Annotated in this window: 53 protein-coding genes and 1 tRNA gene (1 of these 54 only partly in view); 31 read left to right on the forward strand and 23 right to left on the reverse strand. The window is 31.7% G+C overall.

What is annotated here, in order from left to right; all coding sequences use genetic code 11:
- The 6 genes from speD to OB7_RS04630 form a co-directional block, all read left to right on the forward strand.
- Positions 1-279, forward strand: partial view of an adenosylmethionine decarboxylase gene (speD, locus tag OB7_RS04605; RefSeq protein ID WP_004101797.1) — the 3' portion only. It extends 114 nt beyond the left edge of the window; only the last 279 of its 393 coding nucleotides appear in the window; its start codon lies beyond the left edge, outside the window; the stop codon is at positions 277-279.
- A 2-nt stretch (positions 280-281) separates the two neighbouring features.
- A complete protein-coding gene (gene speE, locus OB7_RS04610; protein WP_012580207.1) occupies positions 282-1,181 on the forward strand; it encodes a polyamine aminopropyltransferase in 900 nt (299 codons plus the stop codon).
- Between the two features lie 85 nt (positions 1,182-1,266).
- Positions 1,267-2,289, forward strand: coding sequence for an extracellular solute-binding protein (locus OB7_RS04615; RefSeq protein ID WP_004101794.1), 1,023 nt, complete (start codon positions 1,267-1,269; stop codon positions 2,287-2,289).
- 15 nt (positions 2,290-2,304) lie between these two features.
- The gene (locus OB7_RS04620; RefSeq protein WP_004101792.1) at positions 2,305-3,396 is read left to right on the forward strand and encodes an ABC transporter ATP-binding protein; all 1,092 of its coding nucleotides are present in this window, start codon (positions 2,305-2,307) and stop codon (positions 3,394-3,396) included.
- 2 nt (positions 3,397-3,398) lie between these two features.
- The gene (locus OB7_RS04625; protein WP_012580205.1) at positions 3,399-4,214 is read left to right on the forward strand and encodes an ABC transporter permease; all 816 of its coding nucleotides are present in this window, start codon (positions 3,399-3,401) and stop codon (positions 4,212-4,214) included.
- Entirely contained in the window at positions 4,211-4,981 is a 771-nt protein-coding gene (locus OB7_RS04630) for an ABC transporter permease (protein ID WP_004101788.1), read from the forward strand. The genes OB7_RS04625 and OB7_RS04630 overlap by 4 nt, the downstream gene beginning before the upstream one ends.
- Here OB7_RS04630 and rsmD read toward each other — a convergent pair.
- Entirely contained in the window at positions 4,964-5,503 is a 540-nt protein-coding gene (gene rsmD / locus OB7_RS04635; RefSeq protein WP_004101786.1) for a 16S rRNA (guanine(966)-N(2))-methyltransferase RsmD, read from the reverse strand. The two genes, OB7_RS04630 and rsmD, sit on opposite strands and share 18 nt — an antisense overlap.
- A gap of 146 nt (positions 5,504-5,649) precedes the next feature.
- On the opposite strand from rsmD, the gene OB7_RS04640 reads away from it, so the two are divergent.
- The 6 genes from OB7_RS04640 to OB7_RS04665 all read left to right on the forward strand — a co-directional run bounded on the left by OB7_RS04640 (position 5,650) and on the right by OB7_RS04665 (position 14,910).
- Positions 5,650-7,473, forward strand: coding sequence for an ABC transporter substrate-binding protein (locus OB7_RS04640; protein WP_114702643.1), 1,824 nt, complete (start codon positions 5,650-5,652; stop codon positions 7,471-7,473).
- Positions 7,474-7,526: 53 nt separating this feature from the next.
- Positions 7,527-8,960 carry an ABC transporter permease gene (locus OB7_RS04645; protein WP_114702644.1) on the forward strand — a complete coding sequence of 478 codons (1,434 nt, stop codon included), beginning with the start codon at positions 7,527-7,529 and terminating at the stop codon, positions 8,958-8,960.
- 13 nt (positions 8,961-8,973) lie between these two features.
- A complete protein-coding gene (locus tag OB7_RS04650; protein WP_114702645.1) occupies positions 8,974-11,502 on the forward strand; it encodes an ABC transporter permease in 2,529 nt (842 codons plus the stop codon).
- A gap of 5 nt (positions 11,503-11,507) precedes the next feature.
- The gene (locus tag OB7_RS04655) at positions 11,508-12,515 is read left to right on the forward strand and encodes an ABC transporter ATP-binding protein (RefSeq protein WP_012580202.1); all 1,008 of its coding nucleotides are present in this window, start codon (positions 11,508-11,510) and stop codon (positions 12,513-12,515) included.
- On the forward strand, positions 12,496-13,497 hold the full coding sequence (locus OB7_RS04660) for an ABC transporter ATP-binding protein (RefSeq protein WP_004101778.1): 1,002 nt from the start codon (positions 12,496-12,498) through the stop codon (positions 13,495-13,497). Before OB7_RS04655 ends, OB7_RS04660 begins: the two co-directional genes overlap by 20 nt.
- 174 nt (positions 13,498-13,671) lie before the next feature.
- Complete coding sequence (locus OB7_RS04665) at positions 13,672-14,910, forward strand: DUF1015 domain-containing protein (RefSeq protein WP_114702646.1); 1,239 nt, start codon at positions 13,672-13,674, stop codon at positions 14,908-14,910.
- A 36-nt stretch (positions 14,911-14,946) separates the two neighbouring features.
- Here OB7_RS04665 and OB7_RS04670 read toward each other — a convergent pair whose 3' ends face one another.
- The 5 genes from OB7_RS04670 to OB7_RS04690 all read right to left on the reverse strand — a co-directional run bounded on the left by OB7_RS04670 (position 14,947) and on the right by OB7_RS04690 (position 16,892).
- A complete protein-coding gene (locus OB7_RS04670) occupies positions 14,947-15,147 on the reverse strand; it encodes a hypothetical protein (RefSeq protein WP_012580200.1) in 201 nt (66 codons plus the stop codon).
- 16 nt (positions 15,148-15,163) lie between these two features.
- Complete coding sequence (gene fliS, locus OB7_RS04675; RefSeq protein WP_004101772.1) at positions 15,164-15,574, reverse strand: flagellar export chaperone FliS; 411 nt, start codon at positions 15,572-15,574, stop codon at positions 15,164-15,166.
- 14 nt (positions 15,575-15,588) lie between these two features.
- Positions 15,589-16,188 (reverse strand): DUF8042 domain-containing protein, encoded by a 600-nt coding sequence (locus OB7_RS04680; protein WP_114702647.1) that lies wholly within the window; start codon positions 16,186-16,188, stop codon positions 15,589-15,591.
- Positions 16,181-16,723, reverse strand: a complete 543-nt coding sequence (locus OB7_RS04685; RefSeq protein WP_114702648.1) for an NUDIX domain-containing protein — start codon at positions 16,721-16,723, stop codon at positions 16,181-16,183. Before OB7_RS04685 ends, OB7_RS04680 begins: the two co-directional genes overlap by 8 nt.
- A 79-nt stretch (positions 16,724-16,802) precedes the next feature.
- A tRNA-Ser gene (locus tag OB7_RS04690) sits at positions 16,803-16,892 on the reverse strand.
- A gap of 236 nt (positions 16,893-17,128) precedes the next feature.
- On the opposite strand from OB7_RS04690, the gene pdo reads away from it, so the two are divergent.
- The 7 genes from pdo (at position 17,129) to glgX (ending at position 23,111) form a co-directional block, all read left to right on the forward strand.
- Positions 17,129-17,791 carry a protein disulfide oxidoreductase gene (gene pdo, locus OB7_RS04695; RefSeq protein WP_012580196.1) on the forward strand — a complete coding sequence of 221 codons (663 nt, stop codon included), beginning with the start codon at positions 17,129-17,131 and terminating at the stop codon, positions 17,789-17,791.
- Between the two features lie 14 nt (positions 17,792-17,805).
- On the forward strand, positions 17,806-18,756 hold the full coding sequence (gene trxB / locus OB7_RS04700; RefSeq protein WP_004101768.1) for a thioredoxin-disulfide reductase: 951 nt from the start codon (positions 17,806-17,808) through the stop codon (positions 18,754-18,756).
- A gap of 15 nt (positions 18,757-18,771) precedes the next feature.
- Positions 18,772-19,014 (forward strand): glutaredoxin family protein, encoded by a 243-nt coding sequence (locus OB7_RS04705; protein WP_004101767.1) that lies wholly within the window; start codon positions 18,772-18,774, stop codon positions 19,012-19,014.
- Between the two features lie 139 nt (positions 19,015-19,153).
- Positions 19,154-19,822, forward strand: a complete 669-nt coding sequence (locus tag OB7_RS04710) for a thioredoxin family protein (protein ID WP_114702649.1) — start codon at positions 19,154-19,156, stop codon at positions 19,820-19,822.
- 11 nt (positions 19,823-19,833) lie between these two features.
- Positions 19,834-20,472, forward strand: coding sequence for a cytochrome c biogenesis CcdA family protein (locus OB7_RS04715; protein WP_114702650.1), 639 nt, complete (start codon positions 19,834-19,836; stop codon positions 20,470-20,472).
- 25 nt (positions 20,473-20,497) lie between these two features.
- Positions 20,498-20,923, forward strand: a complete 426-nt coding sequence (locus tag OB7_RS04720) for an OsmC family protein (protein ID WP_004101763.1) — start codon at positions 20,498-20,500, stop codon at positions 20,921-20,923.
- 1 nt (position 20,924) lies between these two features.
- Complete coding sequence (gene glgX, locus OB7_RS04725) at positions 20,925-23,111, forward strand: glycogen debranching protein GlgX (RefSeq protein ID WP_114702651.1); 2,187 nt, start codon at positions 20,925-20,927, stop codon at positions 23,109-23,111.
- On the opposite strand, the gene OB7_RS04730 is transcribed toward glgX, so the two are convergent.
- Positions 23,084-23,734 (reverse strand): SDR family oxidoreductase, encoded by a 651-nt coding sequence (locus OB7_RS04730; protein WP_114702652.1) that lies wholly within the window; start codon positions 23,732-23,734, stop codon positions 23,084-23,086. The genes glgX and OB7_RS04730 overlap by 28 nt on opposite strands.
- Positions 23,731-24,969 (reverse strand): L,D-transpeptidase family protein, encoded by a 1,239-nt coding sequence (locus OB7_RS10155; RefSeq protein WP_114702653.1) that lies wholly within the window; start codon positions 24,967-24,969, stop codon positions 23,731-23,733. Before OB7_RS10155 ends, OB7_RS04730 begins: the two co-directional genes overlap by 4 nt.
- Positions 24,970-25,114: 145 nt before the next feature.
- Here OB7_RS10155 and OB7_RS04740 point away from each other — a divergent pair, with 145 nt between their 5' ends.
- On the forward strand, positions 25,115-25,648 hold the full coding sequence (locus OB7_RS04740; protein ID WP_004101758.1) for a hypothetical protein: 534 nt from the start codon (positions 25,115-25,117) through the stop codon (positions 25,646-25,648).
- Here the strand turns inward: OB7_RS04740 and OB7_RS04745 are convergent.
- The 9 genes from OB7_RS04745 to dnaN are packed head-to-tail and all read right to left on the reverse strand — an operon-like array spanning position 25,645 to position 32,606.
- Positions 25,645-26,718 (reverse strand): hypothetical protein, encoded by a 1,074-nt coding sequence (locus tag OB7_RS04745; protein ID WP_114702654.1) that lies wholly within the window; start codon positions 26,716-26,718, stop codon positions 25,645-25,647. The genes OB7_RS04740 and OB7_RS04745 overlap by 4 nt on opposite strands.
- Positions 26,715-27,386: a rhomboid family intramembrane serine protease gene (locus tag OB7_RS04750; protein ID WP_004101754.1), complete on the reverse strand. Its 672-nt coding sequence runs from the start codon at positions 27,384-27,386 to the stop codon at positions 26,715-26,717. The genes OB7_RS04745 and OB7_RS04750 overlap by 4 nt, the downstream gene beginning before the upstream one ends.
- A gap of 9 nt (positions 27,387-27,395) precedes the next feature.
- A complete protein-coding gene (locus OB7_RS04755) occupies positions 27,396-27,737 on the reverse strand; it encodes a YbaB/EbfC family nucleoid-associated protein (RefSeq protein ID WP_004101751.1) in 342 nt (113 codons plus the stop codon).
- 12 nt (positions 27,738-27,749) lie between these two features.
- Positions 27,750-28,808, reverse strand: a complete 1,059-nt coding sequence (locus OB7_RS04760) for an FAD:protein FMN transferase (RefSeq protein ID WP_114702655.1) — start codon at positions 28,806-28,808, stop codon at positions 27,750-27,752.
- Positions 28,781-29,764, reverse strand: coding sequence for an AmmeMemoRadiSam system radical SAM enzyme (gene amrS / locus OB7_RS04765; RefSeq protein WP_004101748.1), 984 nt, complete (start codon positions 29,762-29,764; stop codon positions 28,781-28,783). Before amrS ends, OB7_RS04760 begins: the two co-directional genes overlap by 28 nt.
- A gap of 59 nt (positions 29,765-29,823) precedes the next feature.
- Positions 29,824-30,318: a GNAT family N-acetyltransferase gene (locus tag OB7_RS04770; RefSeq protein ID WP_004101747.1), complete on the reverse strand. Its 495-nt coding sequence runs from the start codon at positions 30,316-30,318 to the stop codon at positions 29,824-29,826.
- Entirely contained in the window at positions 30,308-31,075 is a 768-nt protein-coding gene (locus OB7_RS04775) for an ABC transporter ATP-binding protein (RefSeq protein ID WP_114702656.1), read from the reverse strand. Before OB7_RS04775 ends, OB7_RS04770 begins: the two co-directional genes overlap by 11 nt.
- Positions 31,072-31,488, reverse strand: coding sequence for a type II secretion system protein (locus tag OB7_RS04780; RefSeq protein WP_114702657.1), 417 nt, complete (start codon positions 31,486-31,488; stop codon positions 31,072-31,074). Before OB7_RS04780 ends, OB7_RS04775 begins: the two co-directional genes overlap by 4 nt.
- A 14-nt stretch (positions 31,489-31,502) precedes the next feature.
- On the reverse strand, positions 31,503-32,606 hold the full coding sequence (dnaN, locus tag OB7_RS04785; protein ID WP_004101743.1) for a DNA polymerase III subunit beta: 1,104 nt from the start codon (positions 32,604-32,606) through the stop codon (positions 31,503-31,505).
- A 137-nt stretch (positions 32,607-32,743) separates the two neighbouring features.
- Here dnaN and OB7_RS04790 point away from each other — a divergent pair, with 137 nt between their 5' ends.
- The 5 genes from OB7_RS04790 to OB7_RS04810 are packed head-to-tail and all read left to right on the forward strand — an operon-like array spanning position 32,744 to position 36,388.
- Complete coding sequence (locus OB7_RS04790; RefSeq protein ID WP_004101742.1) at positions 32,744-32,953, forward strand: hypothetical protein; 210 nt, start codon at positions 32,744-32,746, stop codon at positions 32,951-32,953.
- A gap of 2 nt (positions 32,954-32,955) precedes the next feature.
- Positions 32,956-33,735: a GTP cyclohydrolase FolE2 gene (gene folE2, locus OB7_RS04795; RefSeq protein WP_004101738.1), complete on the forward strand. Its 780-nt coding sequence runs from the start codon at positions 32,956-32,958 to the stop codon at positions 33,733-33,735.
- Positions 33,736-33,737: 2 nt separating this feature from the next.
- The gene (locus tag OB7_RS04800) at positions 33,738-34,055 is read left to right on the forward strand and encodes a L7Ae/L30e/S12e/Gadd45 family ribosomal protein (RefSeq protein WP_004101737.1); all 318 of its coding nucleotides are present in this window, start codon (positions 33,738-33,740) and stop codon (positions 34,053-34,055) included.
- A gap of 1 nt (position 34,056) precedes the next feature.
- Entirely contained in the window at positions 34,057-34,905 is an 849-nt protein-coding gene (locus tag OB7_RS04805; RefSeq protein ID WP_004101736.1) for a GNAT family N-acetyltransferase, read from the forward strand.
- A 13-nt stretch (positions 34,906-34,918) separates the two neighbouring features.
- Positions 34,919-36,388, forward strand: coding sequence for a carboxypeptidase M32 (locus OB7_RS04810; protein ID WP_114702658.1), 1,470 nt, complete (start codon positions 34,919-34,921; stop codon positions 36,386-36,388).
- Between the two features lie 33 nt (positions 36,389-36,421).
- On the opposite strand, the gene asnS is transcribed toward OB7_RS04810, so the two are convergent.
- The 4 genes from asnS to OB7_RS04830 are packed head-to-tail and all read right to left on the reverse strand — an operon-like array spanning position 36,422 to position 39,589.
- Positions 36,422-37,717 carry an asparagine--tRNA ligase gene (asnS, locus tag OB7_RS04815; protein ID WP_114702659.1) on the reverse strand — a complete coding sequence of 432 codons (1,296 nt, stop codon included), beginning with the start codon at positions 37,715-37,717 and terminating at the stop codon, positions 36,422-36,424.
- A gap of 24 nt (positions 37,718-37,741) precedes the next feature.
- Positions 37,742-38,446: a hypothetical protein gene (locus tag OB7_RS04820; RefSeq protein ID WP_004101730.1), complete on the reverse strand. Its 705-nt coding sequence runs from the start codon at positions 38,444-38,446 to the stop codon at positions 37,742-37,744.
- Positions 38,403-39,203, reverse strand: a complete 801-nt coding sequence (locus tag OB7_RS04825; protein ID WP_004101727.1) for a Cof-type HAD-IIB family hydrolase — start codon at positions 39,201-39,203, stop codon at positions 38,403-38,405. Before OB7_RS04825 ends, OB7_RS04820 begins: the two co-directional genes overlap by 44 nt.
- On the reverse strand, positions 39,203-39,589 hold the full coding sequence (locus OB7_RS04830) for a methylglyoxal synthase (RefSeq protein ID WP_004101725.1): 387 nt from the start codon (positions 39,587-39,589) through the stop codon (positions 39,203-39,205). The genes OB7_RS04825 and OB7_RS04830 overlap by 1 nt, the downstream gene beginning before the upstream one ends.
- Before the next feature lie 84 nt (positions 39,590-39,673).
- Here OB7_RS04830 and OB7_RS04835 point away from each other — a divergent pair, with 84 nt between their 5' ends.
- Positions 39,674-40,924 carry an MFS transporter gene (locus OB7_RS04835; protein ID WP_004101723.1) on the forward strand — a complete coding sequence of 417 codons (1,251 nt, stop codon included), beginning with the start codon at positions 39,674-39,676 and terminating at the stop codon, positions 40,922-40,924.
- Here OB7_RS04835 and OB7_RS04840 read toward each other — a convergent pair.
- Both OB7_RS04840 and OB7_RS04845 read right to left on the reverse strand, forming a co-directional pair.
- Positions 40,917-41,552, reverse strand: coding sequence for an endonuclease III domain-containing protein (locus OB7_RS04840; RefSeq protein ID WP_004101720.1), 636 nt, complete (start codon positions 41,550-41,552; stop codon positions 40,917-40,919). The two genes, OB7_RS04835 and OB7_RS04840, sit on opposite strands and share 8 nt — an antisense overlap.
- Positions 41,552-41,926, reverse strand: coding sequence for a Rid family detoxifying hydrolase (locus tag OB7_RS04845; protein WP_004101718.1), 375 nt, complete (start codon positions 41,924-41,926; stop codon positions 41,552-41,554). Before OB7_RS04845 ends, OB7_RS04840 begins: the two co-directional genes overlap by 1 nt.
- An 87-nt stretch (positions 41,927-42,013) precedes the next feature.
- Here OB7_RS04845 and OB7_RS04850 point away from each other — a divergent pair, with 87 nt between their 5' ends.
- The 5 genes from OB7_RS04850 to OB7_RS04870 form a co-directional block, all read left to right on the forward strand.
- Positions 42,014-43,213, forward strand: coding sequence for a TM0106 family RecB-like putative nuclease (locus tag OB7_RS04850; protein ID WP_114702660.1), 1,200 nt, complete (start codon positions 42,014-42,016; stop codon positions 43,211-43,213).
- Between the two features lie 318 nt (positions 43,214-43,531).
- A complete protein-coding gene (dnaB, locus tag OB7_RS04855; RefSeq protein ID WP_114702661.1) occupies positions 43,532-44,869 on the forward strand; it encodes a replicative DNA helicase in 1,338 nt (445 codons plus the stop codon).
- 5 nt (positions 44,870-44,874) lie between these two features.
- Positions 44,875-45,351 (forward strand): pantetheine-phosphate adenylyltransferase, encoded by a 477-nt coding sequence (coaD, locus tag OB7_RS04860; protein ID WP_012580169.1) that lies wholly within the window; start codon positions 44,875-44,877, stop codon positions 45,349-45,351.
- A 4-nt stretch (positions 45,352-45,355) separates the two neighbouring features.
- Complete coding sequence (locus OB7_RS04865; RefSeq protein WP_114702662.1) at positions 45,356-47,947, forward strand: TPR domain-containing glycosyltransferase; 2,592 nt, start codon at positions 45,356-45,358, stop codon at positions 47,945-47,947.
- An 82-nt stretch (positions 47,948-48,029) separates the two neighbouring features.
- Positions 48,030-48,571 (forward strand): flagellin N-terminal helical domain-containing protein (locus OB7_RS04870; RefSeq protein WP_487247933.1); only part of this gene is annotated, 542 nt, incomplete at its 3' end.

The following is a 48,571-nucleotide window of genomic DNA, read 5'->3' on the forward strand; positions in this document are numbered from 1 at the left end:
GCTACGCTAGTTAACTCCTCATTCCATAGATTCCTCCCTTACGGAGTAAGTGGAGTAGTAGTTATATCAGAATCTCATTTAACAATCCATACATGGCCTGAATACGGTTACGCCGCTGTAGATTTGTTTACATGTGGAGATGATGTAGATCCATGGAAGGCTTTTACATATCTTAAAGAAGTTTTGAAATCCCAAAGAGTACATGTTGTAGAACATTTAAGGGGGAAATACGACGAAATAGGAATTCCAGAAAATTCCCCGCATAAAATGGAGGTGTAAGTATGTCCGAAAAAAAAATAATCGATGGAATGCAATATGGCTTTGTACCTAATAGACATCTCTGGTACTTTGAATATTACACTCCAGGTAATTGTGGTATTTTCATGAAAATGAATAAACATCTTTATAGTGCACAAAGTAAATATCAAAGAATAGATATTTTCGAAACGGATTTCTTTGGTAGAGTCTTTTCATTAGATGGAATTACAATGACTACAGAAAAGGATGACTTTTTCTACCACGAAATGCTAGTTCATGTACCAATGTTCATGCATCCAAACCCAAAAAAGGTATTAGTAATTGGTGGCGGTGACGGTGGAAGTGTAAGAGAAGTATTGAAACACAAAAGTGTAGAAAAAGTTATAATGTGTGAAATTGACGAAATGGTTGTCGAAGCAGCAAAAAAATATCTTCCTGTCACAGCTTCAAAATTGGATGACCCAAGGGTAGAACTTGTCTTTGAAGATGGTTCTCAATTTGTAAGGAATTTTAAAAATGAATTTGATGTAATTATAATTGATTCAACAGATCCAACAGCAGGTGAAGGAGGGCACCTATTTACTGAAGATTTTTACAAAGCATGTTTTGATGCTCTCAAGGAAAATGGTACTTTTTCTGCTGAATCAGAAGATTGGTTATATGATGGTGCATGGTTAAGACTTGCATATTCTAGAATAAAGAAAGTATTCCCTGTTACAAAACTATACCTTGGATTTATGCCAACTTATCCAAGTGGTATGTGGGGTTACACATTTGCATCAAAAGGAGTTGATCCTATTAAAGATTTTGATCCTGAAAAAGTTAAGAACTTTGGCGAAGAATTAAAATATTACAACGAAGAAATTCATAAAGCTGCATTTGCCTTGCCAACTTTCTTAAAAAAGGAATTAGAGAATTTATAATGTATAAATCAATTTAATAATTTGTTGGATGGACAAGTCGTCCATCCATTTTTATTGAAAAAATATAGTGAAGGAGGTTGAAAAAATGAAAAAATTTTGGATTACTTTAATATTAATTGCCGTCGTCGTAGTTGTTACATTTGTTGCTATTCCTAAAAAGAAAGTACTTTACATATACAACTGGGAAGAATATATTCCAGAAGAGGTAATTAAATCTTTTGAAGAAAAATACAATTGTAAAGTGGTTTACGATTCTTTTGCTTCGAATGAAGAAATGTATGCAAAAATCAAAGCTGGTGGTGGGGGATACGATATAGTTTTCCCATCGGGAGATCACGTATCAATAATGAAAAAAGAAGGTTTGTTATTAAAATTAGATCTTTCAAAAATACCTAATTTTAAATATCTAGACAAAGAAATCCTTTCAAAAACAATTTATGATCCAAATCACGAATATAGCGTACCATACATGCTAGGATCAACAGGAATTGCTGTTAACAAAAAATATGTTAAAGATTATGAACATTCATGGGCTATATTTGAAGATGAAAGATTGAAAGGAAAAATGACACTTCTTGACGATATGAGAGAAGTATTTGGTGGAGCATTAAAATATCTAGGGTATTCTGTTAATACAACAAATCCTAAAGAAATAGAAGAAGCAAAACAATTGATACTTAAATGGAAAAAAAATATTGTAAAATTTGATGCATCTTCATATGCAAATGGAATAGTGAATGGTGAATACTGGGTAGTTCATGGATACGGTGAAGATATATTCCAGAGAGTTCCAGAAGGTGAAGAAGATAATTTTGATTTCTTTATTCCAAAAGAAGGTGGAACTTTATGGATCGATAACATGGTTATACTCAAAGATGCAAAAAATGTTGACCTTGCATACAAATTTATAAATCACATTCTTGATCCTAAAAATGCTGCAATAATTGCCGAATTTTTAGGACTTCCTTCACCAAATACAGAAGCAAGAAAATATATTACAAGTGAACCTATTTATACTTTAGAAGATCTCAAAAACTGTGAATTTATAAATGATTTAGGCGATGCAATAGAATTATATAACAAAGCATGGCAAGAAATAATTATGTAAATAAGGTGAAAAAGAATGATAGGAAGTCACGTATCAATTAAAGGTATTAATAAATGGTTTGGAGATTTTCAAGTATTAAAAAATGTTAACCTTGAAGTCAAGAAGGGAGAATTTTTCTCCCTTCTTGGTCCTTCAGGTTGTGGTAAAACAACTCTTTTGAGAATAATAGCAGGTCTTGAAAACGCTGATGAAGGAGATATAAAATTTGACAATGTTTCTATTCTTTCTATACCTCCTCATAAAAGACCTGTAAATACAATTTTCCAAAACTATGCACTCTTTCCACATTTAAACGTATTTGAAAATATTGCCTTTTCACTGAGGTTAAAAAAATATTCAGAAAATGAAATTAAAGAAAAAGTTGAAAAATTACTAAATTTAATTAGATTGGAAGAACATGCATATAAAAAACCTAACCAACTCTCAGGTGGTCAAAGACAAAGAGTAGCCATTGCAAGAGCTCTTGCAAATGAACCAAAAGTTCTCTTACTTGACGAACCTGTAAGTGCACTTGATGCTAAACTTAGACAGGAATTATTGATTGAGCTTGACAATCTTCACGATCAAGTTGGAATAACTTTCATATATGTAACTCACGATCAGGCAGAAGCAATAAGCATTTCTGACCATGTTGCTGTAATGAATGAAGGAAAAATAGTGCAATATGGTACACCATATGAAATTTATGAAAGTCCCGCCGATAAATTTGTTGCAACATTTATTGGTGAGACAAACTTAATGAAAGCTATTGTTTTAGAAATTAATGAAGAATTGCTAAAGATCGAAGCACCCGGTATAGGAGAATTCTATTGTTATAAAGATAAAGAAGTAAAGGAAAAAAATCAAATACTTCTCACCTTACGGCCTGAAAAGATTAAAATTTCTAAAAAGCCTTTAACCGGTAAAAATGTATTTCACGGAATTATTGAAGAAGAAATTTACATGGGATATCAAACAAGATACTTTGTAAAACTTGACAATGGTTTTATTTTAAGAGTATACAAACAACATGTAAATTATCTTCTCGATGAACCTATTTTGACTTGGAAAGACGAAGTATTTGTTAGCTGGGATCCAAACGACAGTTTTATTGTTGAGGTGAACTAATTGTGAAATACGTTTCTGGGTACAGTATATGGTTAGTTCTTTTTTTCATAGTTCCCGTTTTAATAGTCCTCAGCTTTAGTTTTATGGAAAAATCCACATATGGCGGTGTGGAATTCTCCTTTTCTTTAGAAGGTTATAAGTCACTTTTTTCCATAGGCTACTTAAAAATTTTATGGCGAAGCATATGGATCTCACTTGTTGCAACCTTACTAACAATTTTATTAGCACTTCCTGTTGCATACTACATTGCAAATAGTAAAATAAAAGACTTATTACTTTTACTAGTTGTAATCCCATTTTGGACAAATTCACTAATAAGAATCTATGCATGGATATTTGTTTTAGGAAATAACGGTATCATTAATCAACTTTTAAGAAAAATAGGGTTAGTAAATGACTACATACAGTTTCTTTATAATCCTTATGCAGTAATTCTAGTTATAGTCTATACTTATTTGCCGTATGCAATTATTCCACTTTTTGCTTCTATAGATAGGCTTGAAAAATCTATATTGGAAGCTGCTTTTGACCTAGGTTGCAACAAAACTAAGGCTTTTTTCAAGGTTTTAATTCCTAATATTAAGAGTGGACTTATTACTGCTACCTTATTTGTTTTCATACCCGCTCTTGGCTCTTATGCCATTCCAGATCTTGTTGGAGGAGTAAACTCAAAAATGATAGGAAATGAAATTGTACGGCAGCTAACTGTAGCAAAAAATTGGCCTGCAGCCTCTGCAATCTCTTCTATATTAACTCTTGCAACACTAATTGGCGTATTACTATTTGTAAAATCCACTCAAAAGGAAGTGCATACATGAAACCTGGAGCACTATCAAAAACAATTACAATTTTTACTTTTGTATTCTTCTATGTACCAATCTTTATAGTTATTCTATTTTCTTTTAACAACTCTAAGTCTCCAATATGGACAGGTTTTAGCTTGCACTGGTATAAAGAACTCTTCTTTGATTCGTACGATGTATGGAGAGCATTTTTTAATTCTATATTAGTTGCTGTTAGCTCAAGTTTAGTAGCAACGGCTCTTGGAACTTTAGCTGCAATTGGACTTTATTGGGAAAAGTTTAGAGGTAAAAATACAATTTGGATTATTTCTTATCTTCCTCTAATAATTCCAGATATAATAATAGGTGTTTCTCTACTTATATTTTTTGTTATGATAAAGATTCGTCTTAGTTTGCTTACAATCTTTATTGCACATACTACTTTTTCTCTTTCATATGCTATGATGATTGTTTATTCAAGACTTCAAGACTTTGAATACAGCATTGTTGAAGCTGCATACGATTTGGGAGCTACAAAAAGTGTTGCATTGTATAAAGTAATAATTCCTGTGGCATTCCCTGGAATTTTAGCAGCATTTTTCATGTCTTTTACTTTGTCGATTGACGATTTTGTTATAACATTCTTTGTTGCAGGGCCTGGTTCTACAACATTACCTCTTAAAATATATTCAATGATAAGATTTGGAATTTCACCAACAATTAACGCTATATCTACATTGCTCCTTGTTGGAACAATTGCAATTAGTCTAACAATGAAAAAATACTTAAAGTATATTTTTTAACTTAAATAAATCAATCAATACATCCCCATATTTTTTTGAAGATAGCACCTCCAAATAATCAGGAGGTGTTAATTTTTCTTTTTTAGAATGCTCAACAATAAGAATGCTATCTTCTTTTAGCACATTACCAACAAAGTTTAGTAATTCATTAACTATTCCAAGGTTAAAAGGTGGATCCATAAATACAATGTCAAATTTCTCCTTTGCACTTTTTAAAAATATCCTCGCATCTTTTTTTATTACTTTTATATTATCTTTCACATTTAAATTTTTTGCATTTTTTTCAATTGTCTTTATAGATCTTATTGAAACATCCACAAAAAATACATTGCTTGCTCCATTACTCAAAAATTCAAACCCCACCACTCCACTACCTGCACAAAGTTCAAGAACTTTTTTTCCTTTTAAATCAAGCATACTTACAAGCGCCAACCTTACTTTCCCTGGAGTGTACCTTGTATTTGCATTTGGAACCAGTTCAATTTTTCTACCTTTTAATTCTCCGGATTCAATATATAACAAGCAAATCACCCCTTTGCACTTATATATTTTATCAAAATTATTATTGTATTAATTTGACTTATCTGTTTCATTTTTTGTATAATAATAGTTGTCTTGTTACAAAAAGGTATTTTTTATTACACTTTCATAAAGGAGGGGGTCGTTTTATGAAGCGTTTGTTCGTATTCGTAACTATTTTGTTATCATTATTTTTGTTTGCTGAAACAGTAGTTAACTATGCATTACTAGAAGATATCACCACCACAAATATTTGGAACTTACTTGGATCAGGTTCATCAGCTTGGAATTTTTATATCCAACTCTGGAAATATCCATCACTCCTTGGAATGAATAAAGATGGAATGTTAATCCCATCCGCAGCAGCTGAAATCCCAGAAATTGTTGAAGAAAATGGAATGTATACAGTAACTGTAAAACTAAGAAAAGACTTAAGATGGAGCGACGGCTCACCATTTACCGCAGACGATGTTGTTTTCACATACAATACCATACAAGAAATGCAAATTCCTGGAGGAAACTGGACCGGTGCATATGAACCTAAGAAAGTTGAAAAAATAGATCCATGGACAGTAAAATTCTACTTTGAAGAAAAGAAAACAATGACAATTTACTACGACACACTTATGACAGCTATCGTCTCCAAAAACTTTTGGCAACCATATGTAGAAAAAGCAAAAGAACAAGAAAATCCTGTTAATTGGCTATTAAGCCAAGAAGTAGTAGATCCAGGAATCACTGCATTAAATCTTGGAAAAATCGAAAAAGGTGCATTCGTTGAAGTAAAAAGAGAAGTTGATAAAGATTTCTACTGGGCTCAAGGTGAAAAAAGTATTTTCTATGAAAATGGAGGATTTGTCATTGAAAATCCAAATTCTGGTTATAAATGGACAAGTGTAAATCCATCTCCAGAAGGCAATGTAAAGCTAACTGTCGAAAATGGACCTTACGTAGATAAAATAATCTACAGGATCTATGGAAATAAGTCAGTAGCACTTCAAGCACTCCAAAAAGGTGATGTTGATTTTGTTTTAAATCCAAATGGATTAACATCAGGTGAATTTGAATCATTAAAAGGTGTACCTGGAATAAAACTTACAGTTAATCCTTCACTAGGCTTTAGATATTTAGCATTTAACTTAAGGAAATTCCCATTCAATATTAAAGAATTCAGACAAGCAATCGCAGCATTAATAGATAGAGATTATATCTGTAATAGGGTATTGCAAGGAAAAGCAATTCCACTTGCAACTCCTGTTCCACCTGCAAATACATTCTGGTATAACTCTGACGTCAAAACAATAGGCGAGGGACTTTCAAGAGGAGAAAGATATCAACTTGCAATAGAACTTTTGAAAAAAGCTGGATTTAGCTGGGACCAAGAACCAATTCTTGATTTAAATAACACCGCAAACCCAGTAGTCAAAAAAGGTAAAGGCTTGAAGGGGCCAGATGGAAATTATGTTCCAGATCTTGAACTTCTCTCTCCATCAGGAGAATACGATCCTATGAGAGCAACCACTGCTATTTACATAGAACAATGGGCAAAAGATTTAGGAATTCCAATCGACGTAAAACTTACAGACTTTAATGAAATAGTTACAAGGGCATTTGATGAAGTTGATTTTGATATGTACATGTTGGGTTGGGGTATAGGAAGAGTTCCAACATATTTCAAGAGTTTCTGGGCATCAGATCAAATGGCACCAGAAGGATTCAATACTCCAGGATACAACAATCCAGAATTTGATGCTCTTGTTGAAGAATTTGAAATGGCAGACAGCTTTGATGAAGCAGTTGAAGCTATTAAGGCTGCACAAGAACTTCTAGCAGAAGATCTTCCTTACATTATTCTCTTTACAACTCCAATATATGAAGCATACAGAGATAGCATAGCATTCCCATACACAGACATTCTTGATGGTATTCAAAATTACAATGGATTCCCAGAAAATGTTATGAAAGTAAAATAATTTCTTGCCCCCTCGTTCGAGGGGGGCTATTTTAACAAAAAGGAGAGGTGAAAATGAAGACAAAACTTTCGATACAGCTTACAGTAGGAATATTGTTCATAATTACGTTGTTTTTTTCATCTAAAATTGCTTTTGGATTAATTCTTCCACTTTTAGGAGTTATAATCACTGCATCTAACACAAAAAAAATCCATCACTATGTATTTTTAATTATTACCTTAGTTCTTTACTTTTCAGCCTTTTTTAATTTCAAGTATTTATTCATTTTCAGCCCAAGATTCAATTATTTACTTTCAATAGTATTGTACTTATTTTCACTTCCACTACCTGGACTATTCAAATTTATTAGAAATAGACTATATCAAATGCTAATATTACTCATTATATATGTTACAGTTGTTTTCTTTATATTCCTTGCTATGCCCGGAGATTACACTTCGAAATTTTTGGACCCAAAAATAATGAAACAACCTGAAATGATGGAAAAAATAAAAAGATTATTTGGTGTTGATGACCCGTGGTATGTAAAATATGCAAAACATATGAGAAATTTCTTTAATCTTGAACTTGGAATTTCTTTTTCTGAATATCCGAAAAGAGTCGAAGATATAATTGCAGAAAGACTTCCAAGAACAGTTTTTCTATTTTTAATGACAACTTTATCTTCATATATTTTGGGATACAATCTTGGAAAAAGAATAGCTTGGAAAAGGGGAGGTATTTCAGATAAAGTCGCAACATTTGTCGGAATTGTATTTTGGACAATATTTACACCATTCTTTATGTTAATTATGATATGGTTATTTGGTGTCGTATTAGGTATTTTCCCATTAAGCGGTTTTATAGAACCATCAAAATGGCTAAATGTAAGCTTCTCAACTCAAGATGTATTTATACGATTATTGCTAAGTGCTTTTGTTTTAGTAGCATTCTGGGTAGTTGGTATAATCGTTGCTTCATTCATGAAAACGAAAAAAGCTAAAAATATATCAGTACTTTCTATATCGCTTTCGGGAATTATATTAGTAGTATTATATTGGTTCTTTAATGGATATGGCTATTATGCACTCGATATTATATACCACGTTGTTCTTCCGGTTATATCTCTTACCATTCTTGGTTTTGCAGGAAGCATGTTAGTGATGAGGGATACAATGCTTGAAATTATAAAGGAAGATTATATTACAACTGCAAAAGCAAAAGGCCTTCCAGACAAAATTGTAAGAGACAAGCATGCAGCAAGAACCGCACTTTTACCACTCGTTACAAGCTTTGTATTATCTCTCGCCTCAACAGTAAGTGGTGGTGTTATCACTGAAACTATGTTTTCTTGGAAGGGTATGGGACTTACTCTCTTAAATGCAACACTTGTTCAAGATACCCCACTTGCTATGGGCTGCCTTACCTTTACAGGCGTGTTTATTTTAGTTGCTCATTTGGTAGCCGATATTTTATACGCAATCCTAGATCCTAGAATCAGATATTGAAGGGGTGAAGCAAATGGCAAATGAATCAATCACCAAAATAAAAATAAAATTATTTTTGAAGAATTTTAAAAAGAATTGGGAACTATTTAAAGAAAATAAAATGGGAGTTTTTGGTTTAAGCATTATTATAATATTTGGGCTTTTTGCAATTTCCTACCCAATTGCCTGGCAATTTGTTGACCATAGTATATATAATCCAGTTACTGGGACAGATCCTAGAATACATGATATATCATACATTTCAAAATACATGTCACCACAAAATGTTATAAAAGGAATAGAAATTCCTCCATCAATAATATTTACATATTCTTTCTTGGATCAAGGGGAAGAATTTAAAAAACAGATAGAACAAAAAATAGATCAGGCACAAAGAAAATTCGTAAATTTAGATTATGCACAAGCTTTTAGGCATGTACTTGATTCAATTGTTGATAATTACTTTCCTATGAAAGAAAGAATAAGATTTCAAACACAAGTAAATCAATTAGCTGAACATGATCTAATAACAATAAAACCTATTGCACAAGTTATCGAAATAGGTGACAGAAAAAAATTCTCACTAACTTCATTTAAAAAATTGCTTGAGAATATAGATATAGCAACTCTGGCAAGTGCATTATCACCTTATAAGGACGAAAAAGAAATTTCAACTATTTCACTATGGATTAAAATTGCTTCCGGAAAGGATAAAAGAGAACTCTTTATAGAACTACTCAACAAAGAATATTCTAATGAAGAGATCAAAGAAGCACAAAATAAAATTTACAAAGCTATTTCTACACTTGCAAAAGAAAACATAATCGATGTTCAAGTATCCGTTTCAAATCAATCTGATCTTGAATCAACAATAGAATTTGAAAAAATCCCCACATTTGATCTTGCTAAAGCAACTGTATTCAATACTTTAGTTGATATTCTTACATTATCAAAAATTAACAATAATTATGATGAAACAATTAAAATGCTTAAAAGTTCAAAATATGAAAACCTATTAGATTTTGCAATTTCAAAAATTCCTGACCTCAGTGTTACAGAAAATAAAGAATCAAATAAAAACAGAATAACAAAATATTTTGAAGAACTTTCAAAAGAATTTTCAAAATTAGGCTTAGAATTTAATTTAAAAGAACCAGCAAAACTTCTTGATAATCTTTCTGGGATAAACCTTGCGATTATAACCTTTGATCTTTCGCCAAGTATTAAAGCAAAATTAGAAGATAATCTTTTTGATTATCCACAAATACTTGAAAGCTTTAGGAAAAAACAAGAAAATCTATTTAAAATTGTTGCAAATTCAAGAGCCTACATGTTATCAGTTGTAAGTAAAATAACCAATATTCAATTAAACAGTATCGATATTCCAAAAATATATTTGTCATTAGACTTTACAAAACTTATTCCTGCATTGGATGACCCAATGATAAACCTTCTAGCACTTGCAACTTATAACGCAAAACACTTTGATCTTATAGTTGAAAATTTAGAAAGTGCTGGTGATGCTAATTATAGAAGAATAGATATTGTTGAAAAATTAAAGAATCATTCACCTGTAACAAACCATATAAAGTTATTAACCAATAGTGAAGATAAGATAATATCAAAAACTATTCTTTCACAAATCATAAAAGAATATACAAATAATCTATCTGAAAATAGTAGGAAATACTGGGAAGAAAAATATTCAGATATTTTGACTTCAAGCAATGACTTAAAAGAAGCATTGAATTATCTAAATCAACCGCTTAATTTATCTGAAAAAGAAGCAAAAGAGCTAGTTGTAAGCATTTATAACGATCTTGCTCTTGCATCCAAATTAGGCATACAACATCCTTTACCACCAAACAGATGGCATATACTTGGTACAGATCCAGGTGGTAGAGATATATTCATGCAACTTTGGAGAAGTACCCCAAGTGAATTTATGCTCGGTTTCTTGGCAGCAATCATTACCGTAACTATAGGTACCATTATTGGAACAACTGCTGCTTATTATGGCGGTCTTATAGATACTTTTTTCATGAGACTTGCAGATTTAATGTTGTTATTCCCCGGTATCGCATTCTTAATAGTACTTTCAGGATTTTTCAAACTTAATCTTTTCTGGTTAGCTCTTATTCTAGGTCTTTTAGGTGGTTTTGGAGGAATTACATTGGTTATAAAAGCTCAGGCACTTACAATTAAAGTAAAACCTTACATAGAAGCTGCAAAAGTTGCCGGAGCTTCAAACAGATATATTATCTTTAACCATATAATTCCTAATGTTATGCCTCTTTCTTTTCTATACATGATGTTTAATGTCACAGGAGCAGTTTTTTCAGAAGCTTCTTTAAGCTTCTTTGGACTTCTAAGAATAAGAATTAGTTGGGGTATTATGATAAATACTGCTTGGACTTCTGGTTATCTTTCATCTGGTAATATAGGTTCATACTGGTGGTTATGGGTTCCAGCCGGTTTAATAATCACAATATTCTGTTCAGGATTTTATTTCTTGGGTAGAGGTCTGGAAGAAATTGTAAATCCAAGACTTAGAAAGAGGTGATTTACGTGGCATTATTAGAAGTTAAAGATTTAAAAATGCACTATAAAACAAAAATGGGATATGTAAAAGCGGTTGATGGAATCAGTTTTACTTTAGATAGAGGAGAAAGTTTAGGAATAGTTGGTGAATCTGGTTGTGGAAAAACTTCCGTTTCTATGACAATGTTAAGACTCCTTCCAGAAAATGGAGAATTCAGAGGTGGTAATGTCTTCTTTGAAGATGATAACGGAAAAAAGGTAGACTTAGTTTCTTTACCAGAAAATGAAATGAGAAAATATAGATGGAAAGGTCTTGCGATGGTTTTTCAAGCTGCAATGAATTCATTAAACCCTGTATACAAAGTAGGCGATCAAATTGTTGAAGCTATATTAACACATTATCCAGAAAAAACAATAGATGAAGCCAAAGAAAAAGTAGCAGAATTGTTTGAACTGGTAGGTCTTGATCCAAAAAGAATGGAACAATATCCACATCAATATAGTGGTGGAATGAAGCAAAGAGCAGTAATTGCACTTGCCTTATCTTGTGATCCAAAAGTAATAATTGCAGATGAACCAACAACTGCATTGGACGTTATCGTACAAGATAAAATATTGAAAGAAATGAAAAAAATTCAAGAAAAACTTAATATGGCAATGATTTATATTTCTCATGATATAGCCGTAATTGCGGAAGTTAGTGATAAAATAGCCGTTATGTATGCAGGAAAATTTGTAGAGCTTGCAGATTCAATTACAATTTTTAAAAATCCAATGCACCCTTACACCTTCTTATTGATGAACGCATTTCCAAGTACTATTGGAGAAAAGAAAAAACTTCTAACTATTCCAGGAGAACCCCCAAACCTTTTAAATCCTCCAAAAGGATGTAGATTTGCTCCAAGATGTCCCTTTGCAACGGAAAAATGTAAAGAAGAAGAACCAGAGTACAGGGAAATTGAAGAAGGTCATTATGTTGCATGTTGGTATCCATTAACAAAAGAGGTGAGAGATAATGCAAAAAACAATCTATAAAACTGATACAATTTTAAAAATTGAGAATTTAAAAAAGTATTTTGCTGCAGATAGAGGCCTTTTTTCTCGTGTAAAACATTTTGTTCATGCAGTTGATGATGTATCTTTTGAAATAAAAAGAGGAAAATCACTTGGGCTTGTTGGTGAATCTGGGTGTGGAAAAACTACAACTGGAAAAGTTATAGTTGGTCTTGAAAAACCAACCGACGGAAAAGTCTATATTGATGGAAAAGAAATTAGTGAATATGAATCAAAGCTTGAATATCATAAAAAGGTACAAATGATTTTCCAGGATCCGTATGAATCACTAAATCCAAGAATGACTATTTTTGATATTATTGCTGAACCACTTAACATTCACAACATTGGAAACTTAAAAGAAAGAGAAGAAAAAGTTTTAAAATTGCTTCAAGATGTTGGCCTTACACCACCTTCAAGTTTTCTATGGAGATATCCACATGAGCTCTCAGGAGGACAAAGGCAAAGAGTAGCAATAGCTAGGGCTTTGGTACTTAACCCAACATTTATAGTAGCAGATGAACCAACTTCAATGCTTGACGTGTCTGTTAGGACAGGAGTTATGAACCTTTTAATGGAGCTGCAAGAAAAATACAACATGAGCTATTTGTATATCACTCACGATTTTGCAGTGGCAAGATACATGTGTGATAAAATTGCTGTAATGTATCTAGGAAAAATAGTAGAATATGCTGAAACAGAAGAGTTACTCTTTAATCCAATGCATCCATATACAAGAGCACTCCTTACAGCAGTGCCAGTACCTGATCCAGAACATAAAAAAGATGAACCAAATATAATTGGTAGCGTTAGCAAACCAATAAATCCACCTCCTCGCTGTAGATTCTACGATAGATGTCCATTCAGGACGGAAAAATGTAAAAATGAACCACACCCTCAATTAAAAGATATAGGAAACAACCATTATGTTGCATGCTACTTGGTACAAGAAGGAAAAATATAAAGTTTACAAGGTCCTAGTTAAAAACTAGGACCTTTTTTTGATTATAAAAAAGCATAAAAAAGGATTCAAGTGATATGAATAACTCATTATTTTATTTTAGCTTTTTTTAAAATTGAAAGCCATATTCCCATATGTTAAAATGATTTTGAAAAAAATTACAAAGGGGGTAGAAAAATGGTAGTAAGACCATTTAGAGGATTAAGACCAAGAAAAGATATGATAGATAAAGTTGCTGCAAAACCATACGACGTAGTTTCAACTGAAGAAGCCAGAAAAGAAGCTGAAAGAAATCCTTATACATTTTACAAAGTTACAAGACCAGAAATAAACTTTGATGGAGAAGTCGACACACACTCAGATGAAGTAATACTAAAAGGTAAAGAAGTTTTAGAAAACTTTCAAAAAGAAGGAGTTATGATTCTTGAAGACAAACCAGCTATATATGTTTATAAAGAAGAATGGAAAGGATATTCACAGATAGGTATATATGCAACCTTCTCAACTCAAGAATACAGAGAAGGAAAGATCAAAAAACATGAACTTACTAGAAAAGATAAAGAAGACGAAAGAGCAAGACACGTTAAATTAATGCAAGCTCATACTGGACCAGTATTTCTAATGTACCGTTCAAGACCAGAAATTGATCAATTAATCATTAAACACACTACAAAAGAGCCAGAATATGATTACACCGATGAAAGTGGAATACACCACACTTTATGGGTAGTAAAAGACGAAAATGAAATAAAAGAAATCGTTGATGCTTTCAAAAGTGTAGATGCTTTCTATATAGCAGATGGTCACCATAGAGCTGCAGCTGCTGCAAGAGCTGCTGAAGAACTTGCAAAAGAAAATCCAAATCACACCGGAGAAGAAGAATACAACTTCTTCCTAGCCGTATTATTTCCACACAGCCAACTTCACATTCTTGACTATAACAGAGTAGTTAAAGATTTAAACGGAAATTCCAAAGAAGAATTTTTAAAGAAAATTTCAGCAAAATTTGATATCGAAGATGCTCCAAACTCTCCATTCAAGCCTGAAAAGAAACATGAATTTGGAATGTATCTAGATGGAAAATGGTACAAGCTAAGTGTAAAGGAAGGAACATTTGATAAAAATGATGTAGTATCTTCCTTAGATGTCGCCATCTTGCAAAATAATCTTTTAAATCCAATTCTTGGAATTGAAAATCCAAGAACTGATAAAAGAATTAATTTCGTTGGGGGTATTAAAGGAGTTGAAGAGCTCCAAAGACTTGTTGACAGTGGAGAATATACAGTTGCATTTGCTCTTTATCCAACATCGATAGAAGAACTGCTTCAAGTAGCTGATGAAGGAAAAATAATGCCACCAAAATCAACGTGGTTTGAACCAAAACTAAAGAGTGGTATAATAGTTCATCTTATGTAAACAAAATGGAGCGCAAAATGCGCTCCATTTTTTACTCTACACAAAAAATGCTGTCAATCCAGAAAGTCCAAATAAAATTCCGCTCAAAATCAAAAATCTTATCCCTAATTTATTACTTTCTTTTGTCTTTTTCTCATTTTCTCTTCTCATCGCTCTAAGTCCTATCTCAAAAAATATTATTGAAATTAAAAAAACAATTGTTGCCCCCACAAAAAACAAGTTGGATAATAACTTCATATGTCTTCACTCCTTTTTACAGACTCACATTTAATCTTGGCCTATTTGGATCAGGAACTTTACTTGCAGTGTTACCAACATTTTTCATTGCCTCTCTCCATGTTTCAAGAAGCTCACTTAAATAACCTCTTACCTCTCTAATCTTTTCAACATCTTTCTTCGTATTTGCTTCAACAAGAGTTTTAAACATATAGGTATACAATGCTCTTAAATTCTTTGCAATTTCTCCACCTTTTTCCAGGTCCAAAGACAGGTTTAACTCAGTAATAATATCCTGACATTTTTGAATTTCTTCATTTGCTTTTACATACTCTCTATTATTAACATCTCTTTCTGCCATATCCAAAAGTTCTACTGCTCTTTGGTACAACATCTCTATTAGTTTTGCTGGACTTGCAGTTTTTACCATTTGTTCTGTATAATCCATTGTTTCACCTTCCTTTAATTATTCTGTTTTAATACATTTAATACATTCATAAAATAATTTCTATAATATTCCAATACAAGCGGAATTTTTTCCTCAAGAAGATCGGATAATTCCATTAAATCCCTAGTTTCTAAAGCTGTAACAAAGTCTGTGAGTATTTCGGTAATCTTTTTTTCATCAATATTATTTTCAAAATCAGATGGTGCATATCCCGTCATTTTTATAGAATTAACTCTTAAATTTTCCATAGCTGAGATTCCTTCTGCCAAATCTTTAATATTATTAAACCCTTCACTTTCTCCAACTAGAACATTAGAAGAAACTTTCTCAAGAAGTTTTTCTATGTTAGAAATATAATCTACCACATCCGCTAATGTTGATAAAAAAAACTCTTGTAATGGGACAAATTGAACGCTTATTTCTAAATCTTCATCTAAAATTGCATCTCTAAGTTCATCAATTCTATTTATTGGTACATCTTTATCATTAATCTTTACTTCTTTTAATACCATTCCTTTATATTTTTTTACAATTTCATCTAAAAGTTCTCCAAAATTTTTGTATTTTGAAGATTCAAATGTTTCTAAATTCCCATTAACATTTAGCTTAACCATTATTTTCACTCCTTAATATAAAATATGCTTTAAAAATACCGGCTATAGTTTTAGCATCTGTAATTTCACCACTTATACATTTCTGCAAAACAGTATTAAAATCCTCTATTTCAACATCAATTATTTCATCCTCGTCTGGATTTGACTGACCACTTTCAAGATTCCTTGCAAGATAAAGGTGTATAACTTCATTTGAAAATCCAGGGGTTGTGTGAATATATCCCAAATAAAGGTAATCTTTTGCATCAAAACCGGTTTCTTCTTTTAATTCTCTTTTGGCACATTCTAATGGATCTTCATCTTTAAAATCAAATTTTCCTGCCGGAATTTCCAAAAGCTGCTTACCAATAGGGTATCTAAATTGTTTTACAAGCACAACTTTATTATCGTCCAAAATTGGAACAACTGCAACTGCACCTGGATGTAAAACATATTCTCTAAAACTTTTTCTACCATTTTCTAACATCACTTCATCCTTTTTTACATGTAATAGCAAACCTTTAAATATCTCTTTACTACTAATCTTCTTTTCCATATTTATTCCTCCATTTTTTTATTGTTCAAAAACAATTATACTACAAAAATAAAAAGGCAGGAAAACCTGCCTTTGTATTTGGCGGAGGCGGTGGGACTCGAACCCACAAGGGCATTGCTGCCCACCGGTTTTCGAGACCGGCCCCTTAGCCAGTTCGGTGCACGCCTCCTTGCATCAATTATATTACCATAATTATATAAAAAATTCAATTCTAAAGAAATCAAATTGTAAATTTAATTTAGAACTTTTTTTCAAAAATCAAGTCTATATATTTGGTAGTTTAATTCCGACAAAATTTGTCTGAAAATGTTACATTAAGTTTAGACTAATTTCAATAATATGGTGTATAATAAGGTTGTACCCAAGACGGGAAAATAATAAAAATTTTTTTGGAGGTGTTTATTTATGGCACTTTTATCAGCAAAAGATAGGGAATATTTAACAGACTTATTCTCAAAGGAACTTGAAAACAAGGTAAAGCTCATTTATTTTGGAGATTCAAAAGAAAACTGTGAGTACTGTGATCTTGAAGAGCAAATCTTAGATGAACTTAAAGAACTTTCTGACAAAATCATTATTGAAAAGTACAACGTTAAAGAAAATGCAGATTTGGCAGAAAAATACGAAGTTGAGATGACTCCTGCTCTTATTCTTACACTAGAGGATGGAGAAGATAAAGGTGTAAGATTCTACGGAATTCCATCAGGTCACGAATTTGGTACTTTAGTGCAGGATATAGTTACTTTTGGAAAAGGTGCAAAACCAGAACTTTCACCAGATACAATTGAAAAACTAAAAGCAATTGACAAACCAGTTAAAATAAGTGTTTTTGTAACTCCAACTTGTCCATACTGTCCACGTGCAGTTCTCACAGCACATAACTTTGCACTTGTTAATCCACTTATCAAAGCAGAAATGATCGAAGCAAACGAATTCTTTGACTTAAGTAACGAATTTGGAGTTTCTTCAGTTCCACACATTGTAATTAATAGAAATCCAAATACATTCTTCATAGGAGCATACCCAGAACCACAATATCTTGAAGAAGTCTTGAAAGCAATTAAATAAGGGGGTGAACTAATATGGTTCACTTTGACCTTGGTAATATATCTACAGGACCTAAAGATTACTACGATATTTTAATAATAGGTGGAGGGCCAGCTGGTTTAACAGCCGCTATATATGCAGGACGCGCAGGACTTTCCGCTGCCGTATTTGAAAAAGCACTTGAAGGCGGTGCTGTTACACAGACACATGTTGTTGAAAATTGGCCAGGTTTTATACGTATCGAAGGTAGCGAATTAGGAGAAAAATTTGCAGAACATGCAAAGGCATTTGGAGCTGAAATAATTACTGCAGAGGTATTAAAAATATCATACGACAATGAATATAAATATGTTGAATTAGACAATGGTAAAAAAGTCAAAGGTAAGGTATTAATATATGCAACCGGAGCCGTCCCAAGAAAACTTGGAGTGCCTGGTGAAGAAGAATTTAGGGGAAGAGGTGTCACATACTGTGCAGCTTGCGATGGCTATCTCTTTTCAGGTAAAGATATTGTAGTTGTAGGTGGTGGAGATAGCGCATGTGACGAAGCACACTTTTTAGCAAAGATGGTAAAAAGTATAACAATGGTTCAAAATCTTCCTTACCTTACAGCTGCAAAAGTTCTCCAAGATAGATTGTTAGAAAACAAAAATGTAAAAGTTATTTTAAATTCACTTGTAAAAGAAATTAGAGGTAAAGATAAAGTTGAAGAGGTTGTTGTAGTCAATAATGAAACTGGCGAAGAAACAGTTATTAAGGCAGAAGGTGTATTCATTTACGTTGGTCTTGTGCCAAAAAGCGATCTTCTAAAAGGCATTGTTGATATAAATGAATACGGTTACATAAAAACAGACGAAAACATGGAAACTAATGTACCAGGAATATACGCAGTTGGTGACGTAAGAGAAAAGAATCTTAGACAAATTGTTACTGCTGCCGCAGATGGCGCAATTGCAGTAGAACATGCCGCTAAAAAATATTTCTAATTGGAGGTGGCAGATATGCAACACGTAAAGATAGTTGTTTACACAACTCCAACTTGCCCTTATTGTAAAAAAGCAAAAAATTACTTTAAACAACTTGGCTTAAAATTCAAAGAATACGATGTATCAAAAGATCAAAAAGCGGCAGAAAGAATGTATAAAAAGAGTGGACAATTGGGTGTACCGGTCATTGAAATCGGGAATCAGATAGTAGTCGGATTTGACAAAGCTAAAATTGATAGGTTACTAGGTATAAATTGATCAAGGCAGGTGTAACACCTGCCTTTTTAAAATTAAAGAGGTGATATATATGGCTTTTAAATTTAAGTTTAGCTGCCCTTTAATTAAATTTTTTAAAAAACTCGGGATGAAAAAATTAAAAGTGAAAAGGGGTTAAAATATGAAAAAATTTATCTTTATCTTTTTAGTATTAGCTACTATGATTTCTTTTTCGTATGATTATACCATGTATGATTTAGGAATTGCACACAAAATTTCAGTGATTGAAGACAAACCATTAATAATATACTTTTCTTCACCAAGTTGTGTCTATTGTAAAAAATTTGAATCAGAAGTACTTTCTGATGAAAAATTTCAAGAACTTTTAAAATTATACTACACCTTTGTAAAAGTTGAACCGAACAACAATAAAACAATATTTCTTGAAAACGAATATACTAACAATGAACTTTTTGGAGCATTCGGTGTAAGAGGAACTCCTACATTTGTCTTTTGGTACAAAGATGCTGGTATAACAATGGTACCTGGATTTATGCCTCTTGAAGATTTTCTAAACGCTTTAAATTACATACTCAAATACATATACGAAGACTATAGAGAAGACTTTCAAACCTTTCTTGATAACAAAGAATCATTCAATCCTAAAACAAAGGTTATAAACATATCAAATACTGATGCTGATTTTGTATTAGCACACGACAAAAATGCAAAAAAATATACAAGCGATCAAAAAATTGAAAAAAGTACTGTTTACCTAGTTTATTCTAAAGAAGATTTAGAAAAATTAAAACAATCAGGCGTCTTTAGAATTCTTTTTGTAAATGAGTAGGTGGTTAATATATGTTTTATAAAGACGTAAGTATATGGATCGCTTTTTTACATGGGATATTATCATTTTTTAGCCCATGTGTTTTACCTTTAATACCTGCCTTTTTAGGTGTTTTATTTACCGCAAAGAATAAATTTTTAAAGCTTTTTGGATTTTTCATTGGCTTTTCAGTATTTTTTTCAATTATTGGTATTTTTTCTTCTGTATTTGGAATTTTCTTTTCAAAATACGGAACAGTTATAAATTATATTTTAGGTACAATTATCATTGTAATGGGAATACTATATATGTCTAATAAAGAAATAGTAAAACCAAAGAAAATTAATGTCTGGAATTTTAAAGGTGGTAGTCTTTTAACTGGAATACTTATGGGAGCAGCTATAGGCTTAATTTGGATTCCTTGTAGCAGTCCAATCTTAGGATCAATCTTGACTATAGCAACAACCGTCAATCCGTATAAAGGTGGGGTTCTTTTATTTGTATACTCCTTAGGAATTTCTTTACCTTTTTTGACAATTGGCGCACCAATATCCAAATTACTTACAGGTGGTTTTGGAACACCTAAATGGGAAAAGATTTTAAAAATATTTGGTGGAGTTTTTTTAATAATTCTTGGTATTTTGATAATATCTGGAAAAATGGTGGTATAATATTTTTTGAAAGGAGTGAAACTCTATGCCAAATGCATCAATGAACTGGTATTCTGGAATGCTGTTCTACAGCAAAACTACTTCAGGACATGATTTAATTCTCGATGCAAATGATACTGTCGGTGGCAAAGATGCAGGTGCAAGACCTAAAGAACTTATTCTATACTCTCTTATGGGCTGTACCGGAATGGATGTTGTATCTTTGCTAAGGAAAATGAGAGTAATAGACTCTCTTGAATCGTTTAGAATGGAAGTAGATTTTGAAGTAGCACAAGAACATCCAAAGGTATACACTAAAATACACTTAAAATATATTTTTAAATTCAATGGTGAACCTCCAAAAGACAAAGTTGAAAAAGCCGTAAATCTCTCACAGGAAAGATATTGTGCAGTTTCAGCAATGCTCAAACAAGTTGTACCAGAATTTTCTCATGAGATAATTTACGAATAATATGGCTGATTATCCTTTGCAATATAATAATCCTGATTCAAGTGTTAAATTAAAAACAAAAAGAGGATATCCAAGATTAGGTGCAACCCCGGACGACACCGGGGTTAATTTTGCTGTTTTTTCACGTCATGCAGAAAAAGTAGTATTAGAATTATATCAAAACTACTATGATGCAACACCTTCACATAGATTTGAACTTGATCCTAACTACAACAAAACGGGAGACATATGGCATATATATGTATATGGGGTTGGTCATGGTCAATACTATGGTTGGCGAGTATACGGACCATATGATCCAGAAAATGGAAAAAGATTTAACCACCACAAGTTATTGGTTGATCCATATGCAAAAGCTATATCCAGCTCCTTTGATTGGGATTCTTCTTCTGTATACGGTTACGATATAAATTCTCCATTAAGAGATCTTTCTTTCTCTAAAGAAGATTCGGCAGTTAGTCCAACAAAATCAATTGTAATAGATGATTCAAAATATGATTGGGAAGGCGACAAACAACTTCATATTCCATGGGAAGATACTATAATATACGAAATGCATGTAAGACTCTTTACAATTAGTCCCACTTCAAAGGTAAAATTTCCTGGAACATTTTTGGGAATAATCGAGAAACTAGATCACTTAAAAGAATTGGGTGTAACAACCATTGAATTAATGCCTATTTTTGAATTTAACGTTAATTCAATAGATAGGATAAATCCAATCACTGGCGAAAGACTTAAGGATATATGGGGGTATAATCCTCTCGGCTTTTTTGCGGTTACTGGAAACTATTCTGTTGGTCTTAAATTAGGTGAACAGGTATTCTTATTTAAAGATTTTGTTAAAGAACTTCACAAAAATGGTTTTGAAGTGATCTTGGATGTAGTATATAACCATACGGGTGAAGGAAATGAGTTAGGCCCCACATTAAATTTTAGGGGATTTGATAATGAAATTTACTATATGCTTGATCCTAATAACAAAAGATACTATCTTAATTATTCAGGATGTGGAAATACCCTAAATTGTAATCACCCAGTTGTTAAAGAACTTATTATCGACAGTTTAAGATATTGGGCAACTGAAATGCATGTAGATGGTTTTAGATTTGATTTGGCAGCTGTTTTGGGGCGGACACCAGATGGAAGATGGATTGGAGATTTTTCACTCCTTAAAGATATTGCCGAAGATCCCATATTGCATGGTTTAAAACTAATTGCAGAAGGTTGGGATGCTGCCGGTGGTTACTTTTTAGGAGAATTTCCAGAAGGTTGGGCTGAATGGAACGGACAATATAGAGACACGGTAAGAAAATTTGTAAGGGGCGATGAAGGAGTATTAGTAGAACTTGCAAAAAGAATTACTGGTAGTCAAGACCTTTACGGTAAAAAAAGACCTCACGCAAGTATAAATTTTATCACATGCCATGATGGATTTACAATGAGGGATTTGGTAAGTTATAACCATAAGCATAACGAAGAAAATGGTGAAAATAATAGAGACGGTGCTGATGAAAATTTCAGCTATAACTATGGAGTTGAAGGTGAAACTGATGATCCTAAAATTAACGAAATAAGAAAAAGACAAGTAAAAAACTTTATAACCATCCTTATGGTATCACACGGAACTCCCATGATATTAATGGGTGATGAAATTTATCGAACACAATATGGAAACAACAATGCATATTGTCAAGATAATGAAAAAACTTGGCTTGATTGGACTCTTAAAGAAAAACATCAGGACATATTTAGATTTTTCAAAAAAATGATTGAATTTAGAAAAAAACATCATGCATTAAGAAGAAAACATTTCTTCACCGGTAGAGATCTTACAGGAGATGGTATAGCAGACATATCCTGGCATGGTGTAAAACCTTTCCAACCTGATTGGGGATATCATTCACACTCAATAGCTTTCATGATAAGTGGTAGCGACTTTTTGTGTAAAGATGCAAAAGAAGATAATGACATATTTGTCATTCTAAATCAATGGAGAGAACCATTAACTTTTACGCTTCCAATTTTACACGGAAAGACATGGTATAGAGTTGTAGATACAGCTAAACCTTCACCCTACGATTTTCTAGACTCGCCCGAGCAAGTTGGATTTGTTTATACAGCAGAACCAAGAAGCTCCGTGGTTTTAATAAGTATGCCTCACCATGGAAGCGATTTTCCCGTATAATCCAAAAAGACTCCACTTTCTTCTACATTTTCAATAATATCCATAATTCCCTTTGCAGATTCTTCAGGCATTACAGGAGCTTCTTTTCCTCCCATATCTGTCTTTACCCATCCAGGATGTACAGATATGACTTTAATGTCCTTAAGCTTACTTGATAGTAACTTTGTAACCATATTTAAAGCAGCCTTTGAAACTGAATAAGAGTAACTTGTAGTACCCACCAAAAGAGCTATTGAACCAAGAATTGAACTAATATTTATAATTTTCCCACCACTTTTTAATTTACCGGATTTATATAGTCGTTGGCTCAAAAATAATGGTCCTAAAGTATTTACCTTAAATGTATTTAGAAAATAATCATATTCAAGGTTTTCAAAACTATCTTTATACAAAACGCCTGCATTATTAATCAAAGCATCAACTTCTACTGAAAGTGTTTCAACAAATTTTTCAATTGAATCTTTATCAAGCAAATCAAGAAAATAGACACTAACCCTATTATTATCAACTTTTATCATTTCTGGTTTTCTAGTAGCAGCTATAACCAAATGTCCTCTTTTTAAAGCTTCCTGTAATAATGCATATCCTATACCTCTATTCGCCCCTGTTATTAGAATATTCACGAGCTTTCACCTTCCTTATTTCTTATTTTCTTTTTGAATGATAAAAATTCTGGTATTTGTGAAATATCTTCAGGAAAATCTTCAAAACTTTTTATTACTAAAACTGGGCTTCCCAAGTCCACAAATGCATCCAATGCTTCTACGTCAAAGTTAAACATTCTTACACACCCATGAGATATTCTTCTTCCAATTTCCCAAGGCTTAGTTGTTCCATGAATACCGTAGGTTGGATTTGAAAGTTGCAAAAAACGAGTACCTAAACCATTAATTGGGGAACGTGGTGGAATATACTCCCCGTACCAATATAATGCTGGATCAATTTGTTTATTCAAAATCCAGTATATTCCAGGAGGCATAGAATCACTTCTACCTATTGCTACCGGAAAAACTTTTACAAGTTTTCCTGCATAGTAAACAGCTAATCTCGATGTTGAAAGATTAACAACAATGCTAGTCAAACCTTCGGTAAATTGTACTGTCCCAATCTTTAATTTCATACCAGAATAAATCTTATCAGGATTTTCAAGGTTATTAATTATTTGTAAATCTGCTGTTCTCACACCATATTTTTTTGCAATTTCCCACAATGTTTCACCTTTTTGAACAATATGGGTGGCAATTATACTTGACACATACGGAGTAAAATCCCCTCGTAAATACGTAGTAAAACCATTTAAAGTAAATAAATCATACGAAATTGTTTTGATTTTTCCACTTGGCAGTTTTATTTTTAGCGAAAGTACATTTTTTAATTCATTTCTCTTTTCTTTCGTATATAATACATATCCTTTACTTGTTTTAAACAAAATCATATTTTTTCCATCAATCGTGCCAGAAATAAGCTGATAATCTGTAGAAACTTTCACATTTAAAGATAAATCTTCAGGATTAGTTACTACTTTAATTGAAATATTCTTCTTATATTGGTACAGATCTAATATAGGGCCCGATATTGTACCAAATACAGTCTGACCAAGTTTATTTTTACCAACTATTATTGGTATAACCCATCTAAAAAGTCCATCATCAAATTCATATAAGTCATTACCTTTATATTTTGCTCTGATAAAACCTGTTGGCCCATAAAGATAAACTTTTGGTTTTTGAGATGCATCATAATAGGGTTTAACAATCAAGGTAACCCCTGTCGATGTAACTGTATCTACTTCTACTAAATGAGCTGCATGTAACAAAATGACAACAAAAATGAGTGAGATTGTTATTATTTTTTTCATATCTTAATTATATCATACCTTTCCGCCATTTTAGTTAACATTTGTATTTAAATTGTTCTTAATTTGTTTTCTTATATAAACAATTGTAAATCTATTTTATATTATAATTACTCTGCAATAACAAAATTAAATGGAGGTAGAAACTATGAAAAATAGATTATTATTCACCCTTTTATTAATTCTAAGTGCAGGTATACTATTTGGTAATCTATACACTGATGCATATAATTATACATATAAAGTTGCTAAATACTACGGAGTAAATGATGAGAGAGCAAAAGTAATTGCACAAACAGTTGCAGAAGAATATGAAAAATTTCCACAAGTCCCTTATCAAATATTTGTGGCAGTTATAGTCTCAGAAAGTGGATTTAAAAATTTGTATGGTGATAGTGGTCACGCGGTTGGTTACTGCCAATTACACGAATCTGCAACAGACTATGTTGCACTATTTTTCCCGGAAATAAAACATATTCTTTCAAAAATATCACACGATGATCTAATTAAATTCCCAGCTCTTCAAATTAGGATAGCCTATAGATACTTATACCTCATTATGAAAAACATTACAAATTACAATATAATAAAGGCTCTAAACTTTTGGAACAACAGTGATAAATATTATCTTAGAGTGTTTGATACATTAGTGTTTATTAACAGCATTGCTATGAAAAATTAATCTCTATCCTCATCATATTCAATATGTATTGTTTGTGTGTTATGAGATAATAAAATTACATAGTCTTGCTTTTTTTCAACAACTTCAGCATTTGTTTTTAAATTATTAATATTTCTTCCATTTATTCTTATTTTATATTCACCTCTTCCTTTCAAATACAACGTAGCCGAAATTTTTCTTCTATTTGCAAATGCAACTGAGCTATCTATACTCCATTTATACCAATTTTCCCACGACGGGCCAAGAAAAATCTCCGTTTCTTCATCAACATCTTTGATTATTGTAGTATCTATTGGAACTTCTTTTCCCGATAAACTCGACCAAATTTGAACTTGACCAGAAGGAATCTGTTTTTGAGATTTAACATATACAACTCTTTGACATGGCTGCCAATCGACTGAATTATATCCATTTATAGATACATAATTGTAATCTTTTCTTTCAACCGAAAATTTATCCATAAGGATTGTTTTTCTATTTTTTAAATCCTTCATATTTCCAAGAGTAAAGATCTTTTTGCCTTGCATATTGTAGACTTCTTTTTCATAAAGCATAGCACGGGTTGATGTAGTATAATAGCTACTTTCTGGCTCTGAAACTACTATTACAAAACCCTCTTCAATATCAGCATATAATTTTAGAAATTGATACATTTCATTTTCTTTCAATATATAGAAAAACTGGAAACCACCATCAATCGTAAATGTTGCTGTAGAAGGACTTGAATCTATAAATATTCTTCTGATTTCATTGTTTTCTTGAACTATTTCAAAAAGCCTATCATTAATAAATTTATATTTTTTGCCATCCTTACTAATAAAAATTCCATCTCTTAGTTCACAATCTTTTAATACAAAATCTTCATCTTCAACAAGTTTAACTTTTTCAACATATTCATATGTTTTAACATACCAAGATGATTCCACACCCAAAACTTCCCAGGTTGAAGGTATAACTTCTCCGTTTTTTATTTGTTTTACTAACACCCCATAATTTGGATAAATGAGTACAACTTCAGAAAATAAAAATAATGGCAATACGAAAAAAAACCACAAAAAAATTTTTTTCATCCTATCACTCCCCAAATTATGAGAGAAATATATGATACAACAACAAGCAAAATTAAAATCCACATTATAACTTTCCAAATTTTTCTTACCTTCCAGGAATAATCATACAGTGGGATCATATATCCCAATAACATTCCAGTTAAAAAGCCACCAATATGTGCTGCGTTATTAATATTAGTTCCCGGCATAATACCAAAAATAATATTAATAACGATCATTGGCAAAAGTGCACTCCCAGTAATAGGCTTTAGTGAATAAGGAGTATCTTTTCTAAAACCTGCAGCAAATAAAACACCAATTAGACCAAATATTGCCCCACTGGCTCCCACGGAAAATGAGTTATAATAAAAAATTTGAGTTGCTAAATTTCCTACAATTCCACTTAAAAAATAAAACGTCAAAAATTTTTCAGTTCCATACACATTTTCTACAATTCTACCAAGAAAAAACAGTGCGTACATATTAAATATTAAATGAATAAAACCTCCATGAACAAACATGGAGGTTACTATTCTAAACCATTGTCCATGTGAAACAAGAGGCCCATATTGTGCTCCAAACATAAGATATAACACAGCCTCATTTGGAATAAAAAACTTAAATATCTCGATTAGAAAAAGTATAAATACGTTGACAAATATAAGATAATAAAAGCTTTCTCTTTTCAAAATTTCACCTCAAAAACCAAATGGTAACAAGTTTTGAGTTACTTTTGCCATTTCCTCTTCCCTTATCTTTTCTATCTTTTCCATTAACTCATTAATACCAGCTGTTAATAAATCCTTCAATGTTTCACCATCGCTTAATAAATCCTCATCGATTTCAATATCTTTAACTTTTCTATCAGCTGTTGCTAAAATTTTAATGGCCCCACCACCAACACTAACTTCTACCTCTACATTTGAAAATCCTTCTTCAACTTCCTGAAGTTTTTTTTGCATCTCTTCCTGAAGTTTTTGTAGTTGATTCATAGACTTACCTGAAAGATTCTTTCCACCAAAACTTTTTAACTTCTTCATCAGACAACCTCCTTAATATGTTTTTTCATAATATTCAAAGCCGTCGGTTTTTAAATATTCAAATTCAGGCGTAACCAAAAATACTTCAGAATCATACTTTGGAATAATAGTCCTTGTATAAATCCAATTTTTCTTGCCTAACACAAAAGCTGCAGTCGAAAATACATCAGCCTTTATTGCATCATCAGATATAACCGTTGCACTAATGGCACTATCTGCAGGATATCCTGTTTTACTGTCTATTAGGTGGTGATATCTTTTCCCATCAACGATAAAATATCTTTCATAATCTCCACTTGTCGCTACTGCACCACTTTTCAAATATATATAGTCTATACTATCGTTACCCCTTGGGTTTCTTATACCTATAATCCAATATTCTTTGCCAAATTTTGGCCCAAGTATCCTTATATCTCCACCTGCTTCAATAAAACCTGTACAATTTGGATCTGCTTGTTTTGCAATTTGATAAGCCCTCTCAAGTGCATATCCTTTTACAATTCCTCCCAGATCAAACCAAACTCCGTTTGTTTTCACAGCCTTCTTTTTATAATCAATTTCTACAAGCTTTGCACCTGAAAGTTTCAAAGCTTCTTCTATATCTTCTTTTCTAGGAACTACTAAACTACTAGCCTCTTTTTCAGAGAATTTTGAAAATCCCCATAAATTAATTACTCTTCCAAGAGTTGGGTCAAATGCAAAATTTGTCTTTTTTGCATATTGAAGTGAGAGATCCAAAATTGCAAAAGTTTCATCATCAACTTCTACCCAATCATTACTATGATTTATTTTGTAAATAATAGACTCTTCATTGTACGCATCAAATTTTTTGGTTATTCTATCAAGCTCATTAAATATTTCTTTTGATAAAACAGATGGATTTACACTAGTAGATATTCTAAGTTGAACATAAGTCCCCAGAGAAAAAGTCTCAAAAGTTTCATACTTCATGTTTGGCTTAAAAAATACCGCAACAATAAGAATGATTGCAACAATTACTACAATTAATACTGTAGATATCAAAGATAATTTTGTTAATTTATTTATGTCACCACTACTTTTCTTCCGCATACTTTGCAATATCCTCCTTCTGTAATGTTTTTTATATCAACATTATAACCTTCTCTGTAAATCAATTGTGTTCCGCAATCTGGGCAAAAAGTACTTTCATATCTTGGCTCAAAGACATTACCAATATAAACAAAATTTAAATACTCTTTTGCAATACTATATAATTTTTCCAAGGTTTCAATAGGTGTCGGCGGTATTTCATATTTATACGCCGGAAAATACCTTGAAAGATGTAAAGGTATATCTTTATCAATTTTTGCTAAATCTTTAAATTCTTGAATTAGTTCTTTTTCGTCATCATTTTTCGTAGGTATAACAAGTGTGGTAACCTCAACATGAACTCCACGATTCTTTGCAGTTTCTATAACCTTTAAAACGTGACTATAACTTCCTCCCATTTCCTTATAAAACTCTTCATTACTCCCTTTTAAATCAATATTCATAGCATCAATACTCTGAAGTAAAACATTTAGTGGTTCAAATTCAATATACCCATTTGTAACAAGAACATTGTATAATCCTTCTTTATGTGCTATTCTAGACGTATCAAGAACAAATTCATAGCTTACTATAGGTTCATTGTAAGTATATGCAATTCCATTTGAGTTTCTTGTTTTTGCTATTTCCACAATTTGCGAAGGTGTAACAGTTTTAACAGCAGGCTTTACTTGAGAGATTTCCCAATTTTGACAAAAACCACATGAGAAATTACAACCCCATGAACCTATAGATAAAATTTTACTCCCTGGTCTAAAATGAAATAAAGGCTTTTTTTCTATTGGATCCATTGCAATTGATGAAATCTCGCCATAATTTATTGTATAGAGTATTCCATTTTCATTTTTTCTTGTTTTGCAAAATCCAATTTGTCCATCAGATAAAAAACAATGTCTAGGGCAAAGTCTACAAACAATCCCTTTATCCCCTTCATCAAAAAAAGTTGCCATTTTCTTCATATTAACACCACCCTGAGATAATTATAACATATCTTCAAAAAAAATAGGCCGATTTTGGCCTATTTTAAATCTTCTATTGCTCTCCAATAATCTTCATAAAGCATTGAAAATCTCAACACATCCCAATACTTTCCTTTGAAAAACTTTGCCTGACGTTCCATCCCTTCCTGTAAAAATCCACATTTCTTTAATACAGAAATAGTATCTTTTTTATATTCGACCACCTTTGAATAAACTCTATTTAAATTCAAAACTTCAAAAGCATATTTTAACATCAACCTTACAACTTTAACTTCAACATCATTTTCAATAGCTTCATCCCAAAAAATCCTTATACAAGCACTTCTATTAACCCAATCTATGTTGTAAAATTGTGCAATTCCAGCACTATCCCCTTTAAATTCAATTTGAAAGGTTAGTGTGTTAACTTCATCTTTAAACAAATCAAAATTTACCTCTTCAGCAGAAAAATCTTTAAATTTCATATCTAAAAAATTTTTTAATTCCTCGTCAGAAATTCTTGTTAACTTTAAAGTCTTTTCATTACTTTCCATTCTCTAATCCTCCCAAATATTCTCTAATCCCAACACTTCTGATATGAACTATATCTTCAAAATTTTTTAAATCTTCTATTCTCACAAGTTTTGTTTCTTTATCCTTTGCAAGGGTAACATAAACAAATCTTTCATACTTCATCCAAAAATCTTCAACTGATCCAAAGAATACCTTTACACCTTTGTTTAATATTAACACTTTATCACAAATTTTTTCGATCTCCTCATCATCATGGGTCACATACAATATTGTTTTTTTATTCATCTTTAATTCTTTTATCCTATTTAAAATCAGTTTTTTTGATTCTGCGTCAAGACCACTAGTTGGTTCATCAAGAAGAACTATATCAGGATCAATCAAGAGTGCTATCGCCATCGATAACCTTTGCTGCAAGCCCTTTGACAGCTCCATGGGTCTTTTCTTTAAATGTGATGATAGCTGAAAATATTCTATTTCTTCATCTATCTTTTCCTTGCTAACATTACGTATACTTGCAAAGTAGCCAATATTTTCCTCAAGTGTTAATTCAGGGATAAGAACTGGTTTTTCAGGAATATAAGATATCAAATTAGAATTGAGTTTTATTTTACCACGTGTTGGCCTTATTATTCCAGCAACCATTTTCAAAATCGTACTTTTCCCACAACCGTTCCTACCAATAATCCCAATAACCTCTCCATCCAAAGCTGAAAAGTTAATATCTTTGACAACCCAATCTTTTTTGTATCTTTTACTTACACTAAAAAGCTCTATCATTGCAAATTAACCTCCACGTACAATTCGCCGTCATCGTTTTGTTTTACTGCAGGATATGCACTTTTTACAAGTATCGGATCAATATCATTATTAGTATACTTTATCAGATATTTTTTATCTTTATCATCATAAACTACCTGATATCCTTTTGTAGATAAATCAACATTAATAAATCCTTTATTGTAAAGTTCAAAAAGTATATTTTTTCCTGACAATGCTGTAGGATTAAACTCGTCAGGATATAAAAGTAAAGCCTGTTCAAGAGCACTATCAACATTCCTTAAATTCATTGCAACTTGAGTTGCCTTGGCTTTGGCCACAGATCTTAAAGCAACTGGAGTTGCAACAGATAGTAATGCAGAAATAACAGCTAAAACAATCAAAAGTTCTATTAAAGTAAAGCCTTTTTTCACTTTTTAACTCCTCCTTATGCCCTAACAGGCAAAACTATATATAGATATTCCCCAACATTTTTAGAATTTATCTGCATTGGACTAAGTTCATCAACAAAGTTAAAAACAACTTCTTCTTCCTCAATCTTTTTAACCGCTTCATTTAAAAACCTTGGATTGAAATTAATTGTAATGTCCTCTCCTTCTTTTTCAATAGGAATTTCTTCTATTACTTCTCCATATTCGGGGCTTTGACTACTGAGTTCCAATGTATCATCCAAAACTTTTAACTGAACTTTGTCTGTTCCCCTCTTTGCAATGATCATTGTTCTTTTTAAACTCTCCAAAAATTGATCTTTATTAAAAACTATCCTAGATTTAAATGCTTTTGGAAGCACGCGCTTATAATCAGGGAATACTTCCTCTACAACCCTCATTATAACTGTTACATCTCCGGCATTAACAGCAAGTTTTTTGTGATCAAAATTTATGGTCAAAACTGGTTCATCTGTTTCCTTAATTAGGTTTTCTAATTCTTTCATACTCTTTAATGACAAAATAAAATCAATATCTGAATTAACTGTAATTTTCTGCTCAACAAGAGCAAGTCTATAACCATCACTTGCAACAAGTCGCAAATAATTATCTTTTAATTCCCAGTACACCCCATTAAGCGCCCTCATAGCACTTTCAGTAGATGCACAAAAGATTACTCGATCAATCATTTCTTGCAAAATAGAAGTTTCAATCTCAAATTTTATACCGGTGTTTTCTAATTCAATACTTGGAAATTTTTCTGGTTCAGAATAAGTTGCTATATTAAAAGAGCTCTTTCCACTTTTAATATTTAATTTACCATTGTCATAATTCAAGATAATTTGATCATTATCAACATTTTTTACAATTTCTTCCAAAAGTTTTGCATCAACCGCAAATTGTCCTGAACCTTCCACTTCAGGTACATTAAGTTTTGAAACAACAAATGTCTGCATATCAGTAGAATAAATATTTAAAGAATTATCTTCAACTTTAAACAACAAACATTGTAAAATAGGATCCACTGTCTTTGAACCCACTGCTTGGGCGGCAACAGAAATCTTTTTTTCAAGTTCGGACCTCTGTATAGCAAGTTTTAACATCAAATCCCTCCTCACAATTTTCTTTCTTAAATTATTTTAACACAAATTATGTTAAAATAAAAAAGGAAAGTTAACTAATAAAAATCGCCAAGATGTTATATAATTGTGTTGAAATAAACAAAAATAGAGGTGAGATTATGCAAAGATTTTACCTAATTCTTGCAACCATTTTTGCCTTTTTGTTTTTGCTGACATTTTTTCATTTAAAAAGTTTAGATAATAGACTTGAATATTTACAAAAATTAAATAAAGCATATGAAATGTACGTAAATAAAGATCTTAGGTTTAAAGAATATATAGAAAACAACAATTTAGATGAATTAAAATATCTATTAGAAAGGAAGTAGTTATGAGAGACGTTCAAAGCGAAAGAGATGAAAGAAATGTACCATTAAAACACGTAGGTATTAAAAACTTAAAATATCCCGTTGTCGTTTTAGACAAAAAAAATAAAAATCAACATACTATAGCTGAAATAAATATGTATGTTGACCTTCCAAAAGATTTTCGTGGCACACACATGAGCAGATTCTTAGAAGTATTAAACAAATTTCACCTTAAAATCGATCCAAAAAACATAAAGGCAATTTTAGATGATCTAAAAAAGACACTTAAAGCCCAAAGCGCTTCTATAGAAATAATGTTTCCTTACTTTCTACAAAAAAAGGCCCCGGTAACAAAAATTGAAAGCTACATGGAATACAAATGTGGATTTAAGGCATATGATACAAACGAGGAATGTGAATTCTACATCGTTGTAGAAGTCCCCATTCAAACACTTTGCCCATGCTCAAAAGAAATAAGTAAATATAATGCCCACAATCAGAGGGCTCTTGCAAGAATTGAAGTTGAAACAAGTGAACTTATTTGGTTTGAAGACTTGATAGAATTAGCAGAAAGTTCTGCAAGTGTGCCGCTATTTACCCTTCTCAAGAGACCTGACGAAAAATATGTTACTGAAAAAGCATATGAAAATCCAAAATTTGTAGAAGATGTCGCAAGGGATATCGCGCTCTCATTAAAAGAAAATAAGAAAATTAGATGGTTTAAAGTCGAAGTTGAAAGTTTTGAATCTATTCATAATCACAATGCTTATGCTTGTGTGGATTCAGATACAATGGAGGTGTAAGAATGAACGAACAAAAAATACTCACGCTCCTTGGATTTGCATCAAAAGCAAAAAAATTAGTATATGGGAAAGATAATATAAGGGATTATATAAAAAACCCAAAACTAAAAAATAAGCTAATAATCATAGCAAAAGACACAGGAGAAAGAGTAAAAAAAGATATTAAAATAAGATGCGATATTTCAAATGTTCCTTTAATTGAATTTTCCGATAAAAAAACTATATCAAAAGCAACAGGTATGGAAAATGTTGCGGTAATTGGAATAATCGATGAAAATATGGTCAAAAGCATTTTAGAGTTTTATTCCAAGGGGGGATAAGATGAATCTCAAAATACTTACGTTAAATGAGTATTCTTTAATCGATTTTGTAAACTTAGTTAACAAAGTTTTCGAAGACTATACTGTACCAGTAAATTGGAACGTAATAAATTTTCAGCTTGACGCAAGGGAAAATTCTATTTCACTTGAAGATAGTTTTATTTTTTTCAAAGGTGAAAAACCCGTAGGATTTATTGTAAACAGTATTAGAAGAGACCGTGCAAGAATAGATGCAATGGGAGTTGTAAAAGAAGAAAGAGGTACAGGTACAGCCTCATTTATCTTGGAGCACGCAACAAATTATCTAAAATGGAAAGGTATCAAAAAAATCCTACTGGAAGTTATAACTAAAGACAAAAGAGCGTATAGATTTTATGAAAAGCATGGATTTAGAGAAAAAAGAAAATTACATTTGCTTGTAAACAAAGATTTAAAAACTGAAAGTATTGAATATAGAGCAATAAAAGTTGAACCAAGGTACGTCTATACTTTATCACTAAATCTTGAAATCTCCGGCAGAACCACTAATTGGCAAAGAGAACCAATTACTTTATTATTAGCCGATGGAAGATACAATTATGTAAAGCTAGTTCACAACGGAAAAGAAGGATATTTGGTATGGGGTAAAAACGAGGATAATAGCACATACATAGTAGATTTGGGAACTAAACATAATGATGAATGGGAAATTTTTGCAAAAATTGCTGTTGACAACCTTGTAAGAGAAACAAATTGTAAAATAATTTCTGCAACTTCCGTTCCGGAAAATGACCCCCTTTATTCTGCACTAAAAAATACCGGTTTTACAAGCTTAATTGAGCAATCAGAAATGTATAAAAACATACATTAATTGGAGGGATTATATGCAAGAGTTAAAAAATCATCTTAAAAAACTTTCAAAATTTGAAAGTGCACTTTCGCTTCTTCATTGGGATATGGAAACCTACATGCCACCAAATGCAGTAGAAAAGAGAGCACAAATAATTGGTGAAATATCAGGCTATGTCTTTGAACAATTTATATCAGAAAAAACTCAAGAGCTAATTGAAAAAGCCCAGCCTAATGATGTAGAGTCACAAGCCATATTAAGGTTGGTAAAAAAAGAATACGAAAGAATGAAAAAAATTCCAAAAGAGCTTTTTGTAGAACTTCAAATAGAAACTTCAAAGGCTCAACAAGCATGGCAAAATGCAAAAAAAGAAAAAGATTTCAACTTATTTAAACCCAACTTAAAAAAAGTTGTAGAACTTGAAAAAAAAGTTATAGAAGTCCTTGGATATGAAGAAAATAAATATGATACACTCCTCGACCAATATGAACCTGGCTTAAAAACAAAACAGCTTAATGAAATTATCCCCCCACTTAGAAGTTTCCTTGTTGAATTCCTAGAAAAACTAAGTCAAGGAAAAGAGCCAAATACTGAAATTTTAGAGGGCGAATACGATGAAAATTTGCAAAAAAGATTTTCAGAAGAACTTTTAAAAGCTCTAAATTATGATTTTAATTCTGCAAGACTTGATGTTTCAGCTCACCCATTTACAATTTCAATATCTCACAATGATGTTAGGATCACAACAAGATTTGATAGATTTGATATAAAAAATTCTATATTTAGTACAATTCACGAGTGTGGCCATGCGTTATACGAACTTGGAATTCCAGAAGAATATAGAGAACTTCCAATTGGTGATGGTGCTTCAATGGGAATACATGAAAGTCAATCAAGATTTTGGGAGAATATTGTCGGGCGAAGTTTTGAATTTTGGAAATTTATGTATCCAAAATTTGTAAAATATTTCCCCAGATTTGAGAAAATTGATATAAAAGATTTCTGGAGAGCAATAAACAAGGTAGAAAGATCACTAATAAGAACTGAAGCTGATGAGGTAACATACAACCTTCATATTATGATAAGGTTTGAGATAGAAGAAGCATTAATTAACGACAGAATAAATGTCGATGAACTACCTTTAATTTGGAATGAAAAGATGAAAGAATATTTAGGTATCTCACCTAAAAATGACAGCGAAGGAGTACTCCAAGACGTTCATTGGGCACACGGCTCATTTGGATATTTCCCATCGTACATGCTGGGAAATCTTTATGCAGCACAAATATTTAAACAAATGAAAAAAGATATTCCAGACTTTTACCAAAAAGTTGAAAATGGAGAATTTAAACCCATTTTAAACTGGCTCAGAAAAAAAATTCATTCGAAGGGAAAGGTATATCAGCCAATGGAATTAATAAAGATGGTAACTGGCGAAACACTTAATCCACAGTATTTCATAGACTATGTAAGCGAAAAATACAAAGAAGTTTATATGCTTTAATGGTAAAATTAAAGGGGGATTTCCCCCTTTAATTTATGGATGCACCCTATATAAAGTTCTAGGAAATGCTATAGCCTCTCTAATATGTTCAAGACCAGCTATCCATGCAATTGTCCTTTCAACACCAAGTCCAAACCCACTGTGAGGAACCGATCCAAACTTTCTTAAATCTAAATACCAATCGTATGATTCAACAGGAAGGTTAAATTCTTTCAATCTTTCAACCAAAAGATCGTAATCATGAATTCTTTGTGAAGCACCTATTATTTCACCATATCCTTCAGGCGCTATCAAATCATCGCACAATACAACATCTGGGTTATCCGGATCTGGCTGCATGTAAAATGCTTTTGCCTTTCTTGGATAATGTGTTACAAATACAGGTTTATCAAATTGCTTTGCTATCTCCGTTTCCTCATCTCCACCAAAATCGTCTCCCCACTCAATATCGTATCCTTTCTTTTGGAGCATTTTAACAGCCTCTGTATAAGTAATCCTTGGGAAAGGTGGTTCAATCTTTTCAAGTTTTGAAATGTCTCTATTTAAAGCTTCAAGATGCTCTCTTGCATTTTCAAGAACGTATTTTACTATATAGCTAACAAGATTTTCCTGCAATTTAAGATTATCCTCATGCTCAAAATATGCAACCTCGGCTTCATTCATCCAAAATTCTATAAGGTGTCTTCTTGTCTTTGACTTTTCAGCCCTAAATGTTGGCCCTAAATTAAATACTCTTCCAAGAGCCATACATGCAGCCTCTAAATAAAGCTGCCCAGTTTGTGCAAGATATACCTTTCCATAGTCAAAATAATCTATCTCAAAAAGGTTACCTGCAGATTCACCGATTGCACCAGTGAAAATAGGTGTATCAACCTGAACAAAATCATTTTCCCAATAGAATTTTCTAATAGCTTTTAAAACTGCATCCCTTATATTTAAAATATGCATCTGCCTTCTAGAGCGGAGCCATAAGTGTCTGTGTTCCATCAGATAATCAATACTATGATCAGGCTTATTAATTGGAAAATCCTCAGTTGGAATTTGAACTGGAATTACCTCTTTTGCATGAATCTCTACTCCACCTGGTGCCCTCTCTTCACTTTTCACCGTTCCTCTAACAATCAGAGATGATTCCATTCTAAGTTTTCTTGCATTTTTAAAAGTTTCTTCATCAACTGAAGATGCTTCAACAACCACTTGTACTATTCCTGTACCATCCCTCATATTAATAAATGCAATTTTTCCACTACTTCTACTTCTCCAAACCCAACCTCTAAGCTCCACTTCTTTTCCAATATGATCCTTCAGATTTTTAATGTATACCCACACAAAATCCACCTCCCATTATTTTTCTCACCAAGGCCTTCTTCCAAGTGCGTTCTCATATCCATCCAATATATCTTTAGCAAATCTTAAAATCTCTGGATCATTTGAAAAAACTAAAAGTCCTGATTCAACAAACGGCTGATTTATATGTATTTCTTTCTCGTCTGAAAGCTTAACAATTGAATTTTTTAGAATTTTCTTTCTTATACTTTCCACATCAACATTTGTTATTTTCCAAGATAACTTTATACCATCTATATATTTTCCAATCTCATTACTTAAAAATACACTTCCGTTATAGCCTAACTCACTTAATAAATTTTTTTTCACTTCACTGTCAACAACTATTGGATAAGTTGCATCCCTAGTGTTTAAAGACACAACAACTTCCTTATCAAGTATTGTACCATCAAATATTGGGATTATTCCAGCCGTTGCAAGTCCTCTTGCAAAAAGAGAATATACATGAGCTGTAATGAATGCAGAAACATTTACTCTATTTAAAGGATCTTTGTCATCCTTACTTAATGTATCTAAAGTACCAACGACATACGCATCATATCCTTGCTGTTTTAAAAGATAACCTGCCGCAAGTCCTGCATCATACGAAAGAGTAAGATCACCAAGACTTCCAAGGCACAAAAGTGAAACATCTTTTAAAATATCATTTAAAGGTATTTTTGCAATGTTAGCCGGAAATAATGTCTGAAAAATGATTAGAAAGAGCAACATAAACACCATCTTCATCATTCGATGGCGCAATATAATCTGCCTCCTTTTTAAGTTCTTCAACAGCGTTTTCTACTGCCACTGAAAAATCAGCTATTTTAAACATTCCAATATCGTTGTGATTATCACCAAAAACCACTATCTTTTGATCTCTGCAGTTTAACTTATCTATTAAATACTTTAAGGCTTCAGCCTTATTTACATTTTTTGGAACTATATCTAAAAATATATTCATGCTTTTAAATATATCAACGTTTAAATTCATTTTATCAAGTTCATCCTTAACATTATCTAGTACTTTTTCATCTGCAATGGAAAGAATTTTGGTGGGAAGTTTTTCCTTTGATAGTTTTACTAGATCTTCTACTATAAAATATTCTACATCTGCATGTCTAGCATAAGACTTTATATATTCATTATCCTCTTCTCCATATAATTTATCATCAACATATATTTGTCTATGTAAAGATTTTCCTCTTAAAAAATCTATTATTTTCTTCGTTGAGTCAAAATCCACGCTTTTTTCAAATACCACACCTTTTTCAGGTATCCATACCATTCCACCATTGTATGCAATAACTGGAAAATCTTTTCCAAAAAATTTCTTCAAAAACTTTTTTACCGAAACAAGCATTCTACCACTTGCAAATATTACTGTATGGCCATTTCTTTCGAGACTTTTAATCGCATCTACTGTTTCTTGAGAAACTGTATAATCACTCTTTAAAAGTGTTCCATCTATATCGAAAACAAATACCATCATTTTCCTCCTTCAAGTTTTCTTTTTATCTCTAAAACTAACCCTTCTGCAGTAGCAAGATTTGTTGCAAGTGGAATATTGTGAACATCACATACCCTCAAAAGTGCTGAAACATCTGGTTCATGAGGTTGTGCGGTAAGCGGATCTCTTAAAAAGATAACAAAATCAATCTCGCCATTCACTATAAGTGAACCAATTTGTAAATCTCCTCCGTACGGGCCTGACTCAAGCTTTGTAACTTTTAAGCCTATCTTTTGTTCAATAATCTTTCCAGTGCTCTTTGTGGCATAAAGGTTGCATTTCTCAAAGACATTTTTCCACTCTTTGACAAACATTGCTAGGTCAAGTTTTTTGTTATCATGGGCAATTAAAGCTACATTTAGCATAATTTTCACCTCTTTTTACTTATTTACAATTATTATATCACAGCTGTGATATAATAATATAGAATTTTTCAAAGGGGGGATTGTGTGAAAAACTATAAAAAGCTGTTCTTACTAGGTTTTGGGTTTTTCGGAATAAGTATTGTCTGGCCACTTTATAATGCTTATGTCCCTATCTTTTTAAAAGATTTTTCCCTTTCATCAACCAGCATCGGTTTTGTAATGACTATCGACAATATTTTTGCCATATTTATGTTGCCTCTTATCGGCGTATTAAGCGATCAAACAAGAACAAGATTTGGAAGGCGTATGCCTTATATCCTTATTGGTGCGCCACTTGGTGCTATGTTTTTCTCCCTAATTCCATTTGCTAGAGAAATGCACCTTCTATGGTTTTTTATGTTAAATATTATCTTTATGAACTTTTTCATGGCCCTATTTAGATCTCCAGTTATAGCTCTCATGCCTGATATAACTCCACCAAAGTATAGAAGTCAAGCAAACGGTGTAATTAACTTCATGGGCGGGCTTGGCGCACTTCTTGCGTATTTTGCAGGAAAACCATTATACGACAAAAACTATGCTTTACCATTTTGGCTTGGTGCACTAATAATGTTAATTGCATTAATGCTTGTTGTAATATTTATAAAGGAAGATGAAAAGTACAAAATTAAAGAAGGAAAGAAAAAGAAAATAGACAATGTCTTTTCAAAAAGTTTTTCAGAGTTAAAAGTAAATCTAAAGGAAGTGTTTTTGTCAAAAGAAAAAAGTCTTTTGATGATTCTACTTTCCATACTCTTTTGGTTTATTGGATATAACGCTCTTGAGACTTTCTTTACAAGTTATGCAAAGTTTAGAATAGGAATTAGTGAAAGCACAGGAGCATTTATACTAGGCTTCTTCTCTCTAACATTTATGCTCTTTTCCATTCCTGCAGGTTTTATCGGAGCAAAGATAGGAAGAAAAAAGACTATGACCATTGGTCTTGCTATAGTAATACTTATCTCGATCTTATCAATTGCAAGCGTAAATATGATAAACAATACAAGTCTTGTAACTCGTTTATTATTTATCTATTTTGCACTTGGTGGAATAGGTTGGGGAATGGTTAATGTAAATTCACTTCCTACAGTAGTAGATATGACAACCGAAGAAAAACTGGGTGGTTACACCGGACTTTATTACTTTTTCTCTATGAGTGCAAATATAATTGCACCTCCACTTGCAGGATTTTTTATAGACATCTTAGGATACGACTCGCTACTTTACTTTTCAATAGCATCATTCTTTGTAGCAACCACTACTTTGCAATTTGTTAGAAGAGGCGATGTTAAATAGATTTTTTACAATTATCGGAAATTTTACACTCACTGCAAATGGGATTTTTTCTACAAACCGCTTTTGAGTGTTCAACAATTAACCCGTGAAGTTCTTGGAACAATTTGACATCTTTAGGATAATTTTCGTAGAAAAGATTTTGAACACTATCATAATCTGACAGGTTAATACCATACATTCGTTTTAAAAGTCTTTTTGTGTAAGCATCAACAACAAAAACTGGTATTTCAAGTGCATAGAGTAAAATGGAATCGGCTGTTTCTTTGCCGATTCCATTTATTTTCAAAAGCTTTTCACGAAGATTTTCCAATCTTTTTATCTTAGAAAGGTCAAAATCATATTCTTTGAGAAATGAAAGTAAATTTTTTAAACGCCTTGCTTTTAAGTTATAAAACCCAGCCGGTTTAATTAACTCTGCTAAATAGTCAACTGGCAATTCATACAAATACTCAAGCAATTTTTCTTTAGTTTTATTTTTATAAATATTTTCAATTGCTCTTTCAACATTTTTCCAATTCGTATTTTGAGTTAAAACCGCAGTAACAATTATTTCTTCAGAAGTTCCTGGCCACCACTTCCCAACACTACCGTATGCTTTTAATAATAATTTATACAAGTTTTTCAACATTATACCTCCGCTACTGCCTCTATCTCTATATCCGAATCTTTTGGTAGCTTTGAAACTTCAACGACTGCTCTTGCAGGTTTGTGACCATTTAATAGCTTTTCATATATTTCATTAAATTCAGAAAATTTTGACATATCCCTTATATACACATTAACTTTAACCAACTTATCAAGGCTGCTTCCTGCTTCTTTTAATATATTATCCATATTTTTTATAATAACTTCCGTTGCACGTTTTATATCCCCTTTTATCAATTCACCCGTTTCAACAACTATTGGGAGCTGTCCAGATACAAAAACAAAGCCATTACTTTTTACAGCTATTGAATAAGGTCCTACTGCCTTTGGTGCATTGCTTGGATTAATAAACTCCATTTTTCCACCTCCCCTAATTTTTCCAAGAAAATTATAACACATAGTGATATAATTATCTTTGAAATATTTTTTAGATTGGAGGATATAATGCAATTTTGCGTTTCAAAAATCAGAAGTCTGTTATTCTGCCCAAAAAAATTTCTTAACGAATCAAAAGAAGAAGTTTTTCTTGATCCTTATCTTGAAAAAAAGACGAAAAAAGTAATTAAAACCGGTGGAAAAATTAAAAAGGGAGTTTTGTCTACAAAACTTTTTAATTTTAAGCTTATTGCTTCAAATGTAGAAGTAATTTCTAATAACATTGAAATTTATATTATTTCTCATAGAAATGGTAAAAAACTCTACCAATATCATTACATAGAATCTGCTGCATATGGGTATATTTTTTCAAAACACACAGAAAAGAAAATAAATGTTATTTTTAAAAGCAAATATTACAACGTAACAATGCCCTGGGAAAAATATCTAAAAGATTTTATTGATATAGTTGAAGAATTAAAAAATTACAAAGAAATAAGCCCCAGAATAAATCCTGAATGTAAATTTTGTAAATATAACCTTGAATGTACAAATATTTTAATTAAAGAAAAAAATCTTTCACTGCTTCGTGGAATTGGTAGTGCAAAACTGGAAAAATTATTTGAGCATAACATTTATACATTAGATGATCTAATAAAAAACAAAGATGTAGTTGAGAATATATTTGGAGAAAAAGGGAAAAGATTAATACTGCAAGCAACCGCTTTTATTGAAAATAAGCCTATTTTAATCTCAAAGGTTGAAAAATTAAAAAACGGAATATTCTTAGATATTGAAAGCTACCATGATTTTCACTTTTTGTTTGGAATTTTAAAAGATAATGAATATATTCCATTTTTTTCATTTAAAAGGGAAGATGAAGAAAAAACTTTTCTGCAGCTAATAGACTTTTTAAAAAAACAAAACGCTCCAATTTACCATTACTTTAATTATGAACCAATTCAAATCAAAAAGCTTGCTACAAAATACAAAGTGAAAAATAAAGTAAAATTTGAATTTATTGATATATACAAAATAATATCCAGTAGTTTAGCAATACCAACAATTTCTTACTCGCTTAAAGTTCTGGCAAAATATTTTGGATTTAAGTGGAGAACAAATTTAAATGGGAGCAGCGTCATACAAAAATTTGAAGAATACAAAAAATCAAAAGATAAAGCAATACTAAACGAAATATTAATGTATAACGAAGATGACGTTAGAGCAACAAAACTATTATTTGATATTGTTAACCAATTTTCAAAATAGTTTTTCTCTCTGATAAATATGTTAACGTATTTATTAATGAAGATAATAGGAGTTTTATTGAATTTTTTATAAAAAACATGGAAAAATATCAGAATTTTAACATTTTAAGAAAACGCTTTATATTACTTAATCTTAACCTTTTTAACCTAATCTTTGTTTTTAATGTGTTGAGATGTAACAATTGCTATGTTATCTTATAAACAGAGCAGCGACCCCCTATCCCCCCTTGGAACCATTTTCCAAGAAATAGGCCCCAGATTGAAAAATCTGGGGCTTTATTTTTATGGTATAATCTTTTTCGAACAAAGGAGGAAAAGTATGAAAAATGCTCCACACAGTATAGAAGCTGAACAAGCTATATTAGGTAGTATATTAATAGATCCCGAAACAATTGAAAACATTATTTCAATTGTTAGCTCAAGAGATTTTTTCGATCCAAGGCATGCCGAAATATTCAAGGCCATAGAAGAACTATACGATGAGGGTATTCCAATTGATGTAATATCAATTTGTGACCGCCTTAAAACTAAGGGAAAACTTGAAATGGTAGGCGGAGAAATTTATGTTGCACAACTTGCAGATATAGTACCAACATCCGCACATGCAGAGATGTATGCACAAATTGTTAGGGATAAATCCGTTTTGAGGGCACTTATAAACGCCGCATCCAAGGTAGTAGAAGATGCCATGTCTGATAGAGATGTGGACGATATTTTAGATAATGCAGAAAGAGTAATTTTTGAAATAGCTGAATCGAAAACTTCTAAAACTTACCTTTCGATGGACACTATTTTGCACGAAGTTTTTGAAAACCTCGAAAACTTAAGAACAAAGGTAAAAGATGGTGTAACTAGCTTAATTACTGGTATTCCAACAGGTTTTAAAAAACTAGACGAAATGACATCAGGATTTCATAAATCTGATCTTATAATCTTGGCAGCAAGACCCAGTGTTGGTAAAACAGCATTTGCACTTAATATAGCAAAAAACATGGCATTACACGCAAAAGCGCCTGTTGGCATTTTCAGCCTTGAAATGAGCAAAGAGCAGCTCGCACAAAGGCTCCTTGGAATGGAAGCATTAATTGAACTTCAAAAAATAAGACGTGGAACATTGAGTGATGAAGAATGGCAAAGGCTCTTGACTGCAACTGGTAAGCTCTACAAAGCAAATATAATAGTCGATGATGAAGCAAATCTTGATCCAAGATCACTTCGTGCAAAGGCAAGAAGAATGAAAAAAGAATATGGAATCGAAGCTATTTTTATAGATTATCTTCAATTGATGAGCATAAAATCATATAGAGAAAACAGGCAACAAGAAATATCTGAAATTTCCAGGTCTCTTAAACTTCTTGCTAGAGAACTTGACGTGTCTATAATTGCTTTATCGCAACTTTCTCGTGCTGTTGAACAGCGTGAAGATAAAAGACCAAGACTGAGTGATCTAAGAGAGTCTGGTTCAATAGAGCAAGATGCTGATATGGTTTTATTCTTATATAGAGAACAATATTATAAAAAAGAAAAAACACTTGATCCACACGAAACAGAAGTCATTATAGGAAAACAGAGAAACGGACCTATTGGTACTGTTACTCTCTTATTTGATCCTAAATTTACCGCATTCTTTGAAGTTGATCCAACACATGGAGGGTGATCATTTTGAAGGCTATTTATCCTGGTTCTTTTGATCCAATAACCTTTGGACATTTAGACATAATTAAAAGAGCTTCAAAAATTTTTTCAGAAGTTTTTGTTGTAGTTATGGAAAACAAAAGAAAAAAATACACCTTTAGTCTTGAAGAAAGAATTGAAATGATAAAAGAATGTACTAAAGATATAGCAAATATAAAGGTTGATTATTTTAACGGACTTTTAATTGATTATCTTCAAAAAAATAAAATTGATGTAATTATACGTGGTCTTCGTGCTGTTACTGATTTTGAATATGAACTTCAAATGGCTATGGCAAATAAAGAAATGTGTCCACATACCGACACTGTATTTTTGATGACTGATAAAAAATATTCATTTATCTCATCAAGTCTTGTAAAGGAAGTAGCATATTTTGGAGGAGATATCTCAAGATGGGTTCCAAAAAATGTTGAAGAAAAACTAATACAAAAACTCAGGGAGTGATTTTATGAAAAAATGTCTTCTTTCCGTTGCAATGATAGTAAAAGATGAAGCGCATAACATAAGAAGGGCTTTAGAAAGTATTAAAGATATTGCTGATGAAATTGTGGTAGTTGATACCGGCTCAACAGATAAAACTCCTGAAATAGTAAGAGAATACACTGATAAACTTTATTTTCATCCTTGGGAAGGAAATTTTTCAAAGGCAAGAAATCAGTCACTAAAATATCCAACTTGTGAATGGGTCCTCATATTTGACGCCGACGAAGAAGTCAAAGAAGACTTTAAAGGGATAAGAAATTTCTTAGAAAATCTCCCGAATGATGTAAATACAGTATATCTGCCCACTTTAAGCTATCTTGACTGGGACTTTAAAAAAACTGAGATAGCCTCTACTCCAAGACTTTTTAGGAATGGTACAGTATATTACAAAAATATAGTACATAATCAACCAGTATACAAAGGAAAAGTTATAAACGCTCCATTTACAGTATACCACTATGGATACATTTGGACAAGAAAACTTCGTATGCAAAAATATAATAGAACAAGAACTCTAATATTAAAGCATCTTGAAAATAAAGATTTAAATCCTGTAGAAAAAATCTATTACCTAGTCCAACTTTACAAAACTGAGAATATATCAAAATACAAAAATAGAAAAATAGAAGTTGGATGGAAAACACTAAAAGAGATAGAAAAAATAGGCCAAATTCCTGCAATAGGTCTTGAATTTCTCTTTTTATTCGGAATGGATGCATTAAATAAAGAAAATCTAGAACTTGCAGAAAATTTATTTAACAAAGCAATAGAAGCTGTTCCAAAATATCCTGATCCTTATTACGGCCTAACAGGAGTTTACGAAAAAAAAGACGATCTTGAAAGCCAATATAAATATGCAAAACTATTTTTAGAAAAAATTGAGTATGCTGAAAAGCACCCTGAAGAATTTGAATGGACTGTTATAGGCTTTAAGCATAAAGGGGCTGCAAACGCAATCATTACAAAATACTTCCTAAAAAATAAGGATAAAAAAAACTTTGAATATTATCTTAGAAAAACAATAGAATTTGCAAAAACAACGGGAGAAAATATTAAAAGACTAATCAATATTATTTTACAAGAACTCTTAAAAATAAACGACATTGATTTTCTAAAAAGCATAAAATCTTCCTACGAATATATCTTAAATGTTTTAGTTGAAAATAATATTAATATCGATATTTGGAAAACCGCTTTTAAGTTTTTGGACAACAATATAAAGATAGATGTAAATCTTTTAGAAAAATTTGTACAAACTGATTTTCAAAACTTTGTTATAAAATCCGAAAAACACGGTGGAGATTTTCTTCTAGAATTTATATTTAAAAATGATTTTGAAAACAATATAAAAACTTTGAATGAGGTATTGTTTTTATTTAAATATTTTAACGGTTCAAAAGAAAAATTATTAAAACTACTTGCAAGTATTAGGAAGAATTTTCCAGATGACATACAAGGAATCATATATTCATTAATTGGTGATATATATCTAAAACTTTCCAATTTTTCTGCGGCTATTTCATCATACAAAAAAGCTATTGAATTGAATAAAGATATTTCAAACTTTATTAAACCTGTACTTGATGATCTAAAAACAAGACTCGATCCAAATATAGATGGAGTTTTCGAAGAAATTTTAAACTATTACACAAAGCACAAAGAATTAATTTTAACTATTGACACTAATGAGGTTGAATTAAAATATCTTAACCTAATTTCAAGCACAGATTATGCAAAATATGCTGCTTCTATAAATTGCAATGATATTGATAGAAAACTAAGACTTTTAAACGAAATCAAAAACAAAGATGAATTCCCATTCTATTATTATAGACTTGCAAAAATTTACGAAGAAAAAGAAGATTTTGAAAAAGCATTTTCAATCCACATTAAAGCCTGTGAAGAAAATCATAAAATTGCAGACTTAAAACTCGGCATGTACGAATACGATGGCTTTTATCCTAACTCAACTTACACATTTATGAAAAATTCAGATAAAATAGTGTGGTGTAGAAACATAAGTGAAAAACTTTCTGGATTTGGGATAATTCATCCAATAAGAATATGGAAAAAGACAGAAAATTTTTACTATGCTTATCCATATCCTGCAAATGATGCAATAAAAATCGCTAGAAAAAGAAGAAAAAAACTAATTAAAGATTGGCCATTTAAAATTTCTGATGAAATAATATTTAATTCACTAGCTGAATTGAATGAAAATAGTATATACATAATCGAAAATGAAGAGGTTCCAGAATACTTACTAAAAGAGCTCGAAATAAATAATTCAAAAGAAAGCAGTGCATTATTTTCAATAAATACAATTCATGTTGAACATGATTTTTCAAAAATAATACCATCACACATACAAAAAGGAGTAATCATTTATTTTGAACCAAATTTTGATGATAAAGATGATATAGTTTTCTTTAACCCTGAATTTAGAATTATTAGAAATACAAGTCAAATTAAAAAGGAGTTATCTAAATTTGATTTTAAAGTAGTAAAAATAAATGCAGTAAAAAATATAAGAATTTTGTTTTTTGAAAAAATCTAAAAAATTTTTTAACTCTTCCGATAATATAAATAGCTTAGAGTGCCTTGGACAAAAATAAAAACCACATGGAGGTGGAGAAGATATGAGAATTAATCATAACATAAGTGCATTAAACGCTTGGAGAAGTATTGGTCAAACCAATATGGCTATGAGCAAAACTCTTGAAAGACTTTCTTCCGGTCTCAGAATTAACAGAGCTGGTGACGATGCTGCTGGTCTTGCTATCAGTGAAAAAATGAGAGGTCAAATTAAAGGTCTCAATATGGCTATTAAAAACTCTCAAGACGCTATTTCTTTGATTCAAACAGCAGAAGGTGCTTTAACTGAAGTTCACTCAATTTTGCAAAGAATGAGAGAACTTTCTGTACAAGCTGCTAGTGATACAAACACTGATGTTGATAGAAATCAAATACAAGCAGAACTTGACCAATTAAGAGAAGAAATTGACAGAATTGCAAGAACAACAGAATTTAACACTAAGAAACTTCTTGATGGTAAACTCGAAAGCTTTAGATCCGAAGTCGATGCTAAAGTCGTTACCGGTGGTAATATAAAATTAGAACTCAATACTCCTGTAAGTCCCACCGCCAAAGAAGGAACTTATGTTGTTGAAGTCGGACAATT

It is taken from the genome of Thermosipho africanus Ob7, assembly GCF_003351105.1.
In the GTDB taxonomy this organism is placed as follows: Bacteria; Thermotogota; Thermotogae; order Thermotogales; family Fervidobacteriaceae; genus Thermosipho; species Thermosipho africanus.

Bases quoted from the DNA above. Each gene is read 5' to 3' on its own strand.
- speE (WP_012580207.1), top strand. From the start codon at position 282: ATGTCCGAAAAAAAAATAATCGATGGAATGCAATATGGCTTTGTACCT.
- OB7_RS04615 (WP_004101794.1), top strand. From the start codon at position 1,267: ATGAAAAAATTTTGGATTACTTTAATATTAATTGCCGTCGTCGTAGTT.
- OB7_RS04620 (WP_004101792.1), top strand. From the start codon at position 2,305: ATGATAGGAAGTCACGTATCAATTAAAGGTATTAATAAATGGTTTGGA.
- OB7_RS04630 (WP_004101788.1), top strand. From the start codon at position 4,211: ATGAAACCTGGAGCACTATCAAAAACAATTACAATTTTTACTTTTGTA.
- OB7_RS04640 (WP_114702643.1), top strand. From the start codon at position 5,650: ATGAAGCGTTTGTTCGTATTCGTAACTATTTTGTTATCATTATTTTTG.
- OB7_RS04645 (WP_114702644.1), top strand. From the start codon at position 7,527: ATGAAGACAAAACTTTCGATACAGCTTACAGTAGGAATATTGTTCATA.
- OB7_RS04650 (WP_114702645.1), top strand. From the start codon at position 8,974: ATGGCAAATGAATCAATCACCAAAATAAAAATAAAATTATTTTTGAAG.
- OB7_RS04660 (WP_004101778.1), top strand. From the start codon at position 12,496: ATGCAAAAAACAATCTATAAAACTGATACAATTTTAAAAATTGAGAAT.
- OB7_RS04665 (WP_114702646.1), top strand. From the start codon at position 13,672: ATGGTAGTAAGACCATTTAGAGGATTAAGACCAAGAAAAGATATGATA.
- OB7_RS04670 (WP_012580200.1), bottom strand. From the start codon at position 15,147: ATGAAGTTATTATCCAACTTGTTTTTTGTGGGGGCAACAATTGTTTTT.
- fliS (WP_004101772.1), bottom strand. From the start codon at position 15,574: ATGGATTATACAGAACAAATGGTAAAAACTGCAAGTCCAGCAAAACTA.
- OB7_RS04680 (WP_114702647.1), bottom strand. From the start codon at position 16,188: ATGGTTAAGCTAAATGTTAATGGGAATTTAGAAACATTTGAATCTTCA.
- OB7_RS04685 (WP_114702648.1), bottom strand. From the start codon at position 16,723: ATGGAAAAGAAGATTAGTAGTAAAGAGATATTTAAAGGTTTGCTATTA.
- pdo (WP_012580196.1), top strand. From the start codon at position 17,129: ATGGCACTTTTATCAGCAAAAGATAGGGAATATTTAACAGACTTATTC.
- trxB (WP_004101768.1), top strand. From the start codon at position 17,806: ATGGTTCACTTTGACCTTGGTAATATATCTACAGGACCTAAAGATTAC.
- OB7_RS04705 (WP_004101767.1), top strand. From the start codon at position 18,772: ATGCAACACGTAAAGATAGTTGTTTACACAACTCCAACTTGCCCTTAT.
- OB7_RS04710 (WP_114702649.1), top strand. From the start codon at position 19,154: ATGAAAAAATTTATCTTTATCTTTTTAGTATTAGCTACTATGATTTCT.
- OB7_RS04715 (WP_114702650.1), top strand. From the start codon at position 19,834: ATGTTTTATAAAGACGTAAGTATATGGATCGCTTTTTTACATGGGATA.
- OB7_RS04720 (WP_004101763.1), top strand. From the start codon at position 20,498: ATGCCAAATGCATCAATGAACTGGTATTCTGGAATGCTGTTCTACAGC.
- glgX (WP_114702651.1), top strand. From the start codon at position 20,925: ATGGCTGATTATCCTTTGCAATATAATAATCCTGATTCAAGTGTTAAA.
- OB7_RS10155 (WP_114702653.1), bottom strand. From the start codon at position 24,969: ATGAAAAAAATAATAACAATCTCACTCATTTTTGTTGTCATTTTGTTA.
- OB7_RS04740 (WP_004101758.1), top strand. From the start codon at position 25,115: ATGAAAAATAGATTATTATTCACCCTTTTATTAATTCTAAGTGCAGGT.
- OB7_RS04745 (WP_114702654.1), bottom strand. From the start codon at position 26,718: ATGAAAAAAATTTTTTTGTGGTTTTTTTTCGTATTGCCATTATTTTTA.
- OB7_RS04755 (WP_004101751.1), bottom strand. From the start codon at position 27,737: ATGAAGAAGTTAAAAAGTTTTGGTGGAAAGAATCTTTCAGGTAAGTCT.
- OB7_RS04760 (WP_114702655.1), bottom strand. From the start codon at position 28,808: ATGCGGAAGAAAAGTAGTGGTGACATAAATAAATTAACAAAATTATCT.
- amrS (WP_004101748.1), bottom strand. From the start codon at position 29,764: ATGAAGAAAATGGCAACTTTTTTTGATGAAGGGGATAAAGGGATTGTT.
- OB7_RS04770 (WP_004101747.1), bottom strand. From the start codon at position 30,318: ATGGAAAGTAATGAAAAGACTTTAAAGTTAACAAGAATTTCTGACGAG.
- OB7_RS04775 (WP_114702656.1), bottom strand. From the start codon at position 31,075: ATGATAGAGCTTTTTAGTGTAAGTAAAAGATACAAAAAAGATTGGGTT.
- dnaN (WP_004101743.1), bottom strand. From the start codon at position 32,606: ATGTTAAAACTTGCTATACAGAGGTCCGAACTTGAAAAAAAGATTTCT.
- OB7_RS04790 (WP_004101742.1), top strand. From the start codon at position 32,744: ATGCAAAGATTTTACCTAATTCTTGCAACCATTTTTGCCTTTTTGTTT.
- folE2 (WP_004101738.1), top strand. From the start codon at position 32,956: ATGAGAGACGTTCAAAGCGAAAGAGATGAAAGAAATGTACCATTAAAA.
- OB7_RS04800 (WP_004101737.1), top strand. From the start codon at position 33,738: ATGAACGAACAAAAAATACTCACGCTCCTTGGATTTGCATCAAAAGCA.
- OB7_RS04805 (WP_004101736.1), top strand. From the start codon at position 34,057: ATGAATCTCAAAATACTTACGTTAAATGAGTATTCTTTAATCGATTTT.
- OB7_RS04810 (WP_114702658.1), top strand. From the start codon at position 34,919: ATGCAAGAGTTAAAAAATCATCTTAAAAAACTTTCAAAATTTGAAAGT.
- OB7_RS04820 (WP_004101730.1), bottom strand. From the start codon at position 38,446: ATGTTGCTCTTTCTAATCATTTTTCAGACATTATTTCCGGCTAACATT.
- OB7_RS04825 (WP_004101727.1), bottom strand. From the start codon at position 39,203: ATGGTATTTGTTTTCGATATAGATGGAACACTTTTAAAGAGTGATTAT.
- OB7_RS04830 (WP_004101725.1), bottom strand. From the start codon at position 39,589: ATGCTAAATGTAGCTTTAATTGCCCATGATAACAAAAAACTTGACCTA.
- OB7_RS04840 (WP_004101720.1), bottom strand. From the start codon at position 41,552: ATGTTGAAAAACTTGTATAAATTATTATTAAAAGCATACGGTAGTGTT.
- OB7_RS04845 (WP_004101718.1), bottom strand. From the start codon at position 41,926: ATGGAGTTTATTAATCCAAGCAATGCACCAAAGGCAGTAGGACCTTAT.
- OB7_RS04850 (WP_114702660.1), top strand. From the start codon at position 42,014: ATGCAATTTTGCGTTTCAAAAATCAGAAGTCTGTTATTCTGCCCAAAA.
- dnaB (WP_114702661.1), top strand. From the start codon at position 43,532: ATGAAAAATGCTCCACACAGTATAGAAGCTGAACAAGCTATATTAGGT.
- OB7_RS04865 (WP_114702662.1), top strand. From the start codon at position 45,356: ATGAAAAAATGTCTTCTTTCCGTTGCAATGATAGTAAAAGATGAAGCG.